Source organism: Corallococcus sp. CA047B (assembly GCF_003612065.1).
Lineage (GTDB): Bacteria > Myxococcota > Myxococcia > Myxococcales > Myxococcaceae > Corallococcus > Corallococcus praedator.
Genome location: NZ_RAWD01000031.1, coordinates 1 through 46,803 on the forward strand (window position 1 = coordinate 1; position 46,803 = coordinate 46,803).

The 46,803-nt window shown below is 67.9% G+C and carries 53 protein-coding genes and 2 pseudogenes; 15 read left to right on the top strand and 40 right to left on the bottom strand.

The features are described 5' to 3' along the window. The 5 genes and pseudogenes from D7X74_RS07980 to D7X74_RS07995 form a co-directional block, all read left to right on the top strand. A partial coding sequence (locus D7X74_RS07980; protein ID WP_120532329.1) for a hypothetical protein occupies positions 1-1,000 on the top strand: 1,000 nt, incomplete at its 5' end. 319 nt (positions 1,001-1,319) lie between these two features. Further along, the gene (locus D7X74_RS07985; protein ID WP_120532330.1) at positions 1,320-3,479 is read left to right on the top strand and encodes a xanthine dehydrogenase family protein molybdopterin-binding subunit; all 2,160 of its coding nucleotides are present in this window, start codon (positions 1,320-1,322) and stop codon (positions 3,477-3,479) included. A gap of 2 nt (positions 3,480-3,481) precedes the next feature. Next, a complete protein-coding gene (locus D7X74_RS07990; protein ID WP_120532331.1) occupies positions 3,482-3,967 on the top strand; it encodes a (2Fe-2S)-binding protein in 486 nt (161 codons plus the stop codon). A 167-nt stretch (positions 3,968-4,134) separates the two neighbouring features. Next, a pseudogene (locus D7X74_RS45435) lies at positions 4,135-4,434 on the top strand (carboxypeptidase-like regulatory domain-containing protein); the annotation flags it as partial. 84 nt (positions 4,435-4,518) lie between these two features. Further along, entirely contained in the window at positions 4,519-6,393 is a 1,875-nt protein-coding gene (locus tag D7X74_RS07995) for a carboxypeptidase-like regulatory domain-containing protein (protein WP_233602020.1), read from the top strand. On the opposite strand, the gene D7X74_RS44830 is transcribed toward D7X74_RS07995, so the two are convergent. Continuing rightward, a complete protein-coding gene (locus D7X74_RS44830; protein ID WP_120532333.1) occupies positions 6,390-6,833 on the bottom strand; it encodes a transposase in 444 nt (147 codons plus the stop codon). The two genes, D7X74_RS07995 and D7X74_RS44830, sit on opposite strands and share 4 nt — an antisense overlap. Positions 6,834-7,113: 280 nt before the next feature. Between D7X74_RS44830 and D7X74_RS08005 the strand changes: the two genes are divergently transcribed. The 4 genes from D7X74_RS08005 (at position 7,114) to D7X74_RS08020 (ending at position 13,092) form a co-directional block, all read left to right on the top strand. Next, on the top strand, positions 7,114-9,498 hold the full coding sequence (locus tag D7X74_RS08005) for an Ig-like domain-containing protein (protein WP_147446503.1): 2,385 nt from the start codon (positions 7,114-7,116) through the stop codon (positions 9,496-9,498). Beyond that, entirely contained in the window at positions 9,498-11,858 is a 2,361-nt protein-coding gene (locus D7X74_RS08010) for an Ig-like domain-containing protein (protein WP_120532335.1), read from the top strand. Before D7X74_RS08005 ends, D7X74_RS08010 begins: the two co-directional genes overlap by 1 nt. A gap of 197 nt (positions 11,859-12,055) precedes the next feature. After that, the gene (locus D7X74_RS08015; RefSeq protein ID WP_255424397.1) at positions 12,056-12,517 is read left to right on the top strand and encodes a helix-turn-helix domain-containing protein; all 462 of its coding nucleotides are present in this window, start codon (positions 12,056-12,058) and stop codon (positions 12,515-12,517) included. A 23-nt stretch (positions 12,518-12,540) separates the two neighbouring features. Next, positions 12,541-13,092, top strand: a complete 552-nt coding sequence (locus tag D7X74_RS08020) for a transposase (protein WP_120532337.1) — start codon at positions 12,541-12,543, stop codon at positions 13,090-13,092. Positions 13,093-13,122: 30 nt separating this feature from the next. Here D7X74_RS08020 and D7X74_RS08025 read toward each other — a convergent pair whose 3' ends face one another. Together D7X74_RS08025 and D7X74_RS08030 are read right to left on the bottom strand one after the other, a co-directional pair. Next, the gene (locus D7X74_RS08025; RefSeq protein ID WP_120532338.1) at positions 13,123-13,911 is read right to left on the bottom strand and encodes a serine protease; all 789 of its coding nucleotides are present in this window, start codon (positions 13,909-13,911) and stop codon (positions 13,123-13,125) included. A 5-nt stretch (positions 13,912-13,916) separates the two neighbouring features. After that, complete coding sequence (locus tag D7X74_RS08030) at positions 13,917-14,687, bottom strand: zinc-dependent metalloprotease (RefSeq protein ID WP_120532339.1); 771 nt, start codon at positions 14,685-14,687, stop codon at positions 13,917-13,919. A 391-nt stretch (positions 14,688-15,078) separates the two neighbouring features. Here D7X74_RS08030 and D7X74_RS08035 point away from each other — a divergent pair, with 391 nt between their 5' ends. Further along, complete coding sequence (locus D7X74_RS08035; RefSeq protein ID WP_370450726.1) at positions 15,079-16,263, top strand: DUF6068 family protein; 1,185 nt, start codon at positions 15,079-15,081, stop codon at positions 16,261-16,263. Between the two features lie 25 nt (positions 16,264-16,288). On the opposite strand, the gene D7X74_RS08040 is transcribed toward D7X74_RS08035, so the two are convergent. Then, a complete protein-coding gene (locus D7X74_RS08040) occupies positions 16,289-19,387 on the bottom strand; it encodes a poly(A) polymerase (protein ID WP_120532341.1) in 3,099 nt (1,032 codons plus the stop codon). A 180-nt stretch (positions 19,388-19,567) separates the two neighbouring features. Further along, positions 19,568-20,311 (bottom strand): NAD-dependent deacylase, encoded by a 744-nt coding sequence (locus tag D7X74_RS08045; RefSeq protein WP_120532342.1) that lies wholly within the window; start codon positions 20,309-20,311, stop codon positions 19,568-19,570. Between the two features lie 68 nt (positions 20,312-20,379). Between D7X74_RS08045 and D7X74_RS08050 the strand changes: the two genes are divergently transcribed. Next, positions 20,380-20,874 (top strand): GAF domain-containing protein, encoded by a 495-nt coding sequence (locus tag D7X74_RS08050; RefSeq protein WP_120532343.1) that lies wholly within the window; start codon positions 20,380-20,382, stop codon positions 20,872-20,874. Positions 20,875-20,888: 14 nt separating this feature from the next. On the opposite strand, the gene D7X74_RS08055 is transcribed toward D7X74_RS08050, so the two are convergent. Beyond that, complete coding sequence (locus D7X74_RS08055) at positions 20,889-21,806, bottom strand: pseudouridine-5'-phosphate glycosidase (RefSeq protein WP_120532344.1); 918 nt, start codon at positions 21,804-21,806, stop codon at positions 20,889-20,891. Positions 21,807-21,934: 128 nt separating this feature from the next. On the opposite strand from D7X74_RS08055, the gene D7X74_RS08060 reads away from it, so the two are divergent. Then, entirely contained in the window at positions 21,935-22,861 is a 927-nt protein-coding gene (locus D7X74_RS08060) for a DMT family transporter (RefSeq protein WP_120532345.1), read from the top strand. Between the two features lie 14 nt (positions 22,862-22,875). On the opposite strand, the gene D7X74_RS08065 is transcribed toward D7X74_RS08060, so the two are convergent. Genes D7X74_RS08065 through D7X74_RS08075 form a run of 3 tightly spaced genes read right to left on the bottom strand, consistent with a single transcriptional unit; the run spans position 22,876 to position 26,450 of the window. Beyond that, positions 22,876-24,612 (bottom strand): FHA domain-containing protein, encoded by a 1,737-nt coding sequence (locus tag D7X74_RS08065; protein WP_120532346.1) that lies wholly within the window; start codon positions 24,610-24,612, stop codon positions 22,876-22,878. Positions 24,613-24,663: 51 nt separating this feature from the next. Next, positions 24,664-25,839, bottom strand: a complete 1,176-nt coding sequence (locus D7X74_RS08070) for a DUF2314 domain-containing protein (protein WP_120532347.1) — start codon at positions 25,837-25,839, stop codon at positions 24,664-24,666. After that, positions 25,836-26,450 carry a deoxynucleoside kinase gene (locus D7X74_RS08075; protein WP_120532348.1) on the bottom strand — a complete coding sequence of 205 codons (615 nt, stop codon included), beginning with the start codon at positions 26,448-26,450 and terminating at the stop codon, positions 25,836-25,838. Before D7X74_RS08075 ends, D7X74_RS08070 begins: the two co-directional genes overlap by 4 nt. A 214-nt stretch (positions 26,451-26,664) precedes the next feature. On the opposite strand from D7X74_RS08075, the gene D7X74_RS08080 reads away from it, so the two are divergent. The 3 genes from D7X74_RS08080 to D7X74_RS08090 are packed head-to-tail and all read left to right on the top strand — an operon-like array spanning position 26,665 to position 29,448. Then, positions 26,665-27,465: a 1-acyl-sn-glycerol-3-phosphate acyltransferase gene (locus tag D7X74_RS08080; RefSeq protein ID WP_120532372.1), complete on the top strand. Its 801-nt coding sequence runs from the start codon at positions 26,665-26,667 to the stop codon at positions 27,463-27,465. Positions 27,466-27,476: 11 nt separating this feature from the next. Further along, positions 27,477-28,859, top strand: coding sequence for a lipopolysaccharide assembly protein LapB (locus tag D7X74_RS08085; protein WP_233602021.1), 1,383 nt, complete (start codon positions 27,477-27,479; stop codon positions 28,857-28,859). A 37-nt stretch (positions 28,860-28,896) separates the two neighbouring features. Continuing rightward, positions 28,897-29,448 (top strand): hypothetical protein, encoded by a 552-nt coding sequence (locus D7X74_RS08090; RefSeq protein WP_120532349.1) that lies wholly within the window; start codon positions 28,897-28,899, stop codon positions 29,446-29,448. A gap of 124 nt (positions 29,449-29,572) precedes the next feature. Here D7X74_RS08090 and rplQ read toward each other — a convergent pair whose 3' ends face one another. The 31 genes and pseudogenes from rplQ to tuf all read right to left on the bottom strand — a co-directional run. Next, complete coding sequence (rplQ, locus tag D7X74_RS08095) at positions 29,573-29,989, bottom strand: 50S ribosomal protein L17 (RefSeq protein WP_120532350.1); 417 nt, start codon at positions 29,987-29,989, stop codon at positions 29,573-29,575. A 195-nt stretch (positions 29,990-30,184) separates the two neighbouring features. Then, the gene (locus D7X74_RS08100) at positions 30,185-31,207 is read right to left on the bottom strand and encodes a DNA-directed RNA polymerase subunit alpha (RefSeq protein ID WP_120532351.1); all 1,023 of its coding nucleotides are present in this window, start codon (positions 31,205-31,207) and stop codon (positions 30,185-30,187) included. Between the two features lie 204 nt (positions 31,208-31,411). Beyond that, positions 31,412-32,038, bottom strand: coding sequence for a 30S ribosomal protein S4 (gene rpsD, locus D7X74_RS08105; RefSeq protein WP_120532352.1), 627 nt, complete (start codon positions 32,036-32,038; stop codon positions 31,412-31,414). A gap of 66 nt (positions 32,039-32,104) precedes the next feature. Beyond that, positions 32,105-32,545: a 30S ribosomal protein S11 gene (gene rpsK, locus D7X74_RS08110; RefSeq protein WP_120532353.1), complete on the bottom strand. Its 441-nt coding sequence runs from the start codon at positions 32,543-32,545 to the stop codon at positions 32,105-32,107. Between the two features lie 73 nt (positions 32,546-32,618). After that, positions 32,619-33,002 (bottom strand): 30S ribosomal protein S13, encoded by a 384-nt coding sequence (gene rpsM / locus D7X74_RS08115; protein ID WP_120532354.1) that lies wholly within the window; start codon positions 33,000-33,002, stop codon positions 32,619-32,621. A gap of 55 nt (positions 33,003-33,057) precedes the next feature. Next, positions 33,058-33,174, bottom strand: coding sequence for a 50S ribosomal protein L36 (gene rpmJ / locus D7X74_RS08120; protein WP_002633586.1), 117 nt, complete (start codon positions 33,172-33,174; stop codon positions 33,058-33,060). A gap of 67 nt (positions 33,175-33,241) precedes the next feature. Beyond that, the gene (gene infA, locus D7X74_RS08125; protein WP_002614803.1) at positions 33,242-33,460 is read right to left on the bottom strand and encodes a translation initiation factor IF-1; all 219 of its coding nucleotides are present in this window, start codon (positions 33,458-33,460) and stop codon (positions 33,242-33,244) included. A gap of 157 nt (positions 33,461-33,617) precedes the next feature. Beyond that, the gene (gene map, locus D7X74_RS08130; protein WP_199741789.1) at positions 33,618-34,370 is read right to left on the bottom strand and encodes a type I methionyl aminopeptidase; all 753 of its coding nucleotides are present in this window, start codon (positions 34,368-34,370) and stop codon (positions 33,618-33,620) included. Between the two features lie 100 nt (positions 34,371-34,470). Then, positions 34,471-35,121: an adenylate kinase gene (locus tag D7X74_RS08135; RefSeq protein WP_120532355.1), complete on the bottom strand. Its 651-nt coding sequence runs from the start codon at positions 35,119-35,121 to the stop codon at positions 34,471-34,473. 90 nt (positions 35,122-35,211) lie between these two features. Then, positions 35,212-36,558 (bottom strand): preprotein translocase subunit SecY, encoded by a 1,347-nt coding sequence (gene secY, locus D7X74_RS08140; RefSeq protein ID WP_120532356.1) that lies wholly within the window; start codon positions 36,556-36,558, stop codon positions 35,212-35,214. 131 nt (positions 36,559-36,689) lie between these two features. Continuing rightward, a complete protein-coding gene (gene rplO, locus D7X74_RS08145) occupies positions 36,690-37,217 on the bottom strand; it encodes a 50S ribosomal protein L15 (RefSeq protein WP_120532357.1) in 528 nt (175 codons plus the stop codon). A 17-nt stretch (positions 37,218-37,234) separates the two neighbouring features. Then, entirely contained in the window at positions 37,235-37,504 is a 270-nt protein-coding gene (rpmD, locus tag D7X74_RS08150; protein WP_120532358.1) for a 50S ribosomal protein L30, read from the bottom strand. Between the two features lie 2 nt (positions 37,505-37,506). Continuing rightward, complete coding sequence (rpsE, locus tag D7X74_RS08155) at positions 37,507-38,028, bottom strand: 30S ribosomal protein S5 (RefSeq protein WP_014395877.1); 522 nt, start codon at positions 38,026-38,028, stop codon at positions 37,507-37,509. A gap of 22 nt (positions 38,029-38,050) precedes the next feature. Further along, the gene (rplR, locus tag D7X74_RS08160) at positions 38,051-38,404 is read right to left on the bottom strand and encodes a 50S ribosomal protein L18 (protein ID WP_120532359.1); all 354 of its coding nucleotides are present in this window, start codon (positions 38,402-38,404) and stop codon (positions 38,051-38,053) included. A gap of 108 nt (positions 38,405-38,512) precedes the next feature. After that, positions 38,513-39,079, bottom strand: coding sequence for a 50S ribosomal protein L6 (gene rplF, locus D7X74_RS08165; RefSeq protein WP_120532360.1), 567 nt, complete (start codon positions 39,077-39,079; stop codon positions 38,513-38,515). Positions 39,080-39,143: 64 nt separating this feature from the next. Then, the gene (gene rpsH / locus D7X74_RS08170) at positions 39,144-39,542 is read right to left on the bottom strand and encodes a 30S ribosomal protein S8 (protein ID WP_120532361.1); all 399 of its coding nucleotides are present in this window, start codon (positions 39,540-39,542) and stop codon (positions 39,144-39,146) included. Positions 39,543-39,708: 166 nt separating this feature from the next. Further along, the gene (locus D7X74_RS08175; protein ID WP_014395873.1) at positions 39,709-39,894 is read right to left on the bottom strand and encodes a type Z 30S ribosomal protein S14; all 186 of its coding nucleotides are present in this window, start codon (positions 39,892-39,894) and stop codon (positions 39,709-39,711) included. A gap of 26 nt (positions 39,895-39,920) precedes the next feature. Beyond that, entirely contained in the window at positions 39,921-40,577 is a 657-nt protein-coding gene (rplE, locus tag D7X74_RS08180) for a 50S ribosomal protein L5 (protein ID WP_120532362.1), read from the bottom strand. 176 nt (positions 40,578-40,753) lie between these two features. Then, positions 40,754-41,083 (bottom strand): 50S ribosomal protein L24, encoded by a 330-nt coding sequence (gene rplX, locus D7X74_RS08185; protein WP_120532363.1) that lies wholly within the window; start codon positions 41,081-41,083, stop codon positions 40,754-40,756. A 42-nt stretch (positions 41,084-41,125) separates the two neighbouring features. After that, positions 41,126-41,494, bottom strand: coding sequence for a 50S ribosomal protein L14 (gene rplN, locus D7X74_RS08190; RefSeq protein ID WP_014395870.1), 369 nt, complete (start codon positions 41,492-41,494; stop codon positions 41,126-41,128). A 65-nt stretch (positions 41,495-41,559) separates the two neighbouring features. After that, complete coding sequence (gene rpsQ, locus D7X74_RS08195) at positions 41,560-41,886, bottom strand: 30S ribosomal protein S17 (RefSeq protein ID WP_199732669.1); 327 nt, start codon at positions 41,884-41,886, stop codon at positions 41,560-41,562. Between the two features lie 85 nt (positions 41,887-41,971). Further along, entirely contained in the window at positions 41,972-42,178 is a 207-nt protein-coding gene (gene rpmC / locus D7X74_RS08200; protein WP_120532365.1) for a 50S ribosomal protein L29, read from the bottom strand. A gap of 69 nt (positions 42,179-42,247) precedes the next feature. Then, positions 42,248-42,667: a 50S ribosomal protein L16 gene (gene rplP / locus D7X74_RS08205; RefSeq protein WP_120532366.1), complete on the bottom strand. Its 420-nt coding sequence runs from the start codon at positions 42,665-42,667 to the stop codon at positions 42,248-42,250. 63 nt (positions 42,668-42,730) lie between these two features. Beyond that, the gene (gene rpsC, locus D7X74_RS08210; RefSeq protein WP_120532367.1) at positions 42,731-43,393 is read right to left on the bottom strand and encodes a 30S ribosomal protein S3; all 663 of its coding nucleotides are present in this window, start codon (positions 43,391-43,393) and stop codon (positions 42,731-42,733) included. A 41-nt stretch (positions 43,394-43,434) separates the two neighbouring features. Then, positions 43,435-43,779 (bottom strand): 50S ribosomal protein L22, encoded by a 345-nt coding sequence (rplV, locus tag D7X74_RS08215; RefSeq protein ID WP_120532368.1) that lies wholly within the window; start codon positions 43,777-43,779, stop codon positions 43,435-43,437. A gap of 35 nt (positions 43,780-43,814) precedes the next feature. After that, positions 43,815-44,102: a 30S ribosomal protein S19 gene (rpsS, locus tag D7X74_RS08220; protein ID WP_014395864.1), complete on the bottom strand. Its 288-nt coding sequence runs from the start codon at positions 44,100-44,102 to the stop codon at positions 43,815-43,817. A 13-nt stretch (positions 44,103-44,115) separates the two neighbouring features. After that, complete coding sequence (rplB, locus tag D7X74_RS08225) at positions 44,116-44,961, bottom strand: 50S ribosomal protein L2 (RefSeq protein ID WP_120532369.1); 846 nt, start codon at positions 44,959-44,961, stop codon at positions 44,116-44,118. A gap of 40 nt (positions 44,962-45,001) precedes the next feature. Continuing rightward, positions 45,002-45,295 carry a 50S ribosomal protein L23 gene (locus D7X74_RS08230; RefSeq protein ID WP_120532370.1) on the bottom strand — a complete coding sequence of 98 codons (294 nt, stop codon included), beginning with the start codon at positions 45,293-45,295 and terminating at the stop codon, positions 45,002-45,004. After that, complete coding sequence (rplD, locus tag D7X74_RS08235; RefSeq protein ID WP_120532371.1) at positions 45,292-45,915, bottom strand: 50S ribosomal protein L4; 624 nt, start codon at positions 45,913-45,915, stop codon at positions 45,292-45,294. Before rplD ends, D7X74_RS08230 begins: the two co-directional genes overlap by 4 nt. 51 nt (positions 45,916-45,966) lie before the next feature. Continuing rightward, positions 45,967-46,275 carry a 30S ribosomal protein S10 gene (gene rpsJ, locus D7X74_RS08240; RefSeq protein ID WP_002633608.1) on the bottom strand — a complete coding sequence of 103 codons (309 nt, stop codon included), beginning with the start codon at positions 46,273-46,275 and terminating at the stop codon, positions 45,967-45,969. A gap of 193 nt (positions 46,276-46,468) precedes the next feature. Continuing rightward, a pseudogene (gene tuf / locus D7X74_RS08245) lies at positions 46,469-46,803 on the bottom strand (elongation factor Tu); the annotation flags it as partial.

A 46,803-nucleotide genomic window follows, 5' to 3' on the forward strand; every position in this document is an offset into this window, starting at 1 on the left:
GTCTTCGTCCGCCCCGACTGCTCCCACCGCGACCCCGGCCCCGAACAAGGGCGGCTTCATCGACAAGCACCAGCCGGACACGAAGTTCAGCCAGCAGTGGGGCCAGGACATCTTCCTGGACCCCCGCAAGGGCGACAAGGCGGACGCCAGCGCGGCGAAGAAGGACGGGCGTCAGGTCACCCAGGGCAACACCGGCCCGGGCCAGGTGGCGGGCAACGAGAGCAGCAAGTACGTCTCCTGGCAGAAGGACGCGGCGGAGTTCAAGACCGGCACGGGCTTCAGCAAGGATGGCACCGGCGCGCAGATCGAGGCCAGCGCCGCCGAAGTCCAGGGCGATGCGTCCTACCGCGTGATGCCGTGGGAGATTGGCGGCCGGGCCGGTGGCGAGGCCAACATCGCCAGCCTGCGCGGCGACGCGGGCTTCGGCAAGGACCTGAAGGACATCAAGGGTCTGGATAAGGTCGACGGCAAGGTCTACGGCGGCGTGCACGGCGAGGCGTTGGTGGGCGCCAACGCGGATGCGAAGGCCAAGATCGACCTGAACCCCAAGAACGGGGACATGGGCGCGGAGGTGGGCGCGGGCGCGCTGGTGGGTGCCGAGGCGAGCGCCACGGCCCGCGGCGAGTTCGGCCCCGTGCAGGGTTCCGTGACGGGCAGCGCCATTGCCGGCGTGGGCGCCGCGGTGGACGCGAAGGTGGCCTTCGAGGACGGCAAGCTGACCATCGGCGGCAAGGCCAAGGCGGCGCTGGGCGTCGGGCTGGGCGTGGGCACGTCGTACACCATCGACTTCAACAAGGTGAAGAACACGGTCGACAACTTCACCGGGGGCAAGGCCTCCGAAGCGGTCAAGGACGTCGGCAACAAGGTCGCGGACGGCGCCAAGGACGTCACGAACAAGGTCGCGGACGGCGCCAAGGACGTCGGCAACAAGATCGCCGAGGGTGCCAAGGACGTCGGCAACGACATCAAGAAGGGCATCAAGGGTCTCTTCGGATTCTAGTCCGGAGGACCCGGTCCCTCGCGTCAGCGCCTCCTTCCGGATCCGCGATGCTTGTTGAAGCGGCGCACCCCGGAAGGAGTTCAACGCGTGAGACACATTTTCAACTTCCAGACGGCCACCCGGATGGATGCCTTTGCCGTCCCGCTCGAGCATCAGCCGCCCCGCCAGCTCCGACTCCAGGCGCGCTACTCCTTCTGAACAAGCACGCGCTCCGGCGCCGGTGCGGCTGTCTCCATTCGGACGCGGGTCCTGTCAGGCCACGGAACGCAACGGACCGGACCGAGTCCAGCGTGTCGTGGACGTATGCGATGCTGTCCGCATGGCGGATACGCACAAATCGGATACGGCCGCTCCCGGGGTGATGGACCGCCGTCGGTTCCTGACGTGGGTCGTCGCTTCCCCCACGTTGATGATCGCGGCCCGGTTGGGGCTGGACCTCCCTCCGGCCGCGGCGGCGGAAGCGCCCGTGACGGAGGCGGCGACGCCCCTCAGCCTCCTCCTCGCCCTCCAGAGCGATGGGCGTGTCGTCACCACCCTGCCCCGCACCGAGATGGGCCAGGGCATCACCACGGCCGTGGCCATGCTCGTCGCCGAGGAGCTCGACCTGGCGCTCAGTGCGGTGGACGTGCGCAGCGCCGACGCGGATCCCCGCTGGCTCATCCAGCTCACCGGCCTGTCGACGACGATGCGCTACCTGTCGGGCCCGCTTCGCGCCGCGGCGGCGGATGCCCGGGCACGGTTGATCACCGCCGCCGCGCACCGGTGGCGGGTGCTGGCCCTGACGCTCACCACCGCGAACGGCGAGGTGCGCGCGCCCGACGGACGTCGGGTCGGCTATGGCGAGTTGGCGGGGGAGGCCGCGCGCGTGCTGCTGCCCGAAGTCCTCCCGCTGCCGAAGTCTCCGAGCCAGTACACCCTGGTCGGCCAGCCCACGGGGCGCATCGACGCGCGGGACATCGTCACCGGCAAGGCGCGCTACGCCCTGGACCTCGACGTTCCCGGAGCGATGCCGACGGTGGTGGCGCGGCCGCCCACGCTGCGCGGACAGGTCCAATCCTTCGACGCCTTCGCGGCCCGGGCGATGCCGGGCGTGGTGGGCGTGGTGCCCCTCCCGTCCGGCGTGGCGGTGGTCGCGGAGACCTTCGCGCAGGCGTTCGCGGCGCGTGACGCCCTGCGGATCACCTGGGCGCCGGGACCGGCCAGCACACTGTCCGACAACGACATCCGCGCCCGGTTGGTGGGGGCCATCGGGCCCAGGCCCCTGTCCCCGCTGCTCACGATGCGGACCCTGGAAGCGCGCTTCGACTTCCCGTACCTCGCGCACGCCCCCATGGAGACGCAGAGCTGCGTGGCCCGCGTGCAGGGCTCGCACGCGGAAGTCTGGTCGGGCGCGCAGGACCCGAAATACGCGCAGCGCGAGGTGGCCCGGGCGCTCGGTTGGGAACTGACCCCACAGAACGTCACCGTGCACACCGTGCGCGCTGGCGGCGGTTTCGGCCGCAGGTTCTTCCCCGAGGCCCCGGTGGAGGCCGCGCTCGTCTCACGGGCCATCGGGCGGCCGGTGAAGCTGATGTGGAGCCGCAACGACGACATGCGCCACGGGCACTACCGGCCCGCCAGCCACCACCGGATCCTCGCGCACCTGGGGCTGGGCGGAAGCATCCTCGGCTGGAATCACCGCGCCGCGATTCCCACCGTCGAGTTTCCCCACGGGTTCGGAGATGTCGTCACCGCGCTGGTCGGCGAAGTCCTTCCCGACGTGACGAGCGCGGTGTTCTTCGGGCTGACCCAACACGTGCCCTACCGGTTCGGTCTGGTGACGCAGCAGTTGAGCGAGGTCCCCATTCCCATTCCCACCGCGTCCTTCCGCTCGGTGTTCACCAGCCAGGTGGGGGTGGCCAACGAGGTCTTCGTCGATCAACTGGCGCGGGAGATCCAGGTGGATCCGGTCGCGTTGAGACGCTCACGGCTCACCTCCAGCCGGCTCAGGGCGGTGCTGGACAAGGTGGTGTCCGAGGGCCGGTGGGGCCGGGCGCTGCCGGCCGGGGTCGCGCAGGGGGTCGCCGTCCTGGAGGAGTGGGACAGCGCCATCGCGCACCTCGTGGAGGTGGACGTCACCGGAGCGGCGCCCCGGGTGCTGCGCGTGGTCATCGCCGCGGATGTCGGCCTGCCCATCAACCCGAAGGGCATCGAGGCGCAGCTCCAGGGCGCCGCGGTGGACGCGATGTCCACCACCCTGAGCGCGGGCCTCCACATCGACGCGGGGGCGGTGCGCGAGGGCAGCTTCGCGGACTACCGCTGGCTGCGGATGAAGCACGTCCCCGCGGAGATCCAGGTGCACCTGGTCCGGTCGGACGACCGCGTGGGCGGCGTGGGAGAGCTTGGCTATCCCAGCGCGGCGGCGGCCCTGGCCAACGCGATCGCGCGGGCAAGTGGAGTCATGCCCACGCGCTTCCCCATCCTCGACGAGGGAGTCTGACCATGGCGGCCCATCAGTTCATCCTCAATGGCCAGACGGTATCGGTGGAAGCGCCCGAGGACCTGCCCCTGCTTTGGGTACTGCGAGACGTGCTGGGCGTCACGGGGCCCAAGTATGGATGCGGGGTAGGTGTCTGCGGCGCGTGTACCAGCCACCTGGACGGCGAGGCCTTCCGCCCCTGCCTCCAGCTCGTGGGAGGTGTCGCGGGCCGCGAGGTGATGACCATCGAGGGATTGGGAGGCGAAGGGCTGCATCCCGTGCAGCAGGCGTGGATCGCCGAGGACGTGGCCCAGTGTGGCTTCTGCCAACCCGGGCAGATCATGGCCGCGGTCGTGCTGCTGCGGAAGAACCCCCAACCGTCGGACGCGGACATCGACGCAGCGATGAGTGAGAACGTCTGCCGTTGCGGCACCTATGTGCGCATCCGGGCCGCCATCAAGCGCGCCGCGCTGCTGCTGCGAAGCGGAGCGGGAGCCCGGGAGGGATGAACCGGGCCCGGCCAACGCATCCATCGCGCATCGATATCACGCGCAGGGAGCGGCCAGAGACGCGCAGATCGTTCGACCTGGGCGCGATTCATTGACGTGTCAGCACCGAGTCCGCAAGCGCCTGCTAGCATGGGAGCATGCGATGGAGCTGGGTGGGACTCGTGGTCATGACGCTCGCGTGCGCGAGTGGCAGGCGTCAGGCATTGGAGTCCCTGGAACCGCTGGAGGAAGTGGCGCTGACCGTCCTGGTCAGGACCAGGGAGGGACGCCCCGTTCCGGGTGCGGCGTTGGTGATCTGGCGTGCGCCCACCGCGCCGCCTTCCAGGTTTGGGACCACGGATGCGCAGGGGACGCTTCGATTGAAGCGGAGACCGGGTCGGTATTCCGTTCACGCCGAAGCGCGCGGCTTCGTACAAAGCGCGCGCACGGAGGTGCGGCTTGCTCCGGAGTCGGAATCAGGACTCGAGCTGACGCTGACGCCCGCGGTGCCATTCTCGGGGCGTGTGGTGGATCCGAAGGGAGCACCCGTGGTTGGCGCGATGCTGCGACTCATGCCATCCAGCGATCCCGACCTCTGGCTGGATATCGAAAGCGACGAACAGGGCCGCTTCGCCTTCGAAGGCGTGCCCGAAGGGGCGGCGGTCCTCCGTGTCGAGAAGGAAGACTGGAGCCTGACGCGCCTGGAGCTCACGGCGCCGCAGCAGGACCTCTCCGTGGTGCTGGGAGGCCTTGGCTCGCTGCGGGTGCGGGTCCTGGATCCACAAGGGCGGCTGTTGCCCGGGGGAGACAAGGAAATCACTCGCGAGTTCGACAGATACACCCTTGAATTGTTTCCGGAGGAAACCGGTGAGGCAGTCGTCTATCCGCGACTCGCAGCGGGGCGCTATCGGGTGCGTGGCTACTACTCCCCGGCGAAGGGGTGTCATTGGTCCAGCGTCGTCGAAGCAGACGTCCTCCCGGAACAGTCAACGGAAGTGACAGTGAGTTTCGTGGGTGTCCGTGGGGTAGGTCCCTTGAAAGGGCGTGCGGTGGGGCGCGAAGGCAGGGGTCTTGGCGACAGCGAGGTAAGTGTCTGGACGGAACGTAACCGAGACGAGCTGGGGACCCACGGGGCCTGCACGGTCGACACGGATCCAGACGGACGCTTCGTCCTTCCCGATCCGCTGGAGCAGCCCAAGACGCTCCTCTTGCGCGCCAGGGGACAGGCACCCTGGGCGTCGGAACGGTCCCCGGTGCCCGGGGAGGATGCGCCGGTGGTGTTCCAGTCCGGTCATGGAGGATTGGAGGGTCGGGTCCTGGGACCGGACGGACGTCCCGTGGAGTGGTTCGGGCTCGGTGGCTTCCGGAGGGAGCATCATCCACAGGGGCGCTACGGCATCGACGCGTTCTTTACCCAGACCTACCAGTGGATCATCGACGCGGACGGATTCGCGACCGCGCTCGTGCGCGCGGAAGGCCGATCCAATGAGGTTCTCCCCCTCCCGGATGTCATCCTCGACGTGGGCCGCAGCGTCCAGGGCCGTGTCGTCGCCGAGGATGGGCGCACGGGCGTCCCCTCGCTGCGGGTGATGCTGTTGGATCCCTCCGAATTGGAGGACCGCGTTTCATCCCCCACTCGGACGGCGATCACGGACGCGGACGGACGCTATCGGTTCGAGCATGTGGCCAATCGGCTCCAGTGGCTTCGCGTGGACGCACAGGAGCAGGGGACGGTCCTGTACGAGCTGAAGCCAGACGAAGCGTCGGTGGACCTCCAGCTCGCGCCCCTGGCCTGGCTCTCTGGCACGGTGACGGTGGGTGCACGGGTTCCGCTGGCGGGCGTGGACCTGAACGTGCGCTGCGAGGGGAGGTTCGACGTGAGCACCTCGACGGACGCCTCGGGCCGCTACGAGGTGCGCGTGCCCGGCGCCAGGGAGTGCGTCGTGCACCTGACCGATGCCGCCCCCAAGGATGAGACCCGGCCCTGGCCGCCCCCGCTTGCCTTCTCCCCCCAGCGGATCCAACTGCCTCCGCACTCATGGCGGCCGTTGGATTTCGAGGCAAGGCAGGGCCCGGCAGCGCTGCACTTGCGCTTCCCCAAGCCCAGCGAGTTCCTTGATGCCTTCCTTCTTCCAGGCGATCCCCCAATGCCAGGGACGACGCTGGCCATGGAGGCGCTCATCCGCTCCGGCTTCGTCGCGGATTGGACGCCCACCATCGAAAGACCGGAGCGTGGCCAGGAGGAGCTCTTCTACCCTTTGCTCCGACGAAGCAACTACGTCTTCAGCGCACTTCCCCTGGGTCGGTACACGCTCTTCATCACGCAGGAGATGAGTGGGGGCTTGCGTGTCCTGCGCGTGCCGGTGGACCTCAAGGACGCGGGGACGCGGCTGATCACGTCAGGTCATCCCGGCGAGGATGACAAGGCGACCAGCTTCCCTCGCTAACGCGGAGAGCAGTTGAACTGAAGGAAGAAGAGGCAGTGGCGGAACCACGCCGCGAGCTTCGCGAGCGGAGTCGCCGCGCGCAACTGTCTCACCGTCCTGGCCAATTCCTCCAGGGCGCGAGGAGCGAGCTTGCGGAGCTGGCGCTTCAGGTCCGCCCACCACGGCTCGATGGAATTGAAGTCGGGGCTGCAGGTGGGCAGGCACACCACGCAGGCTCCGACGGCCGCGACCGCTTGGCGCACGCCTGCGACTTTGTGGGCGCCCAGGTCGTCCATCAGCACGACGTCGCCCGTCTCCCGGTACAGCCGCAGAACGCGGCTGACCGTGGCCTCTCCGATGCCCAGCAGGTGAGCAATCTGCTCGTACGAGAGCCCCTCCTCTTGGAATGCGCGCACGATGGCCCGCCGCAGCTTCTCCGGCGTGGGAAGTCCTTCGCTCATGCCCAGAGGAGATCAACGCGTCCAACGGGCTCTGGGTGAAGGGAGACGTCGGGCCGGTGCGCCGCGTCCAGGGGCAACCCGCGCGGACTGCACCCGCGCGCCTCTTGTGGAACCGCGTGTGGGGTCACGGTCGACATTCCGGGGTGGGGCAGACCCAGATTCCAACCCAATCGCTTGCGGGTAGGGTCCACCGCGCGCGTCTCAACGCTCTCCTGGTGGCGCCATGCACCTGGCAAGAAGAGACGGCGAAACTCCTGCTTCGAAATTGAAAGAGGACCGGATGAGGTCAGCGGCACGGCAGCGGTGGGCATGGATGCTCCTCGTCATCCATGTAGCGATGATGGGTTGCGGCGGAGAGAAGGTCCTCCTCCTCCCCGGCATGGCGCAGGCGATGGTGACCTTTCCACAGTCCCTCTCTTCGGCTGACGTGGCACGGGTGGCGTTGACGGTGAGCGGTTCGGGCATGACCCAACGCACCGATGAACTGGTGAAGACAGGCGCGCAGTGGGGAGGCGTCCTGGGCAAGATCCCCGAGGGAAGCGACCGCACCTTCCACGGAGAAGCCTTCGACACCGGAGGAACCCTGCTCTACATGGGCGAGGTCAAGGGCGTCAGCATCACGGCGGGACAGACGACCATGGTCACGCTGGTGCTCCAGCAGGTGGCCGTGCCAACCCCCTTCGAGAACGCCGTGCCCTTCATCACCTCGGTGGTGGCCAGCACCTCGACGGTGGGGCTGGGGGACACCGTGACACTCCAGGCCAGTGCGCTGGACACGGACGCAACTGACAGCCTCACGTATGCGTGGACTGCGAGCGCAGGCAGTTTCAGTGCGCCCGGCAGCCTCTCCACGTCATGGACGGCCCCTTCCGTGCCAGGCGCCGTGGTGCTGCTGCTGACGGTGACGGACTCCAAGGGGGCCACGGCGACAGTCAGCCTGAACCTCACCGTGGACGGCGCGCTCGGGAGCGCGGACGTCAACGTGACGTTCAATCGCGGGCCGCAGGTGACGGGAATGACGGCGGCGCCCACTTCGGTGGACGTGGGGCAGACCACCACGGTGACGGCCGTGGCGACGGACGTGGACGGAGACAGCCTGGGCTACCAGTGGACCTCCACCTGCCAGGGCACCTGGGCGAACGCCACGTCGTCCAGCGCCAGCTTCACGCCGACAGCCCTGCCACCCCTGGCCAACGGGTGCGGCCGCTGCTCGCTGAAGGTGTCGGTGGCGGATGGCATGGGCGGAGAGACCACGGGAACGCTGGGGATCTGCGTGGGCCCCGTGACGACGGCACGTTTTCCCCCTGAAGTGGTGGAGACGTTCCAGTCCCTTGCCACCATGCCCGCTTCTGGAGGCACCGTTGTCTTCCGAGTGAAGGCCAGGGATCCGCAGGGCAGTGCGCTGTCGTACAGCTGGACCGCGAACGCAGGCACGCTGGGGACGACGACCGACACGGCGACGACGAGTGAGCTTATCTGGACGGCTCCAGCCTGCATTCCCCTGACGACCGCGCTCCTGGTGAAGGTGTCGGTCACCAACGCGCTCGGGTTGTCCACCGAAGCGTCCTTGACCTTGAGCGGCGGCACGCCCTGTGCGGACACCACGAAGCCGGTGATCCGGCTGGCCTCGGGCTGGTACCACACCGCGGCATGGACGCAGGCTGCGGGCGCCTGGGCCTGGGGTGACAACGCTTTCGGCCAGTTGGGCGACGGGACGAACGACCTTCGGACTCCTCCCGTGCAGCTCCAGGCGTTGACGGGGATGAAGGCGGTGTCCTCGGGCGCCTACCACACGGTCGCGCTGAAGCAGGACGGAACCTTGTGGGCCTGGGGCTTCAACGTCTACGGACAACTGGGGAACGGGACAACCCTGTCGCGAAGTGCGCCGGTGCAGGTGCTCGACATCCAGGACGCCACGGCGGTGGCCGCGGGCGGGCACCACACGCTGGTCTTGAGGCAGGACGGCACCGTTTGGAGCTGGGGCTACAACGGCTACGGTCAGCTCGGCGACGGAACGGACAATGAACGCAGCCGGGCCGCGCCGGTGACGGGCCTCACGGATGTCATCGCGATCGCCGCCGGCAGCAACCACTCGCTGGCCTTGAGGCAGGACGGAACCGTGTGGGCCTGGGGGTACAACGATTTCGGCCAGCTCGGGGACGGCACGACGTCGCATCGGCGCAGCCCGGTGCAGGTGCCGGGACTGACGGATGTCACGGCCCTGGCGGCGGGCCTCTTCCATACGCTCGCCCTGAAGCAAGACACCACGGTGTGGGCCTGGGGCAGCAACTCCCATGGGCAGCTCGGGGACGGGACGGTCGCGCATCGTCTCGCTCCGGTGCAGGTGGATGGGTTGACGGGGGTGACGTCCCTTGCGGGTGGCTTCGCGCACACGCTGGCCTTGAAGCAGGACGGCACGGCGTGGGCCTGGGGCAACAACTCCCATGGGCAGCTCGGGGACGGAACCCAGACCGGGCGCAGCACCCCGGCGCAGGTGCCGGGACTGACGGGCGTGGTGGCCCTGAGCACGGGCATCGAACACTCACTGGCCTCGAAGCGGGATGGCACGGCCTGGGCCTGGGGTGACAACTCCCACGGGCAGCTCGGGGACGGGACGACGGTCCATCGCACCGCACCGACGCAGGTCCAGGGATTGGAAAACTGATGTCGCGTCGAACGAGAAGGAGCGCCCTCTCCTGCCTGTTGATGGGACTGGCCGTCGCGCTGGCTGGATGTAGCGGCGAGAAGGCCCCCGCCGGTTCGGCACAGGCGGTGGTGACGCTGCCGCAGTCGCTGGCCGCCGCCGACGTGGTCCGCGTGGCATTGACGGTCAGCGGTGCGGGCATGGCCCCGCGTACCGAATTGATGGTGCGGACGGGCCAGCACTGGGGTGGAACGCTGAACCGGATTCCCGAGGGAAGTGGCCTCACCTTCCACGGAGAAGCCTTTGACGCGGCAGGGGCCCGTCTCCATGTGGGCAAGGCCGAGGGGGTCAGCATCTCCACGGGACAGACGACAGCGGTGATGATGCTGGCGCGGCCGCTGACGCCTGCTTCTTTCTTCGAAAATGCATCTCCCGTCATCACCTCGATGGTGGTGAGCCCCGGCGCCGTGACGCCCGGAGGCGTGGTGTCGCTCCAGGCCACGGCGGAGGACCCCGATCCGGACGACCTGCTCACGTTCGCCTGGACCGCGGGAGCCGGCAGCTTCAGCGCAGCCTCGAAGCTCTCCACGAACTGGACGGCGCCCACGGTGCCGGGGCCGGTGGTGCTGACGTTGACGGTCACGGATGCGAACGGGGCCACGGCGGCGCTCGACGTCACGGTGACGGTGCTCAGTGGGACAGGGAGCGCCGCGGTCAACGTGACGGTGAATACCTGGCCCCAGGTGGCCCGGATGACGGCGACGCCTTCCCTGGTGGCGGTGGGAGAGGCCACCACGGCAACGGTCACCGCGACCGACGACGACGGGGACAGCCTGGGCTACCAGTGGACCACGAGTTGTCAGGGCACCTGGAGCAATGCCACGTCGGCCAGCGCCAGTTTCACACCGACCGTCCAGCCGCCTCCGGGTGACGTGTGCAGCCGGTGCGCGTTGAAGGTCACGGTGGAGGACGCCAAGGGAGGCAAGACCACGGGAACGTTGGGGCTCTGCGTGGGGCCGACGACTTCCTCGCACGTCCCGCCGAAGGTGGTGGAGACGTTCCAATCCGTCAGCAACATGCCCACGGAGGGAAATACCGTCATCTTCCGCGTGAAGGTAAAGGACCCGCAGAACAGCGCCCTGTCCTACGCATGGACCACGAACGTGGGCACGCTCGGGACGGCGACCCAGGGGGCGACGACGAGCGAGGTCCTGTGGACGGCACCGGCGTGCATCCCCGCGGCGACGCCACTTTCGGTCTCCGTTTCCGTGACCAATGCGCTGGGTCTCTCCACCCAGGCTTTTCTCAGCCTCAAAGGTGGCACGACATGCCCGGCGGTGCGCGACATTCGCCTTGCATCTGGCGCGCTCCAATCCATGTTCGTGAAGCAGGACGGCACCGCATGGGCCTGGGGCTTCAACGGCTATGGTGTGCTCGGTGACGGAACGACCACGCACCGCTTCGCGCCTGTGCAGGTACAAGGACTCTCGGGAGTCGCGGCCATTGCCGCCGGCTATTCACACACCCTTGCGTTGAAGCAGGATGGAACCCTATGGGCCTGGGGCTACAATCGTTTCGGCCAACTGGGGGATGGGACGACTGTCGACCGAAGCCTGCCAGCCCGGGTACAAGGACTGACTCAACTGGTGGACGCCGCAGGCGGCATTGTCCACACACTCGCTCTGAAAGAGGATGGCACGGTGTGGGCCTGGGGCGACAATAGCAATGGACAGCTCGGCACTGGGACAGAAGAGACCCACCGCACACCGACACAAACACAAGGATTAATGAATGTCTCTGCGCTCGCTGCGGGCTATCTGAACAGTCTTGCATTGAAGCAGGACGGCACCGTATGGGAGTGGGGCTTCAATTCCGCACACCCAAACATCCATACACCGAAGCAGGTTCAAGGCCTGACAGGAGTGATCGCCATTGCCAGCGGATTCTTTCACTCTGCTGCTGTGAAACAAGACGGAACCGCCTGGACATGGGGCGAAAACCAACATGGTCAACTGGGAGATGGGACGACAAACATTATCGAAACATCACCAGTGCAGGTGCTTGGAGTATCAAACGTGATCGCGGTCGCGGCCGGTGACGCTCACACGGTCGTGCTCAAACAGGATGGCACGGTGTGGGCATGGGGAAGGAACGACTACGGGCAACTCGGAGATGGGTTGCAAGACTATCGCCGTCCGACACCTGTGCCGGTTCATGGGCTGACTGGGGTGGTGAGGATCGCTGCTGGCGAGTCGTTTGGTCTCGCCGTGAAACAGGATGGAAGCCTGTGGGCCTGGGGCCTGAATTCCTTTGGCCGCCTTGGAGATGGCACGGAAACTCTCCGGCTAACTCCCGTTCAGGTACAGGGCCTCAGCAACTGAGCCCCGCCCGGAGCTCCATCTGCCGGGCACGGTGACCCGTGCGGTCACCGTGTCCGGCCTTGGTCGGCCGCCCCTGATTCACGGCCCGGAAGAATCCGTCGTGTCTGCCGGGTTGAAGGAGCATGAGCGGACTGGCGCTGAGCGAGGAGCAGCGGAGCGAGCTGGAATCCTGCTTCCGCACGACGGAGGACTGACGTCTGCGTGAGAGGTGCCAGGCGGTGCTGATGACGTCCCGAGGGCGCTCCCAGCAGCAGATTGCCGAGGACCTGGGGACGACGCCACGCAACATCCAGCGCTTCCTCGCCCGCTATCGGGCCAGCGGCTTGAGAGGGTTGAGGATTCAGTGGGCACTGGGCCGCACGCCGTTGATTCCCGAGGGGCTGGCACCCACGATTCTGGGCTGGGTCCAGCAAGGGCCAAGGGCCTGCGGCGTCAAGCGGGCGAATTGGACGCATGAGGCGCTGGCGGACTTCCTCTACCGCCAGACAGGGATTCGGGCGCGGGAGACGGCCATGGGAGACTTCTGCCGTCGCCATGGTGTGCGGCTGTACCGTCCCACCTATCGCTTCCTTCGAGCGGACGCTTCACGCCAGCAGCAGGCGCGGCAGGAGTTGAGTGAAAAAAACGCCAGGCGCAAGCAGGTGACATCGCCCTCTTGAGCCAGGATGAAGCGAGATTTCCCATGGTGCCGACGCTGACGGCGACGCTGGGCGTGAAGGGACGCCGCCCTGTCATCGGCACTCGCGACTGCAAGGACGTGGTGCACACCTTCGCTTCCGCCGACCTCACGACGGGGGCGGTGACGAGCAGGCTCTACGGCAGCCGCACCCGGGCGCGTCGCAAGGATGGCCTCTCCAAGACGAAGCGCATGCAGGTGGCCTTCGCCCATCACCTGCTCGACGTCGCCCGCGCCTATCCCGCCACGGCATGGCGCGAAGTCGTCCTCATCATCGACAACGCGCCCTGGCACCGAGGGCGCCCTGTGGACTGGGCCTTGCGCCGCTTCCCTCACCTCTCCCTGTACCGGCTGCCTCCCTACAGCCCTCAGCTCCAACCCATCGAAAGGCTGTGGCGGCCCCTGCGCCAACGGGCCACGCACAACCTTCTCTTCGACGAGATGGCCGAGTTGCAACAGGCACTGCGCTCGGGCCTGGGCTACTTCCGGACACGCCCTCACGTTGTCCTCAAGCTCTTCGGCTCGCCTTGGACAACGACGGGATTACCCGAGGCGTGAATGAGAGGGCTCCGACCAGGCCCCAGGGCCTCAGCGCTCGACGATGTCGTCGCTTTGCAGGTACGGGGAGGCTTCGACAATCGCATCCATGGTCCAACCCCGGTTGGAGCCTCGGCCGCGTTGGTCGCAATCGCCGTCGGTGTGGATGCCCAGCAGGTGGCCCTGGCGGTTGAGCACGCCCGCGCCGGAACTCCCTACGAGCGTATCCAGGTCCGAGTAATAGACAAGCTGATCACATGAATCCAGGAACCTGCCTTCGGCGATGACCTTGGGCCGTCCCCGGGGGTGCTGGATGATGGCCAACCGCTCGGTGGCGACAGTCGACAGCAGGACCGGCGTCACCGGGGGAAGCACGTCCAACTGGATGAGCGCGTAATCGGGTGCGAACGATTGCTCGATGACGGTGCCCTCGGTCACCAGGGGGTCTCCGTCGGACGCGTCCTCGAAGTTGAAGACGAGCAGCGAGCGGTCCCCAAGCCCGACACAGTGGCCCGCGGTCACCACCACCGGTCCCGCGCTCGCTTCAATCAGCGTTCCGGTGCAGCGCCCGTCGATCAGGACGACCGCGTCCTCGCGGGTCTGGACGATGTCCGCGAACTCCCCCTGATAGCTGTTGATGGGGGTGAAATCCGCCGTTGGGCCGCACTGCGTGAGGCGGCGCACTTCCGGCGGCTTCGTCTTCACACAGACCGGAGCAGGCTCCTCAATGATCTCCTCGTCGGGCACCGACTTTCCACAGGCGGAAACGCCCAGGAAGAAGGTGCCCGCGAGGATGGGGCCCCACAGCTTCAGAAATGGACCGTGGGGCCTTGATGCCATGGGGCTTAGTACAGGTAGTTCAGCGCCGTGATGTCAGAGCTGGTCCACTCGCCGGTCTCGGTCGAACGGAAGCAGGAGTTCATGATCGAGCCGCCGACCGTGGCCGTGCTCGACGTGCCGGGGATGAGGATGGCGCCCACGCCCGCGGTGCCCTCGTTGGAGGCCGCGCCGCCGCAGCTGATGGAGCGGTTGTAGTAGTCCGAGTGACGGAAGCCGATCGCGTGGCCGAGCTCGTGCGTGATGACGTGCTCATTCACGTCCGCGCTGTAGCTCTGCAGGCCGGTGCCGATGTTGATGGTCCCGTAGGGCCGGCCGCCCGTGGGGAAGCCCGCCGAGCCGCCGGCGCCGGACATGGTGGTCGCGGTGATGTTCGCGCTGCAGCCCGTGGTCGGACCACGCGCCATCGTGAAGCTCAGGCCGCGCTGGTTGTAGTTCTGGATGGCCGCGTCGAGTCCCGCGCTCAGGCGGCTGTAGCTGTTGAAGCCGGAGGTGGGGTTGATGCAGATCTTCGTCACGGTGGAGGCGACGAGGTTCGTGGTGCGGTACTGCTCCAGGCTCTCCTTGCCGGGCTGGAGCATCTCGCGGGACGCCTCGAGCGTCACGTGGGCGTCGCGGCCCACGTACACGGCGTCGTCGACGACCATGATGTCGTTCTCAGGGAAGCCGGCCTCGACCAGGTTGGAGATGATCTCCTGGTTCTCAAGCTGCACGTCGTTACCGCACCCGGACAGGAACGCGCCACAGGTCGCCACGAGGACTGCCGCTTTCTTGAACATTTGTCTCTTCCTCTGTTTCGGGGGGACACGCCCGCCGCCGCCTGACCTTCCCGTCAGCCGCGGACCGGCGTGCCCAACCCCTGAGCAACTGCCGGGCCATCTGGCGCGCTAGAGGGGACTCTCCCGTATTGGCAGAATTGCCTGGAGCGCTGACACTCCAGGTTCTCAGAACCTTAGCGTAAAGGAATGTGACGCCGGCAATCCTAACCAACCGCCCTGACAACGGTTTTCCCTCCAACGGTCAGGCCCCCCTTTTTCAGGACAGTGGTGTCTTTGAATCAGTCACCTGCCCTGGGGTCCCGCTCACCCATGAACACAACGGGTGTGAGGGGTTTGGGTAAAGGATGGGCGTGAATCCACTCCGGGTGTATCCCGTCGCACATTCATGCCAATGCGCCACGTCCCCGTCCCCCTTGCCGCGCTGTTGGGCGCGGCCCTGTCCTTCCTCCCGGGCTGCGAGAGCACGAAGTCGAGCAGCGGCCCCACCCCCTCCGACACCCAGGTCCAGAAGTCCTTGCCCGGGCAGGACGCCGAGGCCTGGAAGCGCGCCCGCGTGGGCGACCGCGTCTCCTACACCTTCTCCGCGACCCAGGGCCCCGAGCGCCGTGAAGGCAGCGGCACCGCGCGCACCCTGGCGGGCCAGCTGACGTTGGAGGTGGTGGCCGTGCAGCAGCCCTGGGTCTGGGTGCGCCTGGCCTTCACCGACGCGGCCGGCAAGCCCCTGGTCCAGCCGAAGCTGGCGCAGGACCTGCTCCTCCCCGTGCGCGCGGACGCGACGCGCCCGCTGGACGTGCCCCACGGGGGCGAGGCCACCGCCGAGCGTGCCTCCAGCGCGGGCCGTGACTGGGAGGCCGTGCGCTACGTCAGCGACCAGCGCCCCGTGGACGGTCCCCTGCGCACGCGCGTGTACGCCAACGCGCCGGGCCCGCTCTACCTCACCCACGGCCTGCTCGAAGGGAGCACCGAGTCCGCGGGCTTCCACACCCCGGGCGGCGTCAAGCTGACGCTGCGCGAGTTCCGCGAGGGTTCGGACGACGCCAGCGCCCCCGTGCCCGCGCTGGAGCGGCCCCTGGGCCCGGGCGCGTACTTCGACCGGCACGTGGACGTGGGCCCCGCCCCCAGCGTGCAGCGCGTGTGCTTCACCGCCGAGCGCGGCTACCTGCTGCGCACCGAGGGCCCCATCGAAGCGCCCCAGGCCGCCCCCTGCTCCGACTTCTCCCAGGCCGAGCCGGAGCCCCTGGAGGAGGTGCTGCTGAGCCTGCCCTGGGAGGCCCTGGCCCCGACGGATGCGCCTCCCGCCGGCGCGTCCACCACCCGTGGCACCTTCACCGCGGAGGGCCACTCCGTGCCCGCCCTCATCGAGCAGAGCACGGAGAACGTCGAAGGCGTCCAGCGCGTCTTCTCGCAGACCACCGCGGCCGAGCCGTGGGCTCCGGGGCTCGCGGGCCTGCCCCATGAAGCGCGCTTCCAGCCGCTCGCCAGCAACACCGAGCGCGTGGTCGCCGGTGGCAAGCGCGAGCCCGAAGGCGGCACGCGAATCGTGCGCTGGGGCTCGTGGCTCGGGGGCGCGAAGTAGCGCCAATCCCTCTCAAGGCAATGCCTTACGAAGCAGGTGCGTCGGAAGTCCCCCGGTCATTCCCACGCACCCATTCGACGCGAAGCGCTGTTCCTTCGGGGCGGTGCGCCCATTCGCGGAAGGACAGACGAAACGCCTCCACGGCCTCGAACAGCGGGCCGTGGGGCTGCCAGGACAAGGCGGCTGCGTCCCGGGCCTCACGCACCGCCAGCCCGATGAGCAGGGTTCCTCCGGCGTCCGGTGCCTGCAGCGGTCGCACGGAGAGGCGCCGGTCCCCTTCCAACCGATACACCAGCGCTGTCAGGTGTCCCAGGAGCCAACCCTCGACGACCTGCCGGGCTTCGGCATTGGGGCCCTCGGCGGACAATCGCAGACAGGTCGGCAGATCCTCCTTCGCATCCACGGGCTGGAAGAGCGCCGCCCAGGCTTCGGGCGTGCGCGAGGCGCGGGCGCTGGCCACCAGGTCGCGGGCACGGAGCAGCTCCTCTTGCAGGACGCGGAACGTGGAGCGCGACACGTTGCGCGCGGTGTTTCGCGCCGGGAGCGCGGGAGCGATGACGGGCAGCAGGTCGCGCTTGCCTTCGGGACGGTAGCGAGCCGTCTCGGGCGTGAGCGTCACCGGCTGGGGCCACGGCCAGGAGGAGAACGTCCCGAAGAAGTGCGCGAGCAGCGACGCATCGGACGTCACGACGTCGGGGGCTGCGCGGGTAGAAGCCCAGGCCGCGAGCAGCGTCCACGACAGCCCACCGAGATAGCCCAGCGCATGGGAGTAGATGCCCCGAGCCCGGGCCCAGGCCTTGACCGCGCGCATCAGCGCGTGGAACCGCTCGGTGCGTCCGCCGTCCCGCGCGATGGCCTCCAGCAGCCCCAGCGTGTCCGCCAATCCCAGGATGGAGCGGAGGCCCGCGGGGTCCAACCGGGCGCCGTGCCGTTCGAGCAGCGTCAGGGGCTCTTCGGGAGGCACGCCCTCCGGACGGCTCGCATAGGCCAGATCGAAGCTCACGCCCCCCAGGGACAGCTTCACGAGGGGGATGGCCGCGTCCGCCACGTAGCGGGCGGAGCCGGAGGAGGACGCGGCCAGTTCCTGGAGGAGCGCCTGGGCGAAGTCCTCACGGGACAGCTCCGCCGGGCCGATGGCGACCGCGTCCACGTCGCTGCCCACGCCATCCGTGCCCAGCAGGTACGAGCCATAGGGATGCAGCGAGGTGCCCACCCGCTCGCAGTGCGTGCGCAGCTGCTCCACCGCCGTGCTCCTGGCGGCGTGCCCCTCCGGTGACTCGCCAGCGCCAAGGGACGCCAGGGCCGCCCGCAGCGGGAGGTCCTCCTGCTCCGGGGCCGCCTGCCGCGCGCGTGGTGCGGAGCCCGGAAGGGGAATGCGGCGGACGACCTCGAACGGCGCGTCGCCCTTCCTCCGGATGAGACAGAGCTCGCCCACCGCGAACTTCAGCGGTCGCCAGCTCCGCTGCCACACGGAGAGCGCACGGGCGTGGTCCCCGTTCGCCGAAAGCGCGAGCTGGCCCACGGACAGGTGCGGCGTGAAGCCACCGTGGGCGGACGCGGCGCATTCAGGCAGGGCCGCCACGAGCTTCGCGTGCAGGGCCGCCAGCGCGCCCTGGGGTTGCTCGTCGGGGCGGAGCCACGCCGTCGCGTTGGCGCGGTGTTCGAAGAGACCGAACGCGGAGAGCGTCACGTCGAAGGGTTCAACCCCCTGGAGGGCATCCACGAGGAGCGCCTCCACCGTCTCGAAGTCCTCTTCCGGGACGAAGGGATACAGCAGCGTGATGTGAGGCATCCACCGTTGGAACTTCGCGTCGTGCTTCTTGCGCAGGGCCTGGATGGGGGCCCAGGCGCTCTCGGGAGGGATGAGCACCAGGGCCGTGTGGTGGACCAACGCCACCGAGGCCGGCGACGCGGACGCAACCGAGGACACCTCCACTTCGCGGCGCAGGGTGCAGCACAGGCCGAAGTGATCCGAGGCGAAGAGGGCCTGTCCCGTGGGAGCGGGCGGCCCCTCCAGCGGGGCCTCCGCGAAGAGGCCGATGCTCCGGGGAGCAAGCCGTCCGGAGGAAGACGCGACCAGCACCCGATCCAACCGCCGCAGCCGCCCCGAGACGGTGGTGAGCGCCGCCAGCGTGTTCAGCCGGGGGTTGAACGTCTCCCCCGCTTCCGAAGGTCTCAGCGCGGTCCACGCATCCACGAAGCCCGCGCGGGCGAAGACGTCCGCTTCGGGCTCGCCGTCGCCGAAGTTGAAGTCACCGGCCAGCACCAGGTCCGGGGGCTCGGTATCGCTCGTGGCACCGAGCGCGCGGGCCCATTCGATGAGGGCCTGGACCTGCGCGGCGCGAGCGGAGGCACCGGCCGGGTCGCGGTTGCTCGTCAGGTGCGGCGTGGCCACCCACAGCGCTCCACCGGAAAGCCGCAGCTCGGCGGCGATGATGCGCTTGTCCCGGGAGAAGACGCGCTGCCACACGGAGGCGAGCGGGACGCGCGACAGGAGCACCTGGCCATAGGTCTCCACGGTGTTCGCGCCGGGACCGTCCGACAACCCGTAGCGCTCGCGGACCCAGGGCTCGGCGAGCAGGGCCCGGAGGAAGGGCGCGGTGACTTCCTGGAGGGCGATGAGGTCCGCGTCCGTTTCGCGCAGCAGGGCGAGCGCCGCCGGGGTCCTGCGCTCGGTGGCCAGCAGCTCCGCGTCGTACAGGTCGAAGAGGACGTTGAAGGTGGCGACCGTGAGCAGCGCCGGCGTGGGGAGCGCGTGGCCCGTGTCGCGGGGAGCCTCCGTCCAGGAGCCCGAGCGCGCGTCGTACCGGTACGCGGGCAGCGGCGTGAAGCCGGGAACCGCGACGGGCCGGGGCGGCGTGGGGTCCTCGGAGGAACCGGTGTGGCTCAGGAGGTCGAGGCGCTCCTTGCGGTCCCACACCACCTGGGGGCCGCGCTTGAAGTACCAGACGCGGTGCCACGGAATCTCACCGTCGGGCACGAAGGCCTCGAAGGGCATCTCTTCCAATGCCCCCGCCTCGCGGTGCGCGTCGTAGCCGACGATGAACTCGCGGGCGTCGAGCCGGGGATCCCACCGGATGCGGTGATACACCTCGCGGCTGGTCGTGAAGCGGTCCTGGGACATGGCGAGGCTCCGTGAGCGGAGGGGGCCCGGATGGAACGCCGGAGCCCCCGGGGAAGCAATGCCGCGCACGCCCCGATGGGCCGCGCACACACCCGCCCCCGGACGCGACGGCCGGGGAATGGCTGACAGCCGTCACATGCGCGAATCCCTATCGGCCCACGCCGGCCCCCTGCTGTCTCGTCAGGCGAGTTTCGCCAGCGTGGGCAGGACCTGCCCGCTCAGGCCCTGGACGAAGTGGTGGAAGCGCTCCGTGTTCGCGGCGGACTCGTAGTTGACGAGCCACGTCTCCCCGCGCACGGCGCGCACCTCGTCCACGATGCCTGCCGCCGGCCACACCGCGCCGGACGTGCCCGCGGCCAGGAACACCAGCCGCGTGCCGTCCTTGCGGGAGATGAACTCGCCGATGCGCTCCAGGTCCGAAGGGGCCAGCATCTCCCCGAACCAGACGATGTCGGGACGCAGCCGGCCGCCGCAGCTGTCGCACTTCGGCACCGTGCCGGACGGGTGCACGGAGGTGTCGGCGAAGGGCTCTCGCTGGCAGTCCGCGCACTTCGTGCGGAAGAGGTTGCCGTGCATGTCCACCACCCGCTGGCTGCCGGCGCGGGCGTGCAGGCCGTCCACGTTCTGGGTGGTCAGGAGGAAGCGGTCGCCCAGGTGGGCCTCCCAGCGCACCAGCGCGTCATGGCCGGGGTTGGGCTTCACGTCGGCCGCGCCCGCCCGGCGTTGCGAATAGAAGCGCCACACGAGCGCGGGGTCCGCCTGGAAGCCCTCGGGGGACGCCACGGCCTCCACGGGGTGGTTCTCCCACAGCCCGTTCATGCCCCGGAAGGTGGGCACCCCGCTCTCCGCCGACACTCCGGCACCGGTGAGCACGAGCAGGCGGGTTCGCGAATCCAGGACGAGCTGTTCGGCAAGCGGTTCCACAAGGCCTCCTGTGCCAGCGGGCACCAGGGTTGTTAGAAGGGGCGGCAACCCCCTTTTCGAGGCCCATCATGGCGGAAGTCACCCTGGATCTGCGCGGTCAGCCGAAGGCCGAGGCGTATGCCGAGCTGAAGTCCCACGCCCTCGCCATCCTCGAGGGCATTGACGACGACATCTGCGCGATGGCGACGATGAGCTGCCTGCTGCACAACGCCTTCGGCCACCTGTGGACGGGCTTCTACCGGGTGGTGACGCCCGGGAAGCTGCTGCGCGTGGGCCCCTACCAGGGGACGCTCGGGTGCCTGGAGATCACCTTCGGCAAGGGCGTGTGCGGCACTTCCGCCGCGAAGGGCGAGACGGTGGTGGTGGCGGACGTGCACGCCTTCCCGGGCCACATCACCTGCGACGGAAGGTCCGCGTCGGAGATCGTCGTGCCGGTGTACGGCCGCAACCGCGAGCTGCTCGCGGTGCTCGACATCGACTCCGAGCACAAGAACACCTTCGACGACGTGGACCGCGCGGCGCTGGAGGACCTGGTGTCCTGGTTCCAGCACCGCGCACCCTGACGGCCCGTCGGGACTCAGCGCTTCGCGAGGCGCGCGTAGGCCACGGCCAGCGCTCCCGCGAAGCGCGCGTTGTTCACCAGCAGCGCCAGGTTCGTCTTGAGGCTCTTGCCGCCGGTGCGCTTCGCCATCTCGCCCAGGAGGAACGGCGTCACGGCCTTCCCCCGGACGCCCTGCCGCTCCGCGTCCGCCAGCGCCGACGCGATGTGCAGCTCCACTTCATTGCGCGGCAGCGCGGCCTCTTCCGGAGGGGGCACGGTGTAGAGCACGCCGCCCTGCCCCAGCAGTTCGAAGCGGGCGTGGGCGATGCGCGCGGCCGCATCCGGATCATCCGCGCGGTGCTCCAGTGAGAGGCCGGACTCGCGGCTGTAGAAGGACGGCAGCTCGTGCGTGCCCACGCCGATGACGGGCACGCCCGCCGTCTCCAGCAGCTCCATCGTCTTGGGCAGATCCAACACGGACTTGGCGCCCGCGCACACCACGGCGACCGGGTAGCGCGACAGCGCGGCGATGTCCTGGGAGATGTCCCAGTGTTCCGCGGCGCCCCGGTGCACGCCCCCGATGCCGCCGGTGGAGAAGACGCGGATGCCCGCCGCCGCGGCAAGTTCGCACGTGGCGCTCACGGTGGTGCCACCGCTCGCGCGGGTGGCCACGGCCACGGCCAGGTCGCGCGAGCCCAGCTTGAGCAGCTTCTCCCTGCCCTCGGCCAGCCGTCGCATCGCGGCGTCCTCCAGGCCGACCCACACCTCGCCATCCACCACGGCGATGGGCGCGGGCACGGCGCCGGCGCGGCGCACGGCCTCCTCGCACGCGCGAGCGGCTCCGAGATTGTCGGGGTACGGCAGGCCCTGTGCGACGACGCTCGTCTCCAGCGCCACCAGCGGCTGCCCGGAGTCCTTCGCGCGTCGCACCTCGTCCGAATAGCGGAAGTCCATGGGCGGGCATTTACGACACGGGAGGGGCGGCCGGACAAGCACGGGCATGGGGAAACGTCCGGGTTGCTTCCCTGCCTGTGCATCCCCGACGTTGCATCCGTCGCCGCGCCGCCCTATGCCCCGCCGCCGTGAGTACCTCGTCGCCCGCCGTCGCCGCGCCTGCCCGCCTCCTGTCCGCATCCGACCTGGCGATGCTCGCCGTGGTGGTCGTCTGGGGCACCAACTACACCCTGGTGAAGGACGCACTGGAGGGCATGCCGCCCAGGGCCTTCATGGCGTTGCGCTTCGGGCTCGCGGCGCTCGCGATGGGGCTCGTGCTGGGGGCGGTGGAGGGCTGGAAGCCGATGCCATGGAAGGTGTTCCTGCGGCTCACCGGACTGGGGCTCGTGGGCAACACGCTGTACCAGCTGTGCTTCATCGAGGGCCTCGCGCGCACGACGGCGGCCAACAGCGGAATGCTCACAGCGGTGAGTCCGGTGGTGACAGCGGCGCTCGGCGCGGCGCTCGGCATCGAACGGCTCCGCCGCCCGGTCATCGCCGGCCTCTCATTGGCGGTGGTGGGCATGTTGCTGGTGGTGGGCGCGAGGGGGCCGAACCTGGGCGCGGCGACGTGGCAGGGGGATGCCCTGATCATCGGCGCCTCCCTGTGCTGGTCCATCTACACGGTGGGGACGCGCACGGTGGGAGCGGACGTGTCCGCGCTGCGCATCACGGCCATCACCATGCTCACCGGAGCCCCGGGCGTGGTGCTGGCCGGTGCGTCGCAGGTCATCGCGATGGACACCTCGCGCGTGAGCGCCGCCGGCTGGATGGCGCTCGTGTATTCGGCGCTGGTGCCCCTGGTGCTCGCGTACTTCGTCTGGTTCCGCAGCGTGCAGCAGGTGGGCACCAACCGCACGACGCTCTACGGCACCGGCATCCCCGTGGTCGCGGCCCTCACTGCCTGGGCGCTGCGAGGCGAGCGCCCCACCCTGATCCAGACGCTCGGAGCCGCGCTCATCCTCACGGGCGTGCTGATCAGCCGTCGCAAGGACACGGCGACGACGAAGGCCTGAGTCCCACCAAGGCCCTAACCGCGTGGCCCGCGCTCCAGCGTCAGCTCGTACTCGAGCATCTTCCGGTCGAGCGTGGGCCGGCTGATGCCCAGCAACTCCGCCGCACGGACCTTCTTGCCGCCCGACTCGCGCAGCGCCTCCGCGATGAGGTCGCGCTCCAGCCGGGCCACCTGTTCCGGCAACGTGCGAGCGGAGTGCCCCACCATGCCCTCACGGACCTCGGGAGGAAGCTGCGCGATGCCCACCTGCCCCGCCGCGTACACGCGCCCCAGCCGCTCCGCCACCAGCTCCAGCTCGCGCACGTTCTGGGGCCACGGATAGTCCGCCAGCAGGCGTCGCGCCTCCGGGCCCAGCACCGGCGCTTCCCGCCCGCTCTGTCGTGCCGCGCGCAGCGCGAAGGACTCGAGCAACACCGGCACATCCCCGCGACGCTCGCGCAAGGGCGGCACCTCCAGTTCGAAGCCCGTGAGCCCCCGGGCCAGCGCCGCATCGAACTCATTGCGCGCGGCCAGTCGGGACACGGGAGCGGCACAGGTGGCCACGACCCGCACGTCCACGGGCTCCTCACCGCCCTGCCGGGCCGGGGCCGCGCGCCGGGCGAGCATCCGCGCCAGTCGCTCCGCCGCCGCGCGAGGCAGGGCCTCCACGTGGCGCAGCAGCAACGTTCCGGCATCCGCGCGCAGCACCGCGGATGTCACCGGAGGCTGTCCCGCCGACCCGGCACGGCCGAAGAGCGCCACCTCCACCGCCTCCAGCGTCTGTCGGCACTCCACCGTCACCCAGGGCCCCAGCGCGCGCGGCGAACGTCCATGAAGGAAGCGCGCCAGCAGCGCCTTCCCCGTCCCCGGCTCGCCATGCAACACCACGGGCGCGGCACTGCCCGCGGCCCGCCGCGCCTCCTCCAGCAGCCCACGAAACCCCCGCGAGGTCCCCAGCGGCGTTACCCAGGGCACGTCGGTCACCTCCGCCTCGCCACGGGAGCGCACCGCCGTGTACGCCTCGCCCCCCAGCCGGCCGAGCGACGCGAGCAGTTGCCCCTCGCCCTCCGTGAACGGCGATTCCTCGCGCTCCACGTACAGCACGCCGAAGGGCAGGCCTCCCGAAGCCACCAGCGGAGAGCACAGCGCCGTGTCCGTGCGTCCCAGCTCCTTGCGCTCCAGCGCGGCCTGGACCAGCGCGCGAGGCACCTCCACGGACGCGGCGCCGGACACCGCCGCGGTGCGCAGCCCCTCCGGCCCGCTCAGCAGCGCCGCGGCGCGGTCCGCGTTGAGCGCGTGCGCCGTCTCCTCCGCCAGCCGCCGCAGCACCATCGCCTCGCTGGTGGCTCCCAGCAGCGCCGTGCCCGCCGAGTACATCGCCGCGGCCGCGCCCACGTGGGGCAGCACCTCCTCGATGGGGACATGTCCCGGCTCCGAGGCCGACACGCCGGAAGGCTCATCGACGATGGACACCGGCGGCGGCTCGAACACCGCGATGGTGGCGCCCACGCGCATCCGGTCGCCCGGCCGCAGCACCGCCTCTTCCTGGAGCGCCAGCCGCTGCCCGTTGAGGAGCGTGCCGTTGGTGGACCCCAGGTCGCGCAGCCGCACCTGTCCCGCGACGGTGTCCAGGAAGAGCTGCGCGTGGCGGCGCGACACCTGGTCGTCATCGAGCGGGATGTCGCACGACGGACTGCGCCCGAGGGTCAGTTGGGAGACGACGTCGTACCGGCGCCCCGCGAACGGGCCCGTGAGCAGCAGGAGTGCCGGCATGCGATGGGGCAAGCCTAGCAGCGCCCCGAGGGGCGCCAGCAAGCACCGGCCCTACATGGGACGTTCGGCGGTCAGCAGGGCCCGCAGCTCGGACTCATTGAGCGGGCGGCCTTCACGCGCGATGGCCAGGGCGTTGATCTGCTTCTCCTCCACCTCCACGTGGGCACCCTTGCGCCACTCGGTGGTGTGCACCGCGCCATCCACCAGCCGGCCCACCACGGAGCCCTCGTCCCGGGTCACCGCCTCCAGCCACAGGTTCTCCACCACCGCCTCGCCCTCCGGGTGCGTCTCGAAGGGGGCGCGCACCAGGAACGTCAGGGGCTCCATCAACCCCTTGCGCTGGAAGCGCGCCAGGAACGCGGGCAACAGCGCCTGCGCCTCCTCGTGCATGGCCGCGGTCTGCTCCTCCGGCTCCTTGGCGAAGCGCTCGCGGTAGGTCGCCAGCAGCTCCGTCGTGTTGTGCCGGCCCAGCGGCGACACCACCGTGAGGAACAGCCCCTCATGGCCGTCGAAGGCATCCAGCGACACGCCCAGCAGGTTGGCGCGGGCCTCCTCCGACGGCACCATCGTGAAGCTCTGGCCCTCGCTGGTGGCCACCTCCTGGCGCAGCGCCGGCCCCTGCGCGAACGCCAGGTCCGTGCACAGCTCATGGAGGAAGCTCTCCGCGGCCAGCAGGTCGCCCTCGCCCAGGTGGAAGATCTCCACGTCGCGCGCGCCGAACTTCTCCATCCCGTGCGAGTGCACCCACAAGGGCGTGTCCCCTTCCGCCAGCTCGATGGCGTGCAGGTGCACGTGGTCCCGGATGTCGAAGTCCAGCTCGGTGATCTCCACCACGTCCTCGGGCTCGTGCAGCTTGAACGCCGTCACGTCCACCAGCACCCCGGGCACCAGCTCCATCAGCGTGCGCACGGTCCACAGCGCCTCGAAGACGGGCAGCGTGGGCTGCGCGCCCCCGGGCTCCAGGAGGAACGCGTAGCAGGACTGGGCCTTCTCCACGCGGGCGAAGGCCTCCGGGCTGCCGCTGAACAGCTCCGGGTTGACGCGCGGGCGGCCCTCGCTCTCTGGCTTGAGCACCACCCGCACCTCGGAGCCATCCGCGCGCACGGTGAAGCCCTGCGCGTCGTCATGCGGCACGAACTCCACCTCGTCGGTGGCGAACGCCGCGCGCAGCGCCTCCAGCGGGGGCGGCCCCGTCTGCTCGGTGGCCAGGACGTAGACCTCCTTCACAGGTGCTTCTCGATCTGTCGGAAGAGGTCCACGCGGTCCACCAGGTCGGTGAGGTAGTCCAGCTTGTCCGTCCCCAGCACCAGCACCGGTGACAGCGAGTAGCCCTCGAACCACTCCTCGTAGAGGGCGTTGAGGCGCTTGAGGTACGCGGTCGGGATGTCCTTCTCCATGGCGCGGCCGCGCAGGCGGATGCGCTCACGCAACGTGGCCACCGGGCAGCGCAGGTAGATCATCAGGTCCGGCGGCGTGAGCGACGTGGAAATGGTCTGGTACAGCTCCCAGTACGTGCCCCAGTCGCGCTTGTCGATGAGCCGCTGCCGGTGGAGGTTCTTGGCGAAGATTTCGGCGTCCTCGTACAGCGTCCGGTCCTGCAGCACGGTGCCCGGCGTGCGCTCCAACTCCTGGTGCAGGCGGAACTTGTGCGTCAGGAAGAAGAGCTGCGAGCGGAACGCCCACGTCTTCATGTCCTTGTAGAAATCAGCGAGATAGGGGTTCTGGTCATTGGGCTCGAAGGACGGCGTGAGGCCGTACTTCCGGCACAGGAAGGACGTGAGCTCCGTCTTTCCGGCCCCGATGTTGCCCGCGATGGCGATGAACTTTTTCCTGGCCACGCCACCCTTGCTTGTAACCCCGCCGAGCGACACACACCAGAAACAATGGTGGGGGAAGCCATGGTAGATAAACTGCATGCCCCCGTCCCACCCCGCACGTCCAGGTGCCAGCGGCGCGTCAAGTCACGCGTCGCCCGGTCGCCCGTCCGGTGAGCGGTACTCCCAGGGCCCGTCCGTCTCACGAGGCGACCGGTAGGAGGAAACCCGACGCATGTTGCGCAAGCTGTGGTGCATGTTGGTGGCGGCGGTCTGGACGGCGATCATGTTCTTCGTCTCCATCACGGCCATGATCCTGACGCTCAACCCGTCGCGCTCGGTCTGGGTCGCCCGGCGGCTCTGGTCTCCCGTGCTGCTCTGGGCCGGGGGGGCGCGCCTGGAAGTCATCGGCGCGGAGAACGTGGACCCGAAGCGACCCACCATCTACGTGGGCAACCACCAGTCCACGCTCGACATCCCGGCCCACTTCATCTCCGTGCCGGTGGACTTCCGCTATGTGGCCAAGAGCCAGCTGCGCCTCGTGCCCTTCATCGGCTGGTACCTCTGGCTGGCGGGCCACATCTTCATCAACCGGGGGGACCGCTCCTCCGCCATCGAATCGCTGGAGCGCGCCGCCCGGAAGGTCCGCGAGGGCACCAGCATCTTCCTGTACCCGGAGGGCACCCGCTCCCATGACGGCACCGTGCTGCCCTTCAAGAAGGGGCCGTTCGCGCTCGCCCTCAAGGCCCGCGTGCCCATCTGCCCTGTCACCATCGAGGGCAGCGCCTCGCTGATGCCCAAGAACTCGTGGAACATCACACCGGGCCCGGTGCGCGTGAAGATTGGCCGCCCCATCGACACGACGGGGTTCGCGGAGAACGACCGCGAGGGCCTGGCCCGCGCCGTGCGCGAGCAGATCATCGCCGACAACCTCTCCCTGGGAGGCAAGGGCGGCGACACCGAGGCCGCCATCGCCCTGCAGGGCAAGGAAGGCATCGCGCAGCAGCGAGCCTCCGCCCCCACCTCCAAAGCCTCCTGAGCGAGCCCTCCGTGCACCTGAAGCCCCTGAACCGTCCCCGCTCGCTCCGCTGCACCCGCGTCGCCCTGCTGGGACTGGGCCTGCTCGCCACCGGCTGCGGCCACGGCAAGGCCACCGGGACCGCCCTGGCGCCCCAGGCCCAGGCGCGCGCGTACCTGGATGAGAACCAGCCGGAAAAGGCCCTCCCGCTCCTGCGCGAGCTGCACGCGCGCACGCCGGACGACGTGGACGTGGCAAGAGCCCTCACGGAGGCCCAGGTGAAGGCGGGCCACGCGGACGCATGGGCGGAGGAGCTGCGCCAGGCCATCGGCCGGAACGAGCGCGCGACGGACCAGTACATGCTGGGGCTGACGCTCTTCTCGCGGGCGAAGGACGCGGGCCAGCCCACGGTGGCTGCCTTCGAGCGCGCGATCACCCTGTCCCCCACCACCGCGGAGTTCCACTACCGCCTGGGCGTCGCGAGGCTGGAGTCGGAGCAGTACGTCGCGGCGCTGGGCCCCCTGCGCAAGGCCGTGGAGCTGGCCCCGGAGCGCGCGGGCTGGAAGCTGCCCCTGGCCAAGGCCCTGGCCCGCACCGGCGACACCGCGGGCGCCGTGGAGGCCCTGGGCACCGTCGTGCGCGGCAACCCGTCGCCGGGGGAGGTCGCCACCGCCCGGGCCCTGATGAACCAGCTGGCGGACCCCTTCCAGGGCTTCCCCAAGGCCGCGGAGGCGAAGCTCGAGGAGGGCATGCGGTTCCTGCACGAACTGGATGCGCCCCAGCACGCCGTCATCGCCTTCGAGGAGATCCTCCACGACTACCCGGACCTGGCCGTGGTGCACGCCCTCCTGGGGCTGGCCTACCAGCGCCTGGACGACGCCGGCCGCGCCGTGGACGAGTTCAAGCAGGCCATCGAGCGCGCCCCCCGGGACGGCAAGAACCAGCTCTACCTGGGGGAGCTGTACCTGTCGCGCCAGCGTCCGGACGCGGCCCGTGCCGCCTTCGAGAAGGCCGTGGCGCTCAACCCCCTGCTGGAGCTCGCGTGGTTCCGCCTGGGCGACCTGAACCTGGAAGCGCGCGACCTGCCCGCGGCGAAGAACGCGCTCCAGGTCGCGGTGACCCTGGCGCCGGACACGGTGCCCGCGCGCGGCAAGCTGGCGCTCGTGTACCAGTTGGACGGGGACTACCCGGCCGCCCAGCGGGAGCTGAAGTACGTGGCGGAGAAGGACCCGGAGAACACCGAGTTCGCCCTGCGCCTGGGTCTGCTCTACACCGACGAGGCGCAGAAGGCGCGCGGCCCCCAGGAGCGCCAGAAGGCCACGGCCGAGGCGGAGCGCTGGTTGGGGAAGGTGCTGGAGACCCAGCCCGACAACGCGGTGGCCAGCCGGGCCCTGCAGCTGCTCAAGGGCCAGTAGCCACCACCGCATCCGGGCCTCTACACTCCAGCTCCCGATGAGCGCCGCGCGCGTGGAGCCCCTGGAGAAGCAGAAGGCGGAAGGCCCGCTGGGCAAGCGCGTCGCCTCCGAGGCCTCCAACGTCGTCCTCAACGGCTTCTCCATCTTCAAGGAGCAGCTGGCGGACTTCCGCGCGAGCGACCGCTTCTTCAAGTACAAGGCCGGCATCGTCGCCGGCTGGGTGATGCTGTCCGTGGCCAGCTTCGCCATCGCCTGTCCGGGCCGCTCCGTGGAGACGGGCGACATGGACGCGCGCCTGGTGCTCAGCGACAAGCTGGACCGGCCCTCCGTCACCATCTGGAACGAGAGCAAGGACGTCTGGCGCGAGGTCACCATCACCGTGAACGAGCAGTACCGGGCAGCGGTGGCGGAGGTGCAGCCCGGGGCGTTCGTCACCATCACGCCGCGCCAGCTCCTGGGCGCGGGCGGCACCACCGCGCCGGCGGACCTGCGCTTCCAGTCCTTGAAGATGCGGAGCGCGGACGACAACGCCGACCTCACCGAGGACCTGAAGATTGAATGGGAGCGCCTGCGCGCGCCGAAGAAGTAGCCGGCCCCGCCTTCCCGCCTGGAAACACGAAGGGCGCCCTCCCAAGCCGGGAAGGCGCCCTTTGTGCTGTCTCAAGCCCGGCCGGGCCTCCCTCTCAGGAGAGACCCGGACACGGGACGGGGCGCTAGCCCTCGGACTTCGTCTCGGCGGGAGCTTCGGTCTCGGCGGCGGCCGGGGCCTTCGCGGGCCGGTCCACCAGCTCGATGAGGGCCATCTCCGCAGCATCGCCCCGGCGGAAGCCCAGGCGGATGATGCGGGTGTAGCCACCCGGACGGGAGGCGTAACGCTCCTTGTACTCGCCGAACACCTTCTGGAGGACCACGCGGTCCTTCACGGTGCGCGCAGCGAGGCGCACGTTGGACAGACCGCCACGCTTGGCGAGCGTGATGATGCGCTCCGCCAGCGGCCGGACTTCCTTCGCCTTGGGAACGGTGGTGCGGATGGCACCGTGCTCCAGCAGCGACGTGACCATGTTGTTGAGCATCGCGAGCCGGTGGCTCGTGGTGCGGTGCAGCTTCCTTTGTCCGACCTTGTGGCGCATGCGCGTGCTCCGGGGCCTCTTCTGGAGAACCCCACCACTCCGGCCGTATCAGGTACCGGGTGGGAAGGACGGCCCCGACACCAGGGACGTCCGTTGAATCGGGCCCTGTGTACCAGGGCCCCCTGCCCCGCGCCACCGTGAAGCCGTGTCGGTGGGATGCGGGACAGGTGCTGCGACGACGGGAAACGACGAAGCCTAGGCCTTGGGCGCCGCGGGAGCCGGCGCGTTCTTCGGCGGCCAGTTCTCCAGCTTCATGCCCAGCGAAAGACCCATCTCCGCGAGGATCTCCTTGATCTCCTTCAAGGACTTGCGGCCGAAGTTCTTCGTCTTGAGCATCTCCGCCTCGGTGCGCTGGACCAGGTCACCGATGGACTTGATGTTCGCCTGCTGCAGGCAGTTGGCAGAACGCACCGACAGCTCCAGCTCGTCCACCGAGCGGAACAGGTTCTCGTTGAGCTTCGCCTCTTCCTTGGGCGCCTCGGCGACAACCGGCTCCTCGGTCTCGTCGAAGTTCACGAACACCGTGAGCTGCTCCTTGATGATCTTCGCCGCGTAGGCCACCGCGTCCTGCGGCACCACGGAGCCGTCCGTCCACACCTCGAGCGACAGCTTGTCGAAGTCCGTGACCTGACCGACGCGCGCGTTGGTGACCTGGTAGTTCACCTTGCGGATGGGCGAGAACAGCGAGTCGATGGGGATGGTCCCGATGGGCGCGCCCGCCACCTTGTTGGTGGACGCGGCGACGTAGCCACGGCCCCGGCGGCACGTCAGCTCCATGCGCACCTTGCCACCCTCGGACACGGTGCAGATGTGGTGACCCGGGTTGAGGATCTCCACGTCCTGGTCCGCGATGAGGTCGCCCGCCTTCACTTCCTTGGGCCCTTCCACCTCGATGCGCAGCGTCTTCGACTCGTTCGTGTGCATCCGGAGGAGGACCTCCTTCAGGTTCAACACGACGTCGGTGACGTCCTCGGCCACCTCGGGGATGGTCGTGAACTCATGGTCCACGCCTTCAATCTTCACGGACGTGATGGCCGCGCCCTGCAGCGACGACAGCAGCACCCGCCGCAGCGAGTTGCCCAGCGTCGTTCCGAAGCCACGCTCCAGCGGCTCCGCCACGAACTTCCCATACGTGGGGCTCAGCGAGTCCTGGTCCACTTCCATGCGGCGCGGCTTGATGAGGTCACGCCAGTTCTTCGCGACAAACGTATCGGCCATGGGGACTGCTCCTCGGGTCGTGCGCCATCACCAACATCCCCGCCGGAGTGACGGGAGGACGGGCACGCGGGGACTGCGTAACACCTTCACCCGGCGCGCGCAGGACGCGCGCATTCCGGACGATCCAAAGCAACAACGCCCCGGCCTCGTCGGCCAGGGCGTCCACTGCGGGAGGGGCCCGTTGAAGCGGGCCCGACACCCAGACTACTTCGAGTACAACTCGACGATGAGCTGCTCCTGGATGGGCATCGTCAGGTCTTCACGGTTCGGAACCGTCTTCACCGTGCCCTTGAACGCCTTCTTGTCCAGGTCGATCCACTGCGGCGTGCCACGGCGGTCCACCGTCTCCAGCGCCTCGGAGATGCGCAGCACCTTGCGGCTCTTCTCCAGCACTTCCACGGTGCTGCCCGGCTTCACAGAGAACGACGGGATGTTCACCCGGCGGCCGTTGACCTGGAAGTGACCGTGACGCACCAGCTGGCGCGCCTCGTTGCGCGTGTCCGCGAAGCCCATGCGGAACACCACGTTGTCCAGGCGCAGCTCCAGCTGCTGCAACAGGTTCTCACCCGTCTTGCCCTTGGCCGCGGACGCGCGGTGGTAGTACCCGCGGAACTGGTTCTCGAGCAGGCCGTACATGCGCTTGACCTTCTGCTTCTCGCGCAGCTGCACGCCGTAGCCGGAGAACTTCACGCGGCCCTGGCCGTGCTGACCGGGGGGATAGGGGCGGCGCTCGATGGCGCACTTGTCCGTGTAGCAACGGTCGCCCTTCAGGTACATCTTCAGGTTCTCACGCCGGCAGATACGGCAGGCGCTCGCGGTGTAACGGGCCACGGAAATTCTCCTTGCAGATGGTCTGGAGCCGGCTCGCGAGAACGCGAGCCTGGCCCGAAGCGGTGATTAGACGCGGCGGCGCTTGGGCTGACGGCAGCCGTTGTGCGGGATGGGCGTCACGTCGCGGATGAGGCTGATCTTCAGGCCGGCGGCGGCCAGCGCGCGCAGCGCCGACTCACGGCCCGCGCCCGGACCCTTCACGAACACCGTCACGGTCTTGAGGCCGTGCTCCATCGCCTTCGCCGCGGCGTCGCCAGCGGCAACCTGCGCCGCGAACGGCGTGGACTTGCGGCTGCCCTTGAAGCCGCGCGCACCGGCCGACGACCAGGAGATCACGTTCCCGGACACGTCCGTGATCGTGATGATGGTGTTGTTGAACGTGGACTGGATGTGGACCACGCCGTTGAGGATGTTCTTCTTGCCCTTGCGCTTGTTCTTCTTCGCCGCAGGGGCCTCGCCGCCCTCGGCACCGGCCGGCGCGGCGGCGGTATTGATCTCGTCAGCCATGTGAATCGCTGCTCCTGGGAGTAGGTGATCAACGCCCGCGCCTCACGAAAGGAGGCAGCGGGCGCCAAAGGGTTTAGCGGGCCGGAGCGGCCGGCTTCGCGCGAACGATGCCGCGCTTGGGACCCTTGCGGGTGCGCGCGTTGGTGTGGGTGCGCTGACCACGGACCGGAAGACCCTTGCGGTGACGCAGACCCCGGTAGCATCCCAGGTCCATGAGCCGCTTGATGTTCATGGTCACCTCACGCCGGAGGTCGCCCTCGACCTTGTAGCTGGCTTCGATGATCTCGCGGATCTTTCGAGCCTGCTCTTCGGTGAGGTCCTTGGTCCGGGTGGTGAGATCGATGCCCGCCGCTTCGATGATGTCGTGCGCGGTCTTGTTACCGATCCCGTAGATGTACTGGAGCGAGATCACCGCGCGCTTGTTGGGCGGCAGATCGATGCCGGCGATACGAGCCATCTTCGGTCTTCCTTGTTGTGGAGTTGGTCTGAGGCCAACAGTCCCTGTGGGACTGTTAGCCCTGGCGCTGCTTGTGCCGGGGGTTGGAAGCGCAGATGACGCGCACGATGCCCTTGCGGCGGACAACCTTGCACTTGTCGCAGATCTTCTTGACGGACGCCCGAACCTTCATTGGAGCGAACTTCCTTCCTTCAACGGAGAAAACACAACAGCCGGTCCGCACAAGCGGCCGGCGACAATTACTTGGCCCGGTACGTGATGCGTCCGCGGGTCAGGTCATACGGAGACAACTCGACCTTCACCTTGTCGCCCGGAAGGATGCGGATGAAGTGCATCCGCATCTTGCCCGAGATGTGCGCGAGCACCTTGTGGCCATTGTCCAGCACCACGCGGAACATCGCGTTCGGTAGGGGTTCCATGACGGTCCCCTCGACTTCGATGGAATCATCCTTCGGCAAGCGTCAACCTTCTTCCCGGACCACGAACCTTCTGGAAGCGCGGCGGGATAACACTTTGGTCCGTAAGTAGCAAGCACCGCGCGATTCGAAACTGGGACCTCTATCAACACCCTCTGACATCACCCTATTTCACCCCGGGTCTGGGGGGCCTGCAGGATCAGCGGGTCAGCACTTCCGGACCCCGCTCTGAAATGAGGATGGTGTGCTCGAAGTGGGCGGACAACTTCCCATCCACCGTGACGGCCGTCCAGTCGTCCTCCAGGACCGCCACGTCGGCCGTTCCCTGGTTCACCATCGGCTCCACAGCCAGGACCATGCCCGGCCGCAGCTTCATTCCCGACCCCGCCTGCCCGTAGTTGGGCACCTGCGGCGGCTCGTGGAGCTTCCGACCGATACCGTGACCCACGAAGTCCCGCACCACCGAAAAACCCCGGGCTTCCACGTGGCTCTGCACCGCGTGCCCGATGTCGCCAATCCGATTGCCTACCTGCATCACCTGGATGGCCTTCTCCAGGGACTGCCGGGTGGCATCCACCAGGGCCTGGGCCTCGGGCGCTACCTTCCCCACCGCCACCGTCCGGGCCGAGTCCCCGAAGAAGCCCCGGTACACCACCCCGAAGTCCAGCTTCAACAGGTCCCCGGCCACCAGCCTGCGCTTCCGGTTGGGGATGCCATGGACCACCTCCTGGTTCACGGAGGCGCAGAGGACGCCCGGAAAGCCGTGGTAGCCCTTGAACGCCGGCTTGGCGCCCTTCTTGGCGATCAGCTGCTCGGCCAGGGCATCAAGCTCCCAGGTGGAGACACCGGGCGCCACGGCCTTCTCCAGTTCGTCCAGGATTTCACGGACGATCCGCCCTGCTTCCCGCATCAAGGCGATCTCGGCAGGGCTCTTGATCTCCATCGGGATCATGCGCCTTCTTCCCTACGGGCGTGCTGCCTACGGGAACCCGTGGGCGCTGGAGCGACAGTCCGGACCTTCCTGGCCTACCGCCCCACTGCCTGGCAGCTGCTCAGGAAGGACGACCTGCCGCCTTCTTGATCTCCTCGTAGATGCCCTCGGGAGACCCGACGCCATCCACGCTCTTGAGCAGGCCCTTCTTCGCGTAGAAGTCCTTCAAGGGAGAGGTCTCCGCGTCATACTTCCGCAGACGCCGCTCGATGACCTCGGGCGTGTCGTCCTCTCGCTGGACGAGCTCCGAGCTGCACTTGTCACAGAGGCCCGCGCGCTTCGGCGGGTTCTGGGTGACGTGGTACACGGACCCGTCATTGGGGCACACGCGCCGGCCGGAGCCGCGCTCGACGAGCGTGGAGTGAGGAACCTCCAGGGACACGACCGCGTTCAGCTGGCGGCCCAGCCGCTCCAGCATCCGGTCCAGGGCATCCGCCTGCCCTGGGGTGCGCGGGAAGCCGTCGAGCACGAAGCCCTTGGCCACGTCCGGCTCCTTCAGCCGCTCCTCCACGATGCCGATAACGACATCGTCCGGCACGTACTGCCCCGCGGCCATCAGGGGTCCGGCGACCTTGCCCAGCGCCGTACCATCCTTCACGGCCTTGCGCAGGATGTCCCCGGTGGAGATCTGCGGGATGTGGAAGTCCGCATAGAGCTTCTTCGCCTGGGTTCCCTTCCCGGCGTTCGGCGGCCCCAACAGGATGAGGTTCATGTCGCTCCTTTGCACCAGCGTCCATCCTTGAACGACGAGGCGCCCCTCCCCACCACTGGAGAGAGGCGCCTGGAACACAACCGCCAACCGTCAGGCCGCCACACGAACCCGACCACGGATGCGCGGACCGCGCGGACCCGCGAAGCCTTCGTAGTTACGGCTGATGAGGTGACCCTCGATCTGCTGCACCGTGTCCAGCGCCACACCCACCACGATGAGGAGGGCCGTGCCGCCGAACGTGAACCGCACACCCAGCACGCTGCTGATGACGGACGGAATCACGCAGATGATGGCCAGGTAGATGGCGCCACCGAACGTAAGCCGGTTGAGCACGCGCTCGATGAATTCCGCCGTCTGGCGTCCCGGGCGGATGCCGGGGATGTAGCCGCCCTGCTTCTTGATGTTGTCCGCCACGTCATCCGGCCGGAAGGTGAGCGCCGTGTAGAAGTAGGAGAAGAACACCACCAGCAGCACGAACAGGCCGTTGTACACCCAGAGGTTGCCTTCGATGCTGCGCTGGAAGCCCTGCAGAAAGGGGAACCACGCACCCAGCGTCGCGGGGAACGACAGCACCGCGCCGGCGAAGATGGGGGGAATCACGCCCGAGGCGTTCACCTTCATGGGGAAGTACGTTGCCTGCCCCGCGAACATCCGCCGACCCGCCATGCGCTTGGCGTACTGGATGGGCACCCGCCGCATGCCCCGCTCCACGTACACCACCACGCCGATGATGAGCAGCATGAAGAACAACAGGCCCAGCACCGCCGCGATGTTGACTACTTCCTGCGTCGTCAGGTCCAACAGCTGCTTCGCGCCGGGCAGCACCCGCGCCACGATGCCGGCGAAGATGATGAGGGAGATGCCGTTGCCGATGCCGCGCTCGGTGATGCGCTCGCCCAGCCACATGATGAAGGCCGTGCCCGCCGTGAGGCTGACGACCGTCATGAAGGTGAACCAGAGGTTGTCGTTGGGCACCACGACCTGGTTGAAGCCACTCTGCCCGGCGTCGGAGCGACCCAGCGAGGCGAGCCACCGCGAGATGCCCACGCCCTGCACGACGGACAGCACGATGCTGCCGTAGCGCGTGTACTGGTTGATCTTCTGCCGACCCGCGGCGCCTTCCTTCTGGAGCCGCTCCAGACTGGGCACGACGACCGCCAGCAGCTGGATGATGATGGAGGCGCTGACGTACGGCATGATGCCCAGACCGAAGATGGACATCTGCTCCAGCGCGCCGCCGGAGAACAGGTTGAACAGCGACACCAGGCCGCCCTGTTGCTTCTGGGCGTCCATGAACGCGTTCATCGCGGAGCGGTCCACGCCCGGCGTGTTGATGAAGATGCCGATGCGATAGACGGACAGCAGCACGAGCGTGTACGCAAGCCGGCTGCGCAGCTCCGCGATGCGGAAGACATTGGCGAAGGCGTTCAGGGCCACGGGAAAGCCATCCTCTTCAAGAGGTTCTGCCAGCAACAACAAACGCCCCTCTCCGGTTCCGGAAAGGGGCGCGGAAGCCTACACAAGGCTGAAGACGCGCACCACATCACAGTGATGCGCGCCCGTCACGCCTACGCCCGGGGCTGGCGAGGGGCCTTGACGCCCTTGCCGGAGTGGGCCTTGGCGGCCGACTCAGGCTTGTGCGCCACCAGCGGCAGCTCTTCAACGGAGCCACCGGCCTTCTCGATGTTCTCGCGAGCCGCCGCGGACACCTTGTTCACGCGCACGGTGAGCTTCTTTGCGAGCTCTCCGTGGGCCAGAACCTTCACGCCATCATAACGGCCCTTGACCAAGCCCGCCTTCTTCAGCGCGGCCTCGTCCACCGTCGTTCCAGCGTCGAACACGTGCTCCAGGTCACCCAGGTTCACCACCGCGTACACGGTGCGATTGGGCGGGTTGAAGCCGAACTTCGGCAGGCGGCGCTGCAGCGGGCTCTGACCGCCTTCGAAGCCTTCGAACCGCATGTTGCCGGAGCGGGCCTTCTGGCCCTTGCCACCGCGGCCTGCCGTCTTGCCGAGGCCGCTACCCTGGCCGCGACCGACGCGCTTCTTGCGGTGCCAGGAGCCCTCGGGACGCTTCAGGTTTGTCAGGATGCTCATGATTGGATCCTCGTTCCTCAGGCCTTGGCCTTGGCGGCCAGGCGCTCCAGGGCGCGGTCCCGGGCGACAATCTTCCGGGGCTTGCGGCGCTTGGGCGCCGGGGCCTCCTGGCTGACCGTCTCCAGGGAGACCAGGTGCTTCACCTTGAACACCATGCCGCGCACCGCCGGGGTGTCCTTCAACAGCCGCTCGTCACCGAACTTCTTCAGACCGAGGCCCTTGATGGTGGCCAGCATGTCCTCGGAAGAACCCGAGAAGCTCTTCGTCAGCTTAACCTTGAGCGCCATGACTAGCCCCTCGCCTCGCCCGCGAGCTTCTGGGTTTCGACGTCCTTGCCACGCAGCCGCGCGACCTGCTCCGCGCTGCGCAGCAGCTTCAGGCCCGCCACCGTGGCCTTCAGCACGTTGTGCGGATTCCGCGAACCCTGGCTCTTCGTCAGGATGTTGCGGATGCCCGCCGCCTCGAGGACCGCGCGAACCGCGCCGCCGGCGATGACGCCCGTACCTTCGCTGGCCGGCTTCAGGAGGACCCAGCCGGCACCGAAGTGCCCCAGGATCTCGTGCGGGATGGTGTGACCCATGCGCGGAACGCGGAACAGGTTCTTCTTCGCGTTCTCGCCGCCCTTGCGGATGGCCTCGGGGACTTCGTTGGCCTTGCCCAGGCCCACGCCCACGTGCCCGTTGCCATCGCCCACCACGACGAGCGCGGCGAACGAGAACCGACGGCCACCCTTCACCACCTTGGCCACGCGGTTGATGTTCACCACGCGGTCGGTCAGGTCCAGATCGTTCGGATTGATCGGAGTTGCCACTTGAGGAATTCCTTTCTGGTACCTAGAACTTCAGGCCGGCTTCGCGCGCGGCGTCGGCCACGGCAGCGATGCGCCCATGGTAGGGGAAGCCGTTGCGGTCGAAAACCACCGCGTCGACGTTGGCGGCCTTGCACTTCTCCGCGATGAGGGAGCCCACCCGCTTGGCGTCCGACTTCTTGTCGCCCTCGTCCTTGCCCTTCAGCTCCTTGGACAGGGACGAAGCATACGCCAACGTGCGGCCGGTGGAGTCATCCACCACCTGCGCGTAGATGTGCTTGAGGCTCTTGTACACCGTAAGCCGCGGGCGCTCGGTGGTACCCGAGAGCTTCTTGCGGATGCGGTTCTTCCTCTTGAGACGCTGATCGACCTTGGACATGGCTGCTTCCTTTTCCGTCCGGCGGCGATGCGGCCTTCCGCCGCCGGATGATTCCGCCAGGCCCCAGGGCCCGGCAGGGTTGAACTATTGGCGAAGACGGGACGAGGACTACGTCGTACCGGTCTTGCCCTCCTTGCGACGGATGCGCTCCTCGGCGTACTTGATGCCCTTGCCCTTATAGGGCTCCGGCGGACGCAGCGAGCGGATGTTGACCGCCGTGGCGCCCAGGGCTTCCTTGTCCGCAGAGCGGAGCGTGAGCCCCACCGTGGGAAGGCTGTCCTCGGTACGCGAAGCCTTGTCGACCTCGGCCGTCACGCCTTCCGGGAGGTTGAAGACCACCGGGTGGGAGTAGCCGAGCGAGAAGTGGATCGCCTTGCCCTTCACTTCCGCGCGGAAACCGACGCCGCGGATGTCGAGGCGCTTCTCGAAGCCCGTCGACACCCCCTTCGCCGCGTTGGCGAGGATGGTGCGCGTCAGGCCGTGCAGGCTGCGGGCCTCGCGAGAATCGTCCTCGCGCTGCACCGTCACCTGGCCGTCCTTGACCTCCACCTTCACCTTGGCGGGGAGCTTGACGGACAGCTTGCCCTTGGGGCCTTCGAAGTTGACCTGCTGGTTGGCGACATTGACCTTCGTCTTGTCGCCAAGCTTGATCGCCAGTTTTCCAATCCGACTCATGATTGCCTCGTGCTGGGGTCGCCTGGGGCGCGCTCCTCGCGGGGCGCTACACCCAGACTCCTGGCTAGTAGACCTTGCAGAGCAACTCGCCGCCGACCTTCTGCTTCCGGGCCTCGGTGTCCACCAGGATGCCGCGCGACGTGGAGAGGATGGAAATGCCCATGCCTCCCAGCACCTGCGGGATCTCGCGGACCGTCACGTAGCGGCGCAGACCGGGCTTCGACACGCGGTGGATGCCGGTGATGGCCGGGCTGCGGTCCGGGCCATACTTCAGCTGGACGGAGATCTCGCTCTGCGGCGCGAGCTCGTGGATGGTGAAGTCACCGATGTAGCCCTCGTCCTTGAGGACCTTGATGACTTCGACCTTGAGCTTCGAGTGGGGGATGACGACCTTGTCGTGCCGCGCGCGCGAGGCATTGCGCAGGCGGGTCAGCATGTCGCCAACGGGATCATTGACCGGCATGAAACACCTTCCGAAGCGGCGTCCCCTTCAGGGCGACCCCGCGATCGCAACCACCACGCCTGCCGGGCCCATCCCGGGGGTTCGCGGTGACTGCCACTGCACTTCTTCTTCAGCGGTGCACCACCCTACCCTCTTCAGGGCAGGGTTGGCACCACGAGTCCAACGTCTACCAGGACGACTTGGTGACGCCGGTGATCTCGCCACGCAGCGCACGGTGGCGCAGGCAGATACGGCACATCTTGAACTTGCGCAGGAAAGCGCGAGGACGACCGCAGAGACCGCAGCGGTTGTACTGACGCACGGGGAACTTCAGCTTGCGCTTCGCCTGGGCAATCTTGGAGAGCTTGGCCATGATCGATGGGAGTCCTGAACTCGGTCCTACTGACGGAACGGCATGCCGAAGTGACGCATCAGCGCCAGTCCCTGCTCGTCGTTCGGGGCGGTGGTGACGAAGCTGATGTTGAGCCCCTTCACCTTCTCGATCTGATCGTAGTTGATTTCCGGGAAGATGATCTGCTCGCGCACTCCGAGCGTGTAGTTGCCCTTCCCGTCGAAGGCCTTCGGGGACACGCCCTTGAAGTCACGCACGCGCGGCAGCGCGACGGAGATCAGACGGTCCATGAACTCGAACATGCGGTCGCCGCGCAGCGTGACCGCAGCGCCGATGGCCTGGCCCTGGCGCAGCTTGAAGTTCGCGATGGACTTGCGCGCACGCGTCACGACCGGCTTCTGGCCGGTGATGGCGGCAAGCTGGTCCACCGCCGACTCCAGGATCTTGTTGTTGGCGAGCGCCTCGCCCAGACCCATGTTGACGACGATCTTCTCCAGCCGCGGCACTTCCATGGGGTTGTTGAGCCCCAGTTCCTTCATCAGCGACGGAACGCCTTCCTTGCGGAAGCGGTCCTTCAGACGCGCCGAGCGGGCCTTCAGGCCCTCCTCGATGTTCGCGGCGAAGCCGACCTTCTTGGCTTCTTCCTTGCGTCCGCGCTTCTTTTCCTTCTTGTCCTTCGGTTCGGCCTTCTTCTCGTCAGCCATTTTTCAGTCCTCTGCTTCGGAACGCCGTTCTGAACCCAGCGCGCCCGATCAGTCCTTCTTCTGGAACCTGGAAACACCTGGAGGGCTCAACAATTTCAGCCCTCCAGACGTGCACGCCCGCCTGCCCCACCGGGAGGTGGGGCAAGGGGCGCGCATACATGCCCGAACACGGACCCCTAGTCAATCAGGGCGTCACACTGCTTGCAGAACCGCTTGGAGGCTTCTCCCTCCTTGCGGATGCCGACGCGGGTCGGCTTGTCACACTTGGCGCACACCACCTGGACGTTCGAGAGCGCGATGGTACCCGGCTTCTCGATGATGCCGCCCTCGGGGCTCTGCGGCGTCTTGCGCATGTGGCGCTTGACCAGGCGCAGGCCTTCGACCGTCACGCGGCCCGCCTCCCGGTCGACCTTCAGCACCTTGCCGCGCTTCGTCGCCGGCGTCTTCTCCGAGCGCTCGGACCCGGAGATGACCTGGATCGTGTCACCGACTTTCAGCTTCTGCATGGCTTCCTCACTCTGGCTGTTCGCCGTCCGGCCTGCGTCCTCTTAGAGGACCTCGGGCGCCAGCGAGATGATCTTCATGAACTTACGGGCACGCAGCTCACGGGCGACCGGCCCAAAGATGCGTGTCCCGATGGGCTCCAGGTCCTTGTTGATGAGGACCGCCGAGTTGCCGTCGAACTTGATGTAGCTGCCATCCGCACGACCCACCTCGCGACGGGTGCGGACGATGACGGCCTTGGCCACGTCACCCTTCTTCACCTTGGAGTTGGGCAGCGCCTCGCGGATCGACACGACAATCACGTCGCCGATGGAGGCGTACTTGCGCTTGGAGCCGCCGAGAACCTTGATGCAAAACACCTTCTTGGCGCCCGAGTTGTCGGCCACATCGAGCACACTCTGCATCTGAATCATGTGAAGTCTCCTCTTGCTCGAACCAGGTCGCCCGCTTCATAGCGTGCGAACCCGGTGTGGCCTACCTAGACGTTCTTGCTCTTCTCCAACACCTCGACCACGCGCCAACGCTTGTCCTTCGAAGCGGGCTTGGTCTCGGCGATGCGCACCCGGTCACCCTCGTTGATGGTGATCTTCTTCGGGTAGTCGTGATCCTCGACGTGCGCCTTGTACTTCTCGCGCAGGCTCATGATCTTCCCGTACTTCGGGTGGGGAGCGCGGCGCTGGACGGTGACGACCACCGTCTTCTGCATCTTGTTGGAGGTGACGATGCCCACGCGGGTCTTGGGACGACCCCGGGTGGAGGTCTCGGCAGCGGGCGTTTCGGTCGCTTCAGCCATGTTGGTTCTCACAGTCTGTCATGCACCCGGGCCCTCTGCCCGGATGGCCGCGGGCGTCCGGGTGAGCCCGGACGCCGTCGCGGATGCACTGCTACAACTACCCCGCCTTCGCGGCCCGGGCCTTCTCGCCCAGGACGGTGAGGATGCGGGCCAGATCCCGGCGATGCTGCACGCCCTCTGCAGGGCTGTCCAGCGAGCCGGTCCGGCGCTTCAGTCGATCCTGGACCAGCGTGTCGCGCAGTTCCTTCGCGCGATTCTGCAGGTCGTCCGTCGACAGGTCCTTCAGTTCCTTCGCAGTCGCCATCTTGTCTCCTTGGCGCGGTCGCGGGCGCCCTCCCCTGCTCCGGGGTGGGACGCCCGCCGCGGTGCGTGACTACAGCGAGAGCTCGCTGCGGCGCACGATCTTGGTGAGCACCGGCAGCTTCGCCTGCGCCAGCTTCAGCGCCCCGGTGGCGATCTCCGACGTCATGCCCTCCATCTCATAGAGGACGCGACCCGGCTTCACCACCGCGACGTAGTACTCCACGCCACCCTTACCGGTACCCATTCGGGTCTCGGCGGGCTTCTTCGTGACGGGCTTGTCCGGGAAGATCCGGATCCAGATCTTGCCGCCGCGCTTCACGTGGCGGGTCATCGCGATACGGGCCGCCTCGATCTGCCGCGAGGTGATCCAACCCGGCTGGAGGCTCACCAGGCCGAACTCACCATAGGTGAGGTCGCTGCCCCGGTGGGCCGAGCCGAACATGCGGCCCTTCTGCATCTTTCGGTATTTGGTTCGAGCAGGCTGAAGCATCGTCGCTGTCCTTCGTGCCTCACGGGCAGGGCGGGTCTTTCAACCCACCCCGCTGGGGGCGTCTTACCGGTTGGTGGGCAGGGGGGCCTGGCCGCCCTTGCCCGGGAGGACCTCGCCCTTGCAGATCCAGACCTTGCAGCCAATCTTGCCGTAGGTCGTCTTGGCCTCGGCGAAGCCGAAGTCGATGTCCGCACGAAGGGTGTGCAGGGGCACGCGGCCCTCGCGATACCACTCGTAGCGCGCCATCTCGGCGCCACCCAGGCGACCCGAGCAGGCGATGCGGATGCCCTTGGCCCCGAACTTCATCGCCGTCTGCAACGCCTTCTTCATGGCGCGGCGGAAGGCAATGCGGCGCTCGAGCTGCGTGGCGATGTTCTCCGCCACGAGCTGCGCGTCCGTCTCGGCCTTGCGGACCTCGACGATGTTCAGGAAGACCTCGTTCTTGGTGAACTGCTGCAGGTCCTTCTTGACGGTCTCGATGCCCGCGCCGCGCTTGCCGATGACGATACCCGGCCGAGCGGTGTGGACGTTGACCTTCACCTTGTTGGCGGCGCGCTCAATCTCCACCTTGGAGACGCCCGCGTGATTCAGTGACTTCTTCACGAACTCGCGGATGCGAATGTCCTCGTGGAGCCACTGGGCGTAGTTCTTGTGCTCGAACCACTTGGAGTCCCAGGTCTTGATGACGCCGAGCCGGAACCCGATCGGATGTACTTTCTGTCCCAAACTGATTCTCCTTGGTGCGTCCGGGCAGGGCCCGACGGGTCCTACTTCTTGGCGTCTGCCAACACGACGTGGACGTGGGCGGACTTCTTCTGGATGGGCGTCGCGCGCCCCATGGCGCGCGGCATGAACCGGCGCTGGGTGGCGGCCTGATCCACTGAGATGGTCTTGACGTAGAGGGTATCCACGTCGACCTGCCCCTTGGACAGATCCGTCGCGTTGGCGACGGCGCTCTTGATGAGCTTCTCCACCGGCCGCGCAGCAGCGCGCGGGGTGAACTTCAGGATGTTCAGGGCGGCCTCAACAGGCTTGCCCCGGATGAGCGCCGCGACGAGGGACAGCTTGCGCGGGCTCATGCGCAGGTGACGCAGATGTGCAGTCGACTCCATGGTCATCTCCTCAGGCTCTCAGGCGAACGAACGGGCTACTTGCCCGGGGCCTTGGCGACCTTCTTCTCCGCCGAGTGGCCACCGAAGGTACGCGTCGGGGCGAACTCGCCGAGCTTGTGGCCCACCATGTTCTCCGTGACGAACACCGGAATGAACTTCTTGCCGTTATGCACGGCGAAGGTGTGACCCACGAACTCAGGGAGAATCGTGGAGCGCCGGGACCAGGTCTTGACGACCGCCTTCTTGTTCGCCGCGATCATCCCCTCGATCTTCTTGAGGAGGTGATCATCGACGAACGGACCCTTCTTGATCGAACGAGCCATGTTTCAAATCCTCTTACTGGCTGCGCGCGCCCTGACGGCGGCCGCTCACGATGAATTTGTCGGTGCGCTTGTTGGTGCGCGTGGTGAGGCCCTTGGTCTTCTTGCCCCACGGAGACACCGGGTGCGGATTCCCCTGGCCGGACTTGCCTTCGCCACCACCGTGCGGGTGGTCAACGGGGTTCATCGCCAGACCGCGGACGGTGGGACGGATGCCCAGCCAGCGGCTCTTACCCGCCTTGCCGATGCGAATGATTTCGTGCTCGATGTTGCCCACCTGGCCCACGGTGGCGCGGCACTCGATAAGCACCTTGCGCACAGCGCCCGACGGCATGCGGACCTGGGCGTAGCGCTCTTCCTTCGCCATCAGCTGGCCGGAAGTGCCCGCAGAGCGGATGACCTGGGCGCCACGGCCCGGCTTCAGCTCCACGTTGTGGATGACAGTGCCCACCGGGATGTTCTGCAACGGGAGGCTGTTGCCAGGCCGGATGTCGGAAGAGGCGCCGGCGAAGACGGTGTCGCCCACGCTCAGGCCGACGGGGGCCAGGATGTAGCGCTTCTCGCCGTCCGCGTAGTGCAGGAGGGCGATGTTCGCGGTGCGGTTCGGGTCGTACTCGACAGCGACGACCTTGGCCGGCACGCCGTCCTTGTCCCGACGCTTGAAGTCGATGGTGCGGTAACGACGCTTGTGACCGCCACCCTGGTGACGACGGGTGATGTGCCCGTGAACGTTGCGGCCACCCGAGCGCTTCAGCGGCTCGGTGAGGGCCTTCTCGGGCGAGTCCTTGGTGATGTCCGCGAAGTCGGACACCGTCATCAGACGGCGGGCGGCGCTGGTCGGCTTGTACTTCTTGATGCCCATGGTGTGTTCCTCGTCTCAGGCTGATCTGTCGCCAGTGGCGTCAGACCGCCCCCCCTTCGAAGAGTTCGATCTTGTCACCTTCCTTGAGGGTGACGACCGCCTTCTTGAAGTTGGGGCGCTGGCCGATGCTCTTGCCCACCCGCTTGGTCTTGCCGCGCACGATGTTGGTGTTGACACCCTCGACCGTGACCTTGAACAGGGCCTGCACCGCGCGGGACACGTCGTGCTTCGTGGCCTTGCGGTCCACGATGAACGAGTACTGGCGGAACTTCTCGCGGGCCTTGTCCAGCTTCTCCGTGATGAGCGGCCCCTTGATGACGTCGTTCAGATTCATGACAGGGACCCCTCAAGCGCCTTCGCGGCCGCGGAAGTCAGGACGAGGTGCGAGTGCTTGAGAACGGACTCGAGGTTGAGACCCTCGGGCGGCAGCACGTCGAACTTCGCCAGGTTGCGCACGCTGCGGTGCAGGTTGGTGTTGCCGCGCTCGTCGATGACCAGCGCGTTCTGGAGCTTCAGACGGCGGGTGAGGACCTCGAAGGCCTGCTTGGACTTCGGGGCATCCAGCTTGAAACCGTCCAGGATGATGAGCTGCTTCTCCTTGGCGCGCAGCGACAGGACGGCGCGCAGCGCCCCCCGACGAACCTTGCGCGGCGGACGGTAGAAGTAGTCACGCGCCTTGGGGGCCATCGCCTTGCCGCCGCCCACCCAGTGGGAAGCGCGGATAGAACCCTGACGGGCCCGGCCGGTGCCCTTCTGCTTCCAGGGCTTCTTGCCGCCGCCGCTGACGAGCGAGGTGTTCTTCACCCCGACCGTACCCCGGCGCCGGTTGATCTGCTGCATCTTCGCCACCTCGTAGAACAGGTGGGTGTTCTGCTCGGCACCGAAGATGTCGTCGGAGAGTTCGATCTCCGAAACCTTCTTCAAATCCAGGTCGACTACGTCAAACTTCGCCATGGCACTTTCCTCGGGGGTCAGAGTGAAACCACTCCGACGCCATCCCGCTTCCTAGGACTTGATCTCGACGTCAACGCCGGCAGACAGATCCAGCTTCATCAGCGCATCCAGCGTCTGCTGGGTCGGCTCAAGGATATCGAGCAGGCGCTTGTGCGTGCGGATCTCGAACTGCTCGCGGCTCTTCTTGTCCACGTGCGGCGACCGCAGCACGGTGAACTTGTTGATGCGCGTCGGCAGGGGGATCGGACCGGCCACCTTGGCGCCCGTGCGCTTGGCCGTCTCGACGATCTCCCCAGCACTCTGGTCCAGGAGCTTCGAGTCGTACGCCTTCAACCGGATGCGGATCTTCTGTGTCGCCATTCGAAAGAACCTCTTTGAACGACCTCTGAACCGAGAGGCGGTACGCCCGTCAACGCCTGGATTTCAGAGAACCGTTTCTTCGGAACGAAGGGGCGCGGTGTGTACCACCACACCCCGTGGGTTGCAACTGGATTCCCACCTGCCCTCCGGGAGCGCCCTTTAGGGCCTTCCGGAGAGCCTGGTGGCCTGAGTGCTACGCGATGATTTCCGCCACGACGCCCGCGCCCACCGTGCGGCCGCCCTCACGAACGGCGAACCGCAGCTCCTTCTCCATCGCCACCGGGGTGATGAGCTCCACCTCGATCGCGATGTTGTCGCCCGGCATCACCATCTCGACGTTGTCCGGCAGCTTCACCGTTCCCGTCACGTCCGTCGTGCGGAAGTAGAACTGGGGGCGGTAACCCTTGAAGAACGGGGTGTGGCGCCCACCCTCTTCCTTCGACAGCACGTAGATCTGCGCCTTGAACTTGGTGTGCGGCGTGATGGAGCCCGGCTTCGCCAGCACCTGGCCACGCTCCATGTCCTCGC

Excerpts from the sequence above, each read along its gene's own strand:
- D7X74_RS07985 (WP_120532330.1), top strand. The coding sequence starts at position 1,320 with ATGGCGGATACGCACAAATCGGATACGGCCGCTCCCGGGGTGATGGAC.
- D7X74_RS07990 (WP_120532331.1), top strand. The coding sequence starts at position 3,482 with ATGGCGGCCCATCAGTTCATCCTCAATGGCCAGACGGTATCGGTGGAA.
- D7X74_RS07995 (WP_233602020.1), top strand. The coding sequence starts at position 4,519 with ATGCCATCCAGCGATCCCGACCTCTGGCTGGATATCGAAAGCGACGAA.
- D7X74_RS44830 (WP_120532333.1), bottom strand. The coding sequence starts at position 6,833 with ATGAGCGAAGGACTTCCCACGCCGGAGAAGCTGCGGCGGGCCATCGTG.
- D7X74_RS08005 (WP_147446503.1), top strand. The coding sequence starts at position 7,114 with ATGAGGTCAGCGGCACGGCAGCGGTGGGCATGGATGCTCCTCGTCATC.
- D7X74_RS08010 (WP_120532335.1), top strand. The coding sequence starts at position 9,498 with ATGTCGCGTCGAACGAGAAGGAGCGCCCTCTCCTGCCTGTTGATGGGA.
- D7X74_RS08020 (WP_120532337.1), top strand. The coding sequence starts at position 12,541 with ATGGTGCCGACGCTGACGGCGACGCTGGGCGTGAAGGGACGCCGCCCT.
- D7X74_RS08025 (WP_120532338.1), bottom strand. The coding sequence starts at position 13,911 with ATGGCATCAAGGCCCCACGGTCCATTTCTGAAGCTGTGGGGCCCCATC.
- D7X74_RS08030 (WP_120532339.1), bottom strand. The coding sequence starts at position 14,687 with ATGTTCAAGAAAGCGGCAGTCCTCGTGGCGACCTGTGGCGCGTTCCTG.
- D7X74_RS08035 (WP_370450726.1), top strand. The coding sequence starts at position 15,079 with ATGCGCCACGTCCCCGTCCCCCTTGCCGCGCTGTTGGGCGCGGCCCTG.
- D7X74_RS08040 (WP_120532341.1), bottom strand. The coding sequence starts at position 19,387 with ATGTCCCAGGACCGCTTCACGACCAGCCGCGAGGTGTATCACCGCATC.
- D7X74_RS08050 (WP_120532343.1), top strand. The coding sequence starts at position 20,380 with ATGGCGGAAGTCACCCTGGATCTGCGCGGTCAGCCGAAGGCCGAGGCG.
- D7X74_RS08055 (WP_120532344.1), bottom strand. The coding sequence starts at position 21,806 with ATGGACTTCCGCTATTCGGACGAGGTGCGACGCGCGAAGGACTCCGGG.
- D7X74_RS08065 (WP_120532346.1), bottom strand. The coding sequence starts at position 24,612 with ATGCCGGCACTCCTGCTGCTCACGGGCCCGTTCGCGGGGCGCCGGTAC.
- D7X74_RS08090 (WP_120532349.1), top strand. The coding sequence starts at position 28,897 with ATGAGCGCCGCGCGCGTGGAGCCCCTGGAGAAGCAGAAGGCGGAAGGC.
- rplQ (WP_120532350.1), bottom strand. The coding sequence starts at position 29,989 with ATGCGCCACAAGGTCGGACAAAGGAAGCTGCACCGCACCACGAGCCAC.
- D7X74_RS08100 (WP_120532351.1), bottom strand. The coding sequence starts at position 31,207 with ATGGCCGATACGTTTGTCGCGAAGAACTGGCGTGACCTCATCAAGCCG.
- rpsK (WP_120532353.1), bottom strand. The coding sequence starts at position 32,545 with ATGGCTGACGAGATCAATACCGCCGCCGCGCCGGCCGGTGCCGAGGGC.
- rpsM (WP_120532354.1), bottom strand. The coding sequence starts at position 33,002 with ATGGCTCGTATCGCCGGCATCGATCTGCCGCCCAACAAGCGCGCGGTG.
- rpmJ (WP_002633586.1), bottom strand. The coding sequence starts at position 33,174 with ATGAAGGTTCGGGCGTCCGTCAAGAAGATCTGCGACAAGTGCAAGGTT.
- map (WP_199741789.1), bottom strand. The coding sequence starts at position 34,370 with ATGATCCCGATGGAGATCAAGAGCCCTGCCGAGATCGCCTTGATGCGG.
- D7X74_RS08135 (WP_120532355.1), bottom strand. The coding sequence starts at position 35,121 with ATGAACCTCATCCTGTTGGGGCCGCCGAACGCCGGGAAGGGAACCCAG.
- rplO (WP_120532357.1), bottom strand. The coding sequence starts at position 37,217 with ATGAGCATCCTGACAAACCTGAAGCGTCCCGAGGGCTCCTGGCACCGC.
- rpmD (WP_120532358.1), bottom strand. The coding sequence starts at position 37,504 with ATGGCGCTCAAGGTTAAGCTGACGAAGAGCTTCTCGGGTTCTTCCGAG.
- rplR (WP_120532359.1), bottom strand. The coding sequence starts at position 38,404 with ATGTCCAAGGTCGATCAGCGTCTCAAGAGGAAGAACCGCATCCGCAAG.
- rplF (WP_120532360.1), bottom strand. The coding sequence starts at position 39,079 with ATGAGTCGGATTGGAAAACTGGCGATCAAGCTTGGCGACAAGACGAAG.
- rpsH (WP_120532361.1), bottom strand. The coding sequence starts at position 39,542 with ATGCCGGTCAATGATCCCGTTGGCGACATGCTGACCCGCCTGCGCAAT.
- D7X74_RS08175 (WP_014395873.1), bottom strand. The coding sequence starts at position 39,894 with ATGGCCAAGCTCTCCAAGATTGCCCAGGCGAAGCGCAAGCTGAAGTTC.
- rplE (WP_120532362.1), bottom strand. The coding sequence starts at position 40,577 with ATGGCTGACGAGAAGAAGGCCGAACCGAAGGACAAGAAGGAAAAGAAG.
- rplX (WP_120532363.1), bottom strand. The coding sequence starts at position 41,083 with ATGCAGAAGCTGAAAGTCGGTGACACGATCCAGGTCATCTCCGGGTCC.
- rplN (WP_014395870.1), bottom strand. The coding sequence starts at position 41,494 with ATGATTCAGATGCAGAGTGTGCTCGATGTGGCCGACAACTCGGGCGCC.
- rpmC (WP_120532365.1), bottom strand. The coding sequence starts at position 42,178 with ATGGCGACTGCGAAGGAACTGAAGGACCTGTCGACGGACGACCTGCAG.
- rplP (WP_120532366.1), bottom strand. The coding sequence starts at position 42,667 with ATGCTTCAGCCTGCTCGAACCAAATACCGAAAGATGCAGAAGGGCCGC.
- rplV (WP_120532368.1), bottom strand. The coding sequence starts at position 43,779 with ATGGAGTCGACTGCACATCTGCGTCACCTGCGCATGAGCCCGCGCAAG.
- rpsS (WP_014395864.1), bottom strand. The coding sequence starts at position 44,102 with ATGGCTCGTTCGATCAAGAAGGGTCCGTTCGTCGATGATCACCTCCTC.
- rplB (WP_120532369.1), bottom strand. The coding sequence starts at position 44,961 with ATGGGCATCAAGAAGTACAAGCCGACCAGCGCCGCCCGCCGTCTGATG.
- D7X74_RS08230 (WP_120532370.1), bottom strand. The coding sequence starts at position 45,295 with ATGAATCTGAACGACGTCATCAAGGGGCCGCTCATCACGGAGAAGCTG.
- rplD (WP_120532371.1), bottom strand. The coding sequence starts at position 45,915 with ATGGCGAAGTTTGACGTAGTCGACCTGGATTTGAAGAAGGTTTCGGAG.
- rpsJ (WP_002633608.1), bottom strand. The coding sequence starts at position 46,275 with ATGGCGACACAGAAGATCCGCATCCGGTTGAAGGCGTACGACTCGAAG.